The following is a 52,882-nucleotide window of genomic DNA, read 5'->3' as shown; positions in this document are numbered from 1 at the left end:
CCATCGACGTTGCATCGATCCGGATCTGGCTACGCGACCCTGTTCCATGATCCACGGGACAGGCTCTAGTCGAAACAGACGACGAACTCGTCACCCGCGCGGTAGGCGTCCATCGCCATCGCCGTCGGGCGCGACCTGGTACCAGCGCCGTTGCCGAACACCTGCGCGGTGAGACGGTCCAGGTCTCGGAACGGGTCGGTGCACATCAGCGTCGCAGGGCACTCCTTTCATGATCGATGACAAGGGCGATGCGGCCGGAGCGGGTGCGGGACCAGGGAGGGCTCCGATGGAGTCGAGCAACCGCGGGTCCGCGATCCCCGGCACGGGTCTGCGCGGCGATCCGCCGGGTCGCGGCCAGTAGATCGGTGAGATCGTTCACCGCCCGGCGCAACCGGCCCCGCCGACGCCCAGCGGCAGGATCTTGCGCACCGGCCTCGGCCAGCTGTGCTGCCTTGACCTGCGCGGCGCAGCGCCCGGCGGGCGTTGACCAGCAACGCTTCGGCGTCGGTCGCGGCCCGCTCGGCCAACCCGGCCAGCTCGCCGGTGATCCGCCGGACCACGGCCTGGGCCTCATCACGGGTTTGCGCTGCACGCAGCCGCAGCTTCGCGCAGATCTCGCGAGCCCGCGCCCAGCCGAGCGGCTACGGTCGCGCACCCGTCGATCGCGGCGGTGCCGCAGCGGGTGGTGAGTGTCATCAGCGTGGTCGGCTGCGGCACTCGCCCGTCGATCGGGATCCGGCAGAACCGCCGCCAGGTGATCGAATCGGTGACCTCGCGACGGAGGGTTTCGTAGCCCAGGCGGTAGCGGAACTTGCGAAACATCAGCCGCAGGTAGACCTCCATCGGCGTGGACGGCCGGCCCAACCGTGGGTCGAAGAACGGCGTGAACGGGGTGAAGAACACCGGATCATCAAGCAGCGCATCGACCCGGGCCAGCTCCTCGGGCAGGCGCAGCACCTCATCGGGAAGCACGGCCTCCCACAAACTCACCTCGGGTGCCCGAGTCCGCAGCATCTGACCTCGTTTCCCCAGCTCGCCGCCCTACGAGGCGATTCTCCCGTTCAGTCCGCCATGATCAGGGGAGGCGCGTCGAGACATCCGCGCAGGTCGACGGCATGACAGGCACCTACTTCTTCAGGTCGAACTAGCTAATGGTGATGGCGCCCTGGGTCAGGACTCCGGCGACGGTCTTCGTGCCAAGGACCACGGTCACCTGGTCCTGACCGCCCGGTTTGTCAACAACGGTCAGCGTGAACGGCACTGTCTTCCCCGACCCCGTGACCGCAGTCCCCGTGACGATGGCACCGGTCGAGGTCTTCGTGACCTTCGTGATCGTGCGAGACCCTGCCGTGGTGTCTGCTCCCCCACCGGCCACGCCGAACGAGCCGGACACCTTCCCGGTGGCCGTGACCGTCGCCGTGACGGCCACGGTGTACCGCTGGGCACCCGCCGTCAGCGTCCCGCCACCACGAACCGCCGTCGCCGCCGCCGGCGGCTCGCTCAGACCCGTGGTGTAGGAGATCGTCACCGCGGCCGGGCTGTCGGTCAGGGCAACCGTGCCCCCCGCGGGCACCAGCGACGACCCGCCCCCGCCACCACCCGCCGCCACCTCGTCCTCGTTGTTGACGTTCTGGACGCTGTCGGCCCCGGAACCGCCTCCCCACAGGCCTCCGCCTCCGGCACCGCCGCCGACGTTGCCCGTGTCGGCCCCGGCGCCCCGGCCCCCGACGTGGCCAACGGACCGGTAGGCGGGCTCGTCGCCGGCCACCCCGGCCGTGCCACCCCCGGACTGCGTACCGGCGCCGCCCCCTCTATTCGTACTCGGGCCGGTCACGGGGCAGGGCTGACCCCCCGCGCCCGACTCGCCCGCGTTGCCACCATTACCGCCGGCGACGCCGGGGCCTTCAGGGCAGTTGACGGCGTCGGCGCCGCCCCCGCCACCACCACCCGCGACGATCACCCTCGAGAACAACGAATCTGCCGCCGCCGAAGGACTGGTCCGGACGTCGGACGCGCCGCCCCCGCCGCCCCCGAACGAGCCGCTGCCGCCGCCGTTGAACCCGCCCTCACACTGATCTGTCGGATAGCAGTCCTTACCGGTGGGATCTCCATGTGCGACACCACCGACCTCGACGTACAGCACCGTGCCCGCCGTCAACCCGGTCAGCGTCCCCACGACGCGCGCACCGCGCGAGGGCGTGTTGCCGTTGATGCCCTGCCCGCCTCCGGCGCCGATCGCGGTCACCTGCACCGAGGCCACCCCGGCCGGAACCGTGAAGGTCTGCTCACGCCCGGTGGAGCCGAACGCACAGGTCGTCGTCGTGCCCGCCGCGGTACACGTTCCGTCCGCCGCGGCAGCAACCCCCGCACCCGGCAGGAGAAGTCCCGCAGCGACCACCGCGCCGCCGGCCACAGCACCAAACCGCTGCCACACCTTGTCCATGAGCAGCGTTCCCCTCAGCTGACGACGGCGCAGCCCGGGCCCGGGACCGCGCCACCGCCGCTAAGTCGCCGCACCCGGTTGCGTCGTTAACAATCACAACCACCGGCGACAGATCGCCAGCGACGGACACCCACATGCAGCAATGGGCTCGGCTGCAGCGCCGGTGCCTGACCCGTGACCAGTTCGAACAAGGCCTCGCCGACGGCGGCCTGACCAACATCGAGATCACCGAAACCCACCGTGCCCACGTCCACGGGGTGGGGTGCGACATCTCTGATGCCTCAGCAACAGGAGCGAACTGTCGAGGCGGCACGCTTGGCCACCTGATTCCATAGTCAACAAGTTGACGACCACACGGCAGGGTTGCTGGGCAGCAGTGCTCAGCAGATCTCCGTGCTGCGCTCCGACCACGTGGGTGGCACGACCGTGACAGAGCGCGTCTGCCGCCACCAGCTCCGCGGACACCACACGGAGCGCGAAGGGGCCGGTGATCGACCCACCGACAACGGCATCACCTCAGCTCGCCGATCACCCCTCCGACACCGTCACACCGACGGTGAAGATGACCGACGCTGCCCAGTTCAGCGAGGTTGTTGGATGCGGATCAGGTTCCCGACAAGATCGCGGAAGGCGCTGTCCCGGACGCCCTCGGCGAAGAAGGCGAGCACGGGAGTCGACGAGCTGCAGGCCTGCGTTGCTGCCGGTGCGGGCGATGGATCCGGCGTAGTACACCTCGTCCCCGGGCGCGAATGCCGCGACGTCGGAGCCGGTCGCGCGCACGACCCCGGCTGCGTCGAATCCGAGGATCTTCGGTTGGTCGGACGCGCCGAAACCGGCGCGGACCTTCACGTCGACCGGATTCACCGAGACCGCACGCACCTCCACGAGCAGATCGTGGGGCCGGGGTCATCGATCTCGACCCCGCCCTGCAGATCCCGCTCGCCGCCGCGAGAGAGGCATCCGTCATTCCGGACTCCAAATACCGAGAAGGCCCTGTACCCGCTGGCCAGGAGCCTTCTGACAGGGTGGGCGTTACTGACAGCGTGCGGTCGATCCGCCGTGACAACGGCTTCCCCCGACGAGCTGCATCACCGGAAACGGGCGTCCCCCCGTCCCGCCCTCGTAGGGCAACACCGGACCTGGATACCGAAGCCCGGCGACAATGCGCCCTCGGCGCGGGCCGCGCAGCGAGGTCATGTGTAGTCCGATCAGACCACCCCGGGCGTCCGTTTGCGCGGTCCTTGATAACGAATTGGCCAACAGCGGCCGAATTCGGCTAAAAACGTTCGAGGCGGGTATCCAGCGTGCGCAACGGGTCGAAAGGTTCGGCCCACGAACGTTGGAGGAACCGTGACCGTCACTGGCATCATCACCGCGATTGTCGTGGGGGCGATCATCGGAGCTCTCGGCCGGCTGGTCGTTCCCGGCAGGCAGCCCATCCCCATCTGGTTGACCATCCTGATCGGCATCGTCGCCGCATTCATCGGCACTTTCCTCGCCCGCGCGCTCGGCATCCCGACGCAGACCAGCGGCATCGATTGGCTCGAGTTGCTCGTCCAGGTCATCGTCGCCGCGATCGGCGTCATCGCTGTGGCAGGTCTCTACGGCCGCCGATCGATTCGCCACTGATCGTCCCACTCCTCCGGCCGGCTTCGCGGGTATCGCCCGCGGAGGCGGCCGGAGCCGCGCTTACGGGGCCGATTCGGCTCATCTCGACTGTCGAGGTCGCTCCGGTCGCACCATTGTCAGATGAGGCAGGTCTCCATTGCAGCCGGGGATGATCTGGGCACGAAGGGTGTGACCCGGAGTTGTCAACGCGGCCTTTTGGACCGAGGCCCGCGAACGGACGTCCAGTACCTGTCGAGCAGATACCCGACAGGTGTTGACGACTGATCAGGGACCCTCGGCGTCGACGATGAACACCGCCCAGTGACCCCGTCCGGCGAGCCAGCGCCCACCGTCGACACCGAGGGCGAATGCAGCAGTCGCGTCGATGTCGACGGAAGTGAGCGCGGCGCCGACGACGGTCACCGACGCTGCAGGAGCTGTCGGAGGCCGTCCGGTGCGCGCGTCGACGATGTGGGCGCCGCGGCGGGCCGTGCCGGAGGTGGCGACGGCGCCGGTGTGCACGGGGACGACGGCCGCGAGCCGGCTCGGGTCGTGGGGGTCCTCGATGCCGATGCGCCACGGCGCTGCGGTGGGGTCGAGGGTGCGGCAGGTGATGTCGCCACCCGCGGACAGGCAGAAGTCGGTGTCGGGAAGGTCGGCCAGGTGGGCCGCGGCGCGCTGTGCCGCCCAGCCCTTGACCACCCCGGACGGGTCGAGCAGACCACCGCGTCGGACGTCGAACGCGCCGCCGGAGTCACGCCGGGCGGCTTCGCCGAGCGCGAGGACCTCGAAGAACTCGGGCGGGCACTGGTCGAGGTCGAGCTCGCCGCGGCCCAGCCGGGACAGGACCGAGTCGGCACGATAGGTGCTGAAAACGCGGTCGGCATCACGGAGCACGGCCAGCGTCGCAGCCCAGGCCGCCCGCCCGCGACCGTCGCCGGCGTGCCGCCCGCGCAGCGCGACGCTGATCGGCAGCCCCATCACGTGCTCGACGTGGCGGACCAGCGGGGGTGCGGTCACGGCGGCCGTCACAGGTGTGCCTGGTCGAGCGCGCTCTGCAGCGACTGGACGTAGCCGTCCGAGGTCACGGTGGCGCCGCTGACCATGTCGATGTTCGCGCTCTGCGCTGTGAGCGTGGACCCTGTGAGGATCGGGAGCGCGTAGGCGTTGATCTGCGCGTCCCGGCCGTTGCCGTTCGGGTACACCGGCACGTCGACGGCGGTGATCTTCCCGGCGGTCACGGTGATCGCCACCTGGACCGGGCCCCAACGAGTCTGCGCGACCGCGCCGGTGACGGTCGTCGTGGTGCCGGACGTGTTCGTCACGATCGACGACTTCGCCGGGGCCGCCGCAGCGGAAACGGCCACGGTCGGCGTCGCGGGACCCGAGAGCGAGGTCTTGTAGCCGAACAGCAGCGTAACGACGGCCGCGGTGCTGAGGATCCACAAGGCAATGCGACGCATGCCGGTCACCATCCGAAGGTCTCGACGTGGAGCTGGGAGTCGGGCAGACCAGCGGCGGTGAGCGTGCGGCGCACGGCTGCGGTCCAGGCCGCGGGGCCGCACACGTAGACGTCGCGGTCCGGGATGTCCGGCACCCAGCCGGTGAGCAGGGTCAGATCGTCGCTGCACCCGGCTTCGCCGCGCCCGGAGTCGCCGATCCACGAGTCCGGGGCCCGGCGCGGTCCGGGCAGCCAGATCGTCTCCAGTCCCCGCTCGCGGGTGAGCACGTCGAACTCGCGCAGGAACAGCGGCCTGCTGGTGCCGCGCTGCAGCAGCACCGCGTCGCCCGGCACGTACGGGAGGTCCTCGGCGAGGGCCCGCAGCGGGGTGATGCCCACGCCGGCCCCGATGAACGCGAGCTTGCTGCGGGTCCGGGGCCGTTCGGTGAGCCGGCCGTAGGGTCCCTCGACGACCACACGCGTGCCCGGACGCAGGCTGCGGACCAGCGCGCTGCCGTCACCGAGGGACTTGACGCTGATGCGCAGGCTGTGGCCGTCCGGTGCAGCGGAGAGCGAGTAGGGGTGAGCCCGGCTCCATCCGGGTCCGGTCAGGAAGCGCCAGGTGAGGAACTGACCCGCCGTCGCGGGGAGCCGGTCGAGCCGGCGGCCGGAGATGTAGACGGACACGACGTCGTCGTCCTCGGGCACCACCGAGGTGACCCGCAGGTTGTGGCGCACGGTCCGCAGCACCGGCAGCCCCACCCGGAACGCGAGCACCGCCACGACAGCCGCGGCCCACAGGGTCCACCAATAGATGGTGGCGGCGGTGGAGTCGAGGAACTCCTTGCCGGTCCACAACTGGTGCGGGAGCGCGAGCCCGACGCCGAGGTAGGCGTAGAGGTGCAGCAGGTGCCAGGACTCGTAGCGCAGCCGGCGCCGCGCCGCCCGCACGCTGGTGATGACCACCATGGCCAGGCAGAGCGTGCCGGCCAGCGCCAGCAGCATCGCCGGGTAGGACACCGTCAGGTCCCAGAACGTGGCTGGGATGGATACCAGGCTGCCCGCCGCGTAGCCCCAGGTGATGAGGCCGATGTGGGCGACCATCATGGTGAACGAGGTGAAGCCCACCAGCCGGTGCATCCGGACCAGCTCGTCCTGCCCGACCGCGCGTTCCACCACGGGAATCCGCGCCATCAGCAGCACCTGCACGAGCAGCAGGTCGGAGCTCACCAGCCCGGTCAGCCTGCCGAGCGAGGTCAGCCCGTCGACCCAACCGGAGAGCTCCCCGATGCCGCCGCCCATCACCCACAGCCAGGTGACGACCAGCAGGCTCGCGATCATCACGATCCCGGCGATGCGCCGGGCGGCGGCATCGGCGCCCGCCGGGCGGGTCGAGGCGCGGTGCCGAGGAGCGTCGAGGGCCACGGTCACGTCGACGGCCCGGTAGCCGTCCCGGACGTGGCAGTACCGGGTGCGCCCGGCGTGGCGGCGCCGGGTCCCGCGCCGTCGCCGTCGCCGTCGCCGTGGCCACGGAAGCCGCCCGGATCGCCATCGCCGCGCTGGTGCGCGGGAGCCCCGGCAGCACCAGCGGTGGCATGGCCGATGGCGTAGCCGCCGGCACCGCCGCCGAGCAGCAGGGCCGCACCGATCACCGCGGCGACGAGACCGCTGCGACGGCGCAGGCGCGGTTGCGAAGCGGCCGCCACGGTCGTCGGACTCCCCGCAGGCAGTTCGGTGTGCATGGTGGGTTCGTCGTCGGGCCGATCCGGCGACGAGGTGCCGTCAGCCGGCGTGGGCTCCCAGCGGGATCCGCTGTGCGACTGCTCGTCGCTCACGATGCTCCTTCGGTCGGTGGTGCTCGGACGACTCGAGCATCACGAGTCAGCACCGGAACGGGGTGTGGCTCGGGTAAGAGCACGGTGGGAAACGCGCGGCGGTGGCGCGGATCATGGGTCGGTGTGGGCCACGATGTCCGGGTGCCGCAACGGATACTGCTCGCCGACGACGACCGCGCGATCCGCGAGTCGCTGCACCGCGCGCTCGAACTCGAGGGTTACGCCGTCAACGTGGTCGTCGACGGCGTCGAGGCGCTCTCGACGCTGCGCCATGGCGACTACGACCTCGCCGTCCTCGACGTGATGATGCCCGGCGTCGACGGGATCGGGGTGTGCCGCGTGCTGCGCGCCGACGGCAACCGGATCCCGGTGCTGATGCTCACCGCGCGGGTCGAGACCTCCGATCGGGTCGCCGGCCTCGACGCCGGTGCCGACGACTACCTGCCCAAGCCCTTCGAGCTCGACGAGTTGCTGGCCCGGCTGCGGGCGCTGCTGCGGCGCGCCCAGCCCGAACCCGACGGCGCCCCGGATCCGGTGGTGCAGGTCGGCGGGCTGCGCATCGATCCCGCCGCGCGCCGGGCCTGGTGGCGAACCGCCCCGCTGACGCTGTCGAAGACCGAGTTCGACCTGCTGGAACTGCTGGCCCGCAACTACGGCATCGTGCTGGGCCACGGCCCGATCTACGACCGCATCTGGGGCTACGACTTCGGCCCCGACTCCAAGAACCTCGCCGTCTACATCGGTTACCTGCGGCGCAAGCTCGACGCGGCCGGGGCACCGCCGCTGATCCGCACCGTCCGCGGCGTCGGCTACAGCCTCTCGGAAGAGGCCGGGCCGTGAGCCTGCGCCGCACGTTCATCGTCGCGTTCGCCGCCGTCGCCGTCGTGGTCGCCGCACTCGTCGGAGCCGCCAGCTTCGCGGCCACCGCGCACAACCTGACGAGCGAGGTGGACGACTCGCTCACCCAGGCCGCCGCCACCCTCGCCGCAGGCGGCACGCTGGAACAGGGCCTGCCCGACCTCGGTGACCAGCACGATCGAGGAGGCCGCGGCGGCTTCCACCCGCCCGTGCAGAGCGTCCAGCTTCTGACCCCCGCCGGGGCGGCGACCGTGGTCACCGGCACCGCGCTGCCGGTGACGGCCGATGACCTCACGATGGCGACCGCCGGCACCCCCGGGGTGCGCATCCTGCAGGACCGGACGATCGGCCCCGACGACTACCGGGTACTCACCCTGTCGACCGGGACGGGCGCGATCATGGTCTGCCGCGACATCGACGTGCTCAACCAGATCCTCGCCGACCTCGCGATGCAGATCGGCGGCATCGGCCTGGGCGTGGTCGTCGCCGCCGCGCTCGCGGGATGGTGGCTGGCCCGCCGGCTCACCCACAGGCTGCTGCGGCTCACCGACGCAGCCGAGCAGGTCAGCGCCACCGGACGGCTCGACGTGGCCATGCCCGTGCACGGCAGTGACGAGGTCGGACGGCTCTCGGCGACCCTCGACGGCATGCTCGGCGAGCTCGCCCGTTCCCGCGACGACCAGCAACGGCTCGTCCAGGACGCCGGACACGAGCTGCGGACCCCGCTGACCAGCCTGCGCACCAACATCAGCGTCATGCGCCGCTACGCCGAGCTCACCCCCGAGGCCCGACGCGGGCTGCTCGACGACCTCGACGGCGAGACCCGGGAGCTGACCAGCATGGTCAACGAGCTCGTCGAGCTCGCCACCGACCGCCGCACCGACGAGGAACCCCAACCGGTCGACCTGGCCGAACTCGCCGAACACTCCGCGGCACGCGCCCGCCGCCGCAGCAGTCGCACCATCACCGTGCACGCCGAGCCCGCCGTCGTCATCGGCCGTCGGGCCGCGCTGGACCGCGCCATCACCAACCTGCTCGAGAACGCGATCAAGTTCGATGCGGTCGCCGACCATCCCGTCGAGGTGCACGTCGACGGCGCGCGGATCGAGGTCCGCGACCGCGGCCCCGGCATCGCCCCCGACGACGCCCCCCACGTCTTCGACCGCTTCTACCGCGCCACCACCGCCCGCAGCTCCCCCGGCTCCGGCCTGGGGCTGGCCATCGTCCGCGACATCGCGCGGCTCCACGGCGGCCGCCCCTACCTCGCCGACCGGCTCGGCGGCGGGGCCGTCATCGGCTTCACGCTCTACTCCGAGCCGGCCGGGGAGCTCGCCCCGTCCCGACGTCCGGCAGGCGGAGCCGGGACCCACCCTGGATGATGCCCGCACACCGTTGACCTCGAGGACGCCGCGAATGGTTGACCTGTTCGTCGCTGCGTTCGCCGTAGTCGGCGCCGCAGTCCTGATCGGCCTGAACGACATCATCGCGTCCGTCGAGGCACCATGTCCGGGCGACGCGCGCTGCAGATGCCGTTCGAGCAACCGCATGGCCGTCAGAGTGTCATGCGGCCATCGCGGTTGATCCCTTCTGAGTTCGAGGCTCGCGCGTGACGGCCGGATCGCTCGACCTGCTCGTCCGCGAGCACTCGACGGATGGTCCCTACGCCGGCGGCGGTACGACGAGTACCGGCCGGTGCTGTGGATGCGCCGACCCGCACCTGGATCGCCCGCCGAGTACCCGATCGATCGTCTTGTCGGCACCCACACCACGACCCGCCACGATGATCATGGCTGCGTCGACCTCGTCGGCGACGGTGCGCGCGAGATCGGCGGGATGACCCGTACCCGCGTGGTAGCTCCACCCCGTCGCCCCGTCGGCGAGCGCAGAAGCGACTCGGGCACGCTGGTCCTCGACGGCACCACGTGCCTGCTCCGCCCAGTCGGCTGCTGCCAGATCGATCGGATAGATCGAGAGGTCGATCCCGTGCACGACGTGCAGGTGCGCGTGCAGCCGTCGGGCAAGGTCCAGCGCGACGTCCAGCGCGGCGTCGCCGGGTCGGTAGCGGTTGTGGCTGAGGACCAGCGCGGTGGTGGACCGTGGGGCCTCGGGGCCATCGATCCGGATCCGTCGCGCGGGTGTCTCCTCGAGCTCCGGCACGGGCTCGCGGAGCTGGACGGCGGTTGTCATGACGGCCTCCGATGTTGGTGAGCGACGTGGCGGGTCAGAGGGCCCAGCGGTGCTCGCGGACGAAGGGCAGGCGCGCCCAGGTCCGGCCGAAGCCCCAGGTGTTGCCCGCGTAGGTCGCCGCAAGGACGACGAGGACGACCGCGTAGATGAAGTGGTAGTCCGTCAGCGGGTTGGTCGACCCGCTCGCCGAGCCGTCGGCGGCCTGCTGGGCGAGCGGGAACTCGGCCAGCCACATCATCGCCATGGTGAGCACACCCGCGACGGCGCCGGCCCACAGGGCCACACCGGCGATCAGGGCGACGCCAACGCCGAGCATGGCGAGCATGAACAGAGCGTCGGCCCACCACGTGCCGGCCATCGCGTGGAACATCGACTGGAACGGGCCGACGTCCACCGAGCTCAGGAAGCCCTTCGTCGGCGAGCCGCCGTGGATCCAGGCCTTGGCGGCCGGCGTCGCGTAGCCGAGACCGAAGGTCTTGTCGAGGAAGGCCCACAGGAACACGAATCCGGTGGCGATGCGCAGGATCGCGAGAGCCTTGGCTCCCGGCGCAGCGGGTGCCGCAGCCGGCACCTGGGGGCGCGCAACGGTGGTGGTGCGGGGAGCGGTGATCGGAGAGGTCGACATGATCGGGTCCTTTCAGGATGGTTTCCGCTGACGGCCTGACTCTGGCCCCTCGGCGGGGTCCGACGCTGCGGCCGAGCGCCTCCCGGCGTAGGGACGAAGGTCATGACCGGTCGGTGACCATCGCCGGCTCGGCCACCATGGTCTCCGCGACCGGGGTGCCCCGAACGATCGTCACCGGGCAGCAGGCGTGCAGGACGCAGTGCAGACCCACGGACCCCAGCAGGGTGCTGGCGAGCCCGCCGCGCCCGCGGTGCCCGACCACCAGGACGTCGGCCTCCCGGGAGGCCTCGACCAGCACCTCGGCCGGGATCCCGGCATGCGCCTCGACGGTCGTATGCAGGACGTGCGCGTCCGCAGGGCGGGACGCGAGCACCTCGTCCAGCATCGCGTGCGCCTCCGCGCGTGCCTGGTCGAGCAGATCGGGGGTCGAGGCCGGTGCGGCCAGGCCGTAGGCCATCGCCCAGTACTCGGGCGGGCGGACCCCGACGATCACCCGCAGGCGGCCCCGGCGGCGGGCGGCTTCGGCCACCGCGTACTCCAACGCCGTTCGCGATGCCGGCGATCCGTCCACACCCACTGCCACGATGTCGTTCACGTCGTCCTCCCGCTTCGGGGCGTCGTAGGGTCAGGATCGGTCGGCCCGGCGACCGAGCACCTGGTCCGAGTTCAGCTCGCGCCGCGCCACGCAGCGCAGGACGTCCCGCCTGCTGACGATGCCGACCAGGCGGTCGCCGTCGACGATCGGTACCGAGCGGATGTGGTGGTCGAGGAGGTCCGCGACGACGTCGGCGAGATCGTCGTCGGGCCGCCTGCTGATCGGTGACTCCGTCATCACCTCGCGCACGGTCGGCTCGGACTCCGGCTCGACCGTCCACCCTTCCGGCACGATCCGGCCCCGGATCAGGTCGGCCTCGGTCGCCATCCCGATGATCCGTCCCGTGGCGTCGACCACCGGGACCGCGGTGAACCCGTGCGCGGCCAGCAGCGCCGCGGCGGCGAACCCGGGGGTGTCGGGCCGAACGGTGATCACCGGACTGCTCATGACATCGCGTGCCTTCATCTTCTGCCTCCTCCGTGGGTCACAGCTGCTTCGTCCACACCGGGCCCACCTGAGCCCATTCGCGCTCCCAGCGGGTGAGGTTGCGGGCTGCGGTCATGCGACGGACCGCCGTCCAGGCGCCCGCCATCACCGATCCGCCGGCAGCCAGGACTCCGGTGGCGCTCAGCACGCCGACCAGGATCGCCTCGGACTCGCCCAGTGGAGCCCGGACCGGGTCGCCGTTGCGGTCGATCCAGATCTGGACACGGCTCCCCGCGGGGGTGGCCGTCGGCACCTGCACCGAGCCCGTCCGTGTCCCGTCATGGGGAAGCGGCCACCGGGCCCGTGCGAGCACCGGTACCCCGGACCCGCTGTAGGCGCCCGTGAGCATCGGGGAGTCCTCGAGGGTGACGGCGTCGACCGGGGTCCGGGTCAGGCTCTCCAGCCGCGACCGTTCCGCGGACTGCGCATGTGCGGCGCTCGCGGCGAACACGGCGACGAGGGCGACCACGATCCCCACCGCTGCCAGCACCCAGGCGACGAGGTCCTCGACCAGATCGGTGCCGCGATGGGGAATCCGGCCCGTGCGGAGCTGTTCACCACCTCCGGGGCGCACCGGACCCACCTTCCCGTGCGGGCTCGGCGCGACCCCTGGCCGCATCGAGCAGCAGCCGCTGCTCGGCGGCCGCGATCGAGGAGCGGGCCGTACCGACGGCGTCCGGGTTGACCGACACCGAGGTGATGCCGGCGTGGACGAGGTGGTCGACGAAGCCCGGGTGCACCGAGGGCGCCTGCCCGCACAGCGAGGAGGTGATGCCCAGGCGGCGGGCGGCGCCGATGATGTCGGCGATGGCGGCCAGCACGGCGGGATCGGTCTCGTCGTAGAGCTCGGCACAGACCTCGGAGTCGCGGTCGACCCCGAGCACGAGCTGGGTGAGGTCGTTGCTGCCGATGGAGACGCCGTCGATGCCCAGCCCGACGTAGGCCGGGAGCCAGTGCAGCACGGACGGGACCTCGGCCATGACCCACCGGTGCATCCCGCGATGGCTCCCCAACGGGCTCGCGTCCACCAGCTCGAGGCAGGCCTCGAGCTCCCAGCGGGTCCGCACGAACGGGATCATCAGGTGCAGGTTGGGCGTGCGATCGCGCACCTGGGCGAGCATGCGCAGCTCGAGCGCGAACAGGTCGGGCTCGCGCAGGTATCGGTAGGCGCCGCGGTAGCCGATCATCGGGTTGTGCTCGTCCGGCTCGTGTGCGGCCCCGCCCTCGAGCCCGCGGAACTCGTTGCTGCGCAGGTCGGTGGCCCGGTAGATCACCGGGCGGGGCGCGAAGGCCTCCGTGATCTGCAGCAGCGACGCTGCCATCGCGGTGACGAACCGCTCCTGCTCACCGCGGGCGATCACCTCGCGCGGGTGGCGGCCACCGAGCGCCTCGGTGAGCATGAACTCCGCGCGCACCAGGCCGACGCCGTCGACCGGCCCGGCGGCCACCTGGGCGGCGTGCTCGGGCATGGCCATGTTGACGTAGAGCTTGGTGCCGATCGCGGCCGGAGCAGCCGAGGCGACCGGGGCCGGGGCGCCGACGATCGCGGGTGCGGTGCGTGCCGACGCGTCGGCGGGCAGCACCTCCCCGGTACTGCCGTCGACGGTGACGACCTGACCGTCACGCAACGTCGTGGTGGCGTCGCGGGCTCCGACGACGCAGGGCACCCCCAGCTCGCGCGCGACGATCGCGGCGTGGCACGTCGTGCCTCCGCTGTCGGTGACCAGCGCCGCAGCCCGCCGGATCGTCGGGAGCCAGTCCGGGTTGGTCATCGGTGCCACCAGCACCTCCCCCGCGCGCAGGTTCGCCCCCTGTGCAGGCGAGTCGAGCACCCGCACGACGCCGGTCGCCCGGCCGGGAGCGGCGGCGAGCCCACTGACCAGTGCGGCTCGCGACGCGCCTGCGGATCCGGTACCGAGCGTGGTGATGGGGCGGGCCTGCAACAGCCAGAGCCGTCCACCCGTGATCGCCCACTCGACGTCCTGCGGGACGCCGAAGTGGTCCTGGACCCGCACGGCCAGCCGGGCGACCTCGCTCGCCTCGTCGTCGCTGAGTACCCGCGCGGCGGCACGTTCGGGGTCGAGCTCGACGGTGAGATCGGTGCCGTCGCGGCCGCGGATGATCTCGTGGGTCTGGCGCCCGATGCGGGCGCAGACCAGGTGCTGGCCGTCGGCCGACATCTCGTAGGTGTCGGGTTGCACGGCGCCGCTGACCACGACCTCGCCCTGCCCGAACGCGGCCTCGACCACGACGACGTCCTGGCCGCGGTCGACCGGTGCTGCGGTGAACGCGACCCCGGCCCGTTGTGCCGCGATCATGACCTGGACGACGACGGCGATCGCGGGCTCGCCCGCCATGCCGCGCTCGGCGCGGTAGGCGATCACCCGCGGACCGAACGCCGAGGCCCAGCAGTCGATGATGCTGCGCAAGAGCGCGTCGGGACCCTGCACGTTGGTGAACGTGGCGTTCATGCCCGCGAAGGAGTCCTCGGCGCCGTCCTCGCCGACGGCCGAGGACCGGACGGCGACGATGGCTCCCGACTCGGTCTCGTCGGGAAGCGTGGCGTAGGCCCGACGCACGGCCTCGGCGAGCTCCGGGTCGACCCCGGCGCCGCGAACGAGGTCCTGCGCCAGCACCGAGAGGCGGTCGAGCTCGGTGGTGTCGGCGGCGACGGTCGCCACCGCACTGCGGTGCAGCTCGGCGAGCTGCTCCCGCACTCCCGCGTGCTGCATCGCGGCGAGGTAGGCCGCTGCCGGCAGCACGAATCCCGGCGGCACCGGGAAGCCGGCACCGATCAGCTCACCGAGATTCGCCGCCTTGCCACCGACCTGCGGGGAGTCGGTCGCTGCCACGGCGGTGAGCGGCCGGACGAGTTCCGCTGGAACGCGACCGACGGATGTTGCGTCGGTATCGCGGCCCGCTGTTGTGAGCGTCTCGGCGGTCATGCCGGCACCGCGGTGTCGGGTTGGACGACGGCGACGGGGCAGGCCGCCCTGTGCACCAGCGTGTTGCTGACCGACCCGAGGAACAGACCGGTGAAGTCACCGTGTCTCCGGGAGCCGACGACCAACAGCTGGGCACGGGTCGACAGGTCGAGCAGCGTGTGTGCCGGGCGGCCGTGCGCGACCACCTGCTCGACGGGGACGTCGGGGTACTTCTCCGACCAGCCGGCAAGGCTCTCGGACAGCACCCGGCGCTCGTCGTCGGCGGCGATGTCCCGGTCGATGATCGCGGCGACGTTGGGGTCGGAGATGAGGTCGATCCAGGTGTGCACGGCCACGAGAGGTGCACCGCGGGTTGCGGCAGCGTCGAACGCGAAGGCGATCGCGGCCTCGCTCAACGGCGTGCCGTCGACCCCGACGACGACCGCCGGGACGGCCGCTCCGGTGGTTTCCCGGTCACGGCCCCGGACCACGACGATCGGGCAAGCGGCGTGCACGGCCAGCGCGACCGGCACCGATCCCATGATCATTCCGTCGAACCGGCTGTGCCCGCGATCCCCGACGACGACCAGCTGGGCGTGCACCGTCTCGGCCGTCAGCACCCCGATGGCGTCGCCGACGACGAGCTGCCGCTCGACCTCGATGCCGGGCGCCTGCTCCAGCGCCTCGCGCGCTGCCGCGGCGATCAGGTGGCGGGCCCGCTCGAGAGCGATCTCCCGGTGGCCCGACCGCACGCCCGGCCCGCTCCGGCCGCGGTCCTCGATCCACTGGAAGGCATGCACGATCCGCAGCGGTACCTTGCGCCGACCTGCCTCGTCCGCTGCCCAACGCACCGCGCGCAGGGCGAACTGCGAGCCGTCGACGCCGACGACCAACGTCTGGCCCCGGTCCTGTCCGTCCATCACGTTTCCTCCTCAGGATCTCCGCAAGACGCTGCCGATTCGCGGTGCAGCCCGACACCGGCGCACGGCCCGCTTCGGAGGGCCGTTCGGCCCGGTGGCCGGTCGTCCGGAGGCGCGGCACGGCCGGCGGCGACGTACCAGGGCCGAACGGCCCTTCCGGAGTGCGCTGCTCGGCCCCACCTCGATCAGGCCGGGTCCCCGTGGTGGCGGGCCCCCCGGCCCTGCCGCAGCGCACCCGGTGAGGCCGATCCTGACGATCACGCCGGACGACCCGGCCACGACGCACGCGGAGGAGCGAATGAACCTCGATCTCGCACGGTGGCAGTTCGCGATCGTCACCGTGTACCACTTCCTGTTCGTCCCGTTGACGATCGGGCTCTCGGTCCTCGTCGCCGGGATGCAGACCGCCTGGGTCCGCACCTCCGACGAGCGCTACCTGCGGATGACGAAGTTCTGGGGCAAGCTGTTCCTGATCAACTTCGCCATGGGCGTGGTCACGGGGATCGTGCAGGAGTTCCAGTTCGGCATGAACTGGAGCGACTACAGCCGCTTCGTCGGCGACATCTTCGGCGCGCCGCTGGCCATCGAGGGCCTGCTGGCGTTCTTCCTGGAGTCCACCTTCCTCGGGCTGTGGATCTTCGGGTGGGATCGGCTGCCCAAGCGTGTTCACCTGGCGTGCATCTGGATCGCGTCGATCGGCACGATGCTCTCGGCGTACTTCATCCTCGCCGCGAACTCGTGGATGCAGCACCCCGTCGGCTCGGTCGTGAACAACGCCCGCGGCCGCGCCGAGCTCACCGACTTCGGCGCGGTGCTGACCAACTCCACCGCGATCGGCGCGTTCACCCACACCATCACCGCGTGCTTCGTCACCGCCGGCATGTTCGTGCTCGCCATCAGCGCCTACCACCTCGCCCGCAAGCAGCACACCGAGGTGTTCCGGCCGTCGCTGCGGATCGCGCTCGTCACGGTCCTGATCGGCAGCCTCGGCGTCGTCGTCACCGGCGACCTGCAGGCCAGGCTGATGACCGAGCAGCAGCCGATGAAGATGGCCGCGGCCGAGGCGCTCTACGACACCGTGGCGCCCGCCTCGTTCTCACTGTTCACCGTCGGTTCGCTCGACGGCTCGCAGGAGGTCTGGAGCATCCGCGTGCCCCGCGTGCTCTCGTTCATGGCCACCGGTTCCTTCGACGGCCAGGTCGAGGGCATCAACGACCTGCAGCAGGCGTCGGTGCAGAAGTACGGCCCCGGCGACTACTCACCGAGCATCCCGACGACGTACTGGACGTTCCGGCTGATGATCGGGTTCGGGATGCTCGCCGGGCTGCTGTCGGTGATCGGGCTGTGGCTGACGCGCCGCCGAGCCCGCAGGCCCGTCCCTCGCTGGTTCTACGTGGCCGGGCTGGCCGGGCTGGTGCTGCCGTTCGCGGCCAACAGCGTCGGCTGGATCTTCACCGAGATGGGCCGCCAGCCCTGGTCGGTGTTCGGGATCCTGCAGACGGCCGACAGCGTCTCGCCGAGTGTCGGCGCGGGGTTGGTCCTCACGTCGCTGATCGTGCTCACCGTGCTCTACGGCGCGCTGGCCGTGATCGACGGCGTGTTGATGGTGCGCTACGCCAAGGCCGGTCCGCCGCCACCCACCCCTGTCGGGACCGACGGTCCCGACGATTCCGACGCGCCGCGGCCGCTCGCCGTGGCCTACTGAGGAGCGCCGAGATGGCACTCACCGACATCTGGTTCCTGCTCATCGCCTTGCTCTGGACCGGCTACTTCGTGCTCGACGGCTTCGACTTCGGCGTCGGGATGCTGCTGCCGCTGGTCGGGCGCACCGAGACCGACCGCCGCGTCGCGATCAACACCATCGGCCCGGTCTGGGACGGCAACGAGGTCTGGCTGCTGGTCGCGGGCGGCGCGACGTTCGCCGCGTTCCCCGAGTGGTACGCCAGCCTGTTCTCCGGCTTCTACCTGGCGCTGCTGCTCATCCTCGTCGCGCTCATCGTCCGCGGGGTGGCGTTCGAGTTCCGCGGCAAGATCGACAGCGACCGGTGGCGCCGCAACTGGGACCGCGCCATCGTCGCCGGTTCCGCGGTGCCCGCCCTGCTGTGGGGCGTGGCCTTCGCCAACATCGTGGCGGGTGTCCCGCTCGATGCCCACCACGAGTTCACCGGCTCCCTGCTCACCCTGCTCAACCCCTACGCGCTGCTGGGCGGGTTGGCGACGCTGTCGCTGTTCGCGCTGCACGGCGCGGTGTTCCTGGCGCTCAAGACCAGCGGTGACGTCCGGATCCGGGCCCGGGCGCTGGCCCGCAACCTCGGGCTCGCGACGATCGTCGCCGGCGGCGGGTTCCTGGTCTGGACGTTCCTCGCCCACACGACCAGCTGGACGGCCGCGCCCGTTCTCGTCGCGGCGGCCGCCCTGATCGGCGCTGTCGCCATGAACGGGAAGGGGCGCGAGGGCTGGGCCTTCCTGCTCACCGCCGGGGCGATCCTGGCCGTGACGGTGACGCTGTTCGGCACGCTCTACCCGGACGTGCTCCCCTCCAGCACCGATCCCGCGAACAGCCTCAACACCGTCAACGCCGCCTCGACGCCCTACACGCTGACGATCATGACCTGGGTCGCCGTCGTGTTCACCCCGATCGTGCTCGCCTACCAGGCCTGGACGTTCTGGGTGTTCCGCCGCCGCATCGGCAGCGCCGACATCCCGGCACCGACCGGTCTGCCGGCACGATGAAGCCGCTGGACCCGCGGCTGTTGCGGCACGCATCGGCCGCCCGCCGGTTCGTCCTGCTGGCCGCCGCCATCGCCGTGGTGACCGCGGGTCTGGTGCTCGTGCAGGCGCAGCTGCTCGCCACGGGCATCGACGCCGCCTTCCTCGGTGGCGCCACCCTCGACGCGGTCGCGCCCGTGCTGTTCGCGCTGCTGGCAGTGGTGGCCGGCCGGGCCGGGCTCGCCTGGGCGGCCGAGGTGGCCGCTCACCGGGCCGCGGCCGACGTGATCCGGCAGCTGCGCTCGCGGCTGGTCGAACACGTGCTGCGGCTCGGGCCCCGCCACCGCGACCTGCCCCCGACCGGCGAGCTGGCCACGCTCGCCACCCGCGGCCTCGACGGGCTGGAGGGCTACTTCAGCAGGTACCTGCCGACGCTGCTGGTGGCCGCGGTCGTCCCGGCCGTCGTCGCCGGGCGGATCCTGCTCGCCGACTGGGTGTCCGGGCTCATCATCGGCGTGACCGTGCCGCTGATCCCGATCTTCATGATCCTGATCGGGCTGCACACCGAGCACTCCACCCGTCGCCAGTGGCGCACGCTCGCGGTGCTGGGGCACCACTTCCTCGACATCGTCGCCGGTCTCGACGTGCTGGTGGCGTTCGGTCGGGCTCGCACCCAGTCGGGGCGGCTGCGTGAGCTGGCCGAGTCCTACCGCAGGGCGACGATGCGCACGCTGCGCGTCGCGTTCCTCTCCGCACTGGTGCTGGAGCTGCTCGCGACGCTGTCGGTCGCGCTCGTCGCGGTCTCGGTCGGGCTGCGGCTCGTCGAGGGTCGGCTCGACCTGTTCACCGCGCTGGTGGTGCTCGTGCTGGCTCCGGAGGTCTACCTGCCGCTGCGTGCCGTGGGTGCCCGGTTCCACGACTCGGCCGAGGGGCTCGCGGCCGCGACCGACGTGTTCGCGGTGCTGGAGACCGCGGCAGCGGATCGGGACGGCCGGATCCCGGCGCCGGACCCGACGCATGTGGACCTCGCGCTGCACGGAGTCGCCGTGGACGGCCGCGCCGGTCCTGTCCTCGACGGGCTCGACCTCGTGTTCGAACCCGGCAGCCTCGTCGGGATCCGCGGGGCCAGCGGTGCCGGCAAGTCGACGCTGATCGACCTGCTGCTCGGGCTGCGCTTCCCGGACGCCGGCCGGGTCACCGTCGGCGGTGTCGATCTCGCCGACATCGACCGCGGCGCCTGGCTGCGCCGGGTGGCCTGGGTCCCGCAGCACCCCGTCCTGCTGGCTGGGACCGTCGCCGACAACATCCGCCTCGCCGACCCCGGTGCGCCCGTCGACCGGGTGCAGGCCGCCGCCCGGGCGGCGGCGCTCGACATCCCGCTGACCACCACCGTCACCGAGGGCGGCGCCGGGCTGTCCACCGGGCAGCGCAGGCGGGTCGCGCTGGCCAGGGCGATCCTGGCCGATCGCCCGCTCCTGCTGCTCGACGAGCCGACCGACGGTGTCGACGCCGAGACGGAGGAGGTGATCCTCGCGGCCCTTCCGGGCATCACCGCGGGCCGGACGACCGTGCTGGTCAGCCACCGGCCCGAGGTACTCGCCCGCTGCGACCGCGTCGTCGACCTCCCCGGCGCCACCGCCACCGCCCCCGCTCAGGGCGACAACCGGCCCGCCGGGACCCGGGTGGCGACATCCCCGCCGCCGTCCGCTGCCCAGGGCCGGGCGGACGTGCCACCGTCCGGTCCTCCTGACCGCGGCGGGCGGGGCGGGCTGTGGTGGACGCTCACGGCAGCCCGTTCCCAGCGGTGGCGCCTCGCGCTGGCGGTGCTGATCGGGACCGCTGCGCTCGGCTGCGGCGTCGCGCTGACCGCGGTCTCCGCGTGGCTGATCTCCGCCGCCGCGCTGCAACCACCGGTGCTGACCCTGATGGTCGCGATCGTCGCGGTGCGGGCGTTCGGCCTGGGCAGGGGTGCGCTGCGCTACGCGGAGCGGCTGGTGTCCCACGATGCCGCGCTGCGCGCATCGAGCGCGCTGCGGATCCGGATCTGGAACGCGCTGGTCCGGCTCGGACCGGCGACGACGGCCCGCATGCGCCGCGGCGAGCTGCTCTCCCGGCTCGTCGGTGACGTCGACGCCCAGCAGGACGTGCTGGTCCGGGTCGTGCTCCCGGCCGCATCGGCCACGCTCGTCGGGATCGGTGCGAGCGTCGGGATCGGACTGCTGCTCCCCGCCGCCGGTTGGCTGCTCGCCGCCGGGTTCCTCATCGCCGCGGTCGGCGCACCCGCACTCACGGCGTGGGCGGCCCACCGCACCGAGGCGACCGGCGCCGCGGCACGCGGTGCGGTCATCGCCGGTGCCGTCGAGGTGCTGGAGGCGGCTCCGGACCTGATCGCGTTCGGCGCGGCGGGCCGTTTCCGGGCCCGGTTGGCGGACGCCGACGACCGGCTCGGCGCGTTGCTGCGTCGGGCGGCGACGTCGCGAGGGCTCGGCAGCGGGCTCGGCGTGCTGGCCATCGGCGCGATGTCGGTGGCCGCCACGGCCGTCGGGATCGTGGCGGTGCGCGCCGGCACCCTCCCCGGACCGGCGCTCGCGGTGTTGGCCCTGACCCCGCTCGCGCTCGCCGACGTCGTCGCGGGACTGCCGGACGCCGCCGTGCGGCTGCTCGGTGCTCGGCCCGCGGCGCGCCGGCTCGCCGAGCTGGAACGCCTGCCGGCGGCCGTGCCCGATCCCACCGCACCGGCCGGGGTGGCGCCACCGTCCATGCTGGCCGCGCAGGCGCTGGCCGTGCGCTGGCCCGGCACCGAACGCGATGCCGTGGCGGGCGTCGATCTCGCCGTCGGCGGCCGGCTTCGTGTTGCGCTCACCGGACCGTCCGGGTCCGGGAAGTCGACCGTCGTGGCGGCACTGCTGCGCACGCTGGAACCCACCGGTGGGCGGCTGCTCGCCGACGGGCGCGACGTCCACACGCTGACCGCCGACGAGCTGCGCCGCGGTATCGCCTGGTGCGGACCGCACGCGCACCTGTTCGACAGCACGTTGGGGGCCAACCTGCGGCTCGCCGCCCCGGACGCGAGCGACGCCGACCTCGTCGACTGCCTGCACCGGGCCCGGCTCGGTGGCTGGTTCGACGGTCTGCCCGACGGGCTGGACACCCCGATCGGGGAGCACGGCGGCGCCGTCTCCGGTGGCGAGCGGCAGCGCATCGGGGTGGCCAGGGCCCTGCTGGCCGATCGCCCGATCCTGGTGTTCGACGAGCCGACGGCCCACCTCGACGACGCCACCGCCGCAGCGCTGGCCACCGAGATCCTCGATGCCAGCGCCGATCGTTCGGCGCTCATCGTGACCCACCGCCCCGAGCAGACCCCCGGCCTGCCCCAGGTCCGGATCACTGCGCCGGGCCGGATCTGCGGCGGGGGACACAGCGTGTCCGCAGGTTCCACGGGTGCGACAGCACCGTCACGTGCGACAGCACCGTCAGCCGTACCAGCGCGACGTGGATGACCAGGAGCCGAGGAGCGAACCAGACGGGCCGGTGGATGCCTCGATCGACAACCGGACCCGGGTGGGGACCGTCCTGATGCCAGCGCGACCGGACGGAATGCAGGGCCCCTGGACCGGCGAAGCGACGGACAGGGGTGGGCCCTCCGGTGATGCGTCCGCACCGCCGGAGGGCCCACCCGTTCGCGCCACCGACTCAGTCCGCGTCGGCCTGCCCGCGGATCGAACGGATCTCCACCCGCGCCGGCCACCCCGCCGGCGTCGCGGCGTCAGTGACCACCTGGTCATCCACCCGCACCCACCCGTTGCGGAGATGGCCCAGCGCCCGCTGCTCGGTGATGCCCGACTCGATCAACCGGTCCATGACCGTCTTCTCCACGACCGCGCTTCCCGTAGCCATGATGGGCTCCCTATCCTCGTCCTTCGAATTCGAGAGACATTCCCTCACCCCGGACACTACGCGCGGAAGAACAACCGAGGAGCAATTCAAAGAATTCCGTGAATTGTCAGGCCGAGGGTCCCGGAAATCGCGGGACCTTCGTTCCCCCTATGGACTGGAACGCCGATAGGTCCGCCTTGGGGGTGGCCGCACTGTGACAAGGTGCTCTACCATGCCGTCGACCACAGCCCGTCGTACCTGTGGAACTCCGCGACCTGGGAGATCAGCGAGACACTGCTGCCGTTCCTGCCCCGTCGTCATGGTGGTGTCAGGATCCGTGAGGTGCGGAGCAGGGCTCTCGGCCTGCGGCGGGGAACCGAACGGCTCTACGAGCGCGGGAGTGCCTGCGGAAGGGTCGACCGGGTGGCGGAGGGTCTGGGACGAGGAGGAGTCGTTCACACCGAGGCGGGCGCGCCGGGGCCGACACGTCGCCGCGACCGGTCCACTCCGCAGGCGACACCGATCGGCAGGCACCCCCGTGACCTCGTTGAACTGGTGCTCGTCTGTGGTCTGCTCGCGGGGGCCGCCATCGCGTCGGTCATGCTCGCTCCGGGACCGGTGGAGTTGGGGCTTCTCGAGCAGATCCAGCAGCTACCGGGCGGTGTCGGGGTCTCGTGGCAGGCACTGGCCCTGGTCGGCGGGTGGGGCGGCCCGGCGGCCGTACTGGCGGTCACCCTCTACCTCAAGAGGATCAGGCTGGCTGTGGAGCTGGGGGCCGCGGCGGCGGTGAGCTGGATTCTCGCGCTCGGCATCGCAGGGATCGTCGGGGCCCGGCCCGCGCCCTCAGAGCTCGACGCGACCGGGCTGAGCCTTCCGGGCGTCGACGGGCTTCCGTTCCCGGCCCTGCACGTTGCCGTCGCGTCGGCGCTGGTGGCGGTGCTGGCGCCGTACCTCGCCACGCGGTGGCGGGCTGCGCTGTGGGCGGTCCCGCTGCTCGTCGCTGTTGCGGACCTCCACCTCGGGGCCGCCCTACCGCTCGGTGCGCTGGCCGGGGGGCTCCTCGGCCGGGGTGTCGGCGCAGCTTCCCACCTCGTGTGGGGTGCACCGGGACGGCGCACGACCGGACCAGCGGTGCGGCGGGCCCTGGAACAGGCCGGGATCGCGGTCGTCGAGCTCGTCTCGCTCCGTACCCGGATGTGGGGGCCGCTGGAGTTCGCGGTGACCACCGGTACGGGGGAAGTCCTGCGGGTCGAGATCGTGCAACGGCTGCATCGAAGGGCCACCATCTGGTACCGGTTGCGCCGCCTGCTCGCCTCGGTCGAGGTCGAGGACGAACCCCCGCTGGCGAGCACCCGGCACGAGACCGAGCACGAGGCCCTCGTCACGGTGGTCGCGGAACGGGCGGGCCTGCGCACGCCGCCACTGGTGACGATCTGCGAGGCCGGGCACGGGGCCCCGCTGCTCGTGCGCAGGGAGATCGCCGGGACTCGGCTCACCGAGCTGCCCGCGGAGCAGGTCGACGACGGCCTGCTCGACGCGGTCTGGGCACAGGTGGCGGTGCTGCAGCAGGCCCGGATCGCCCACCACGACCTGCGTGCGGCGAACGTCCTGGTCGACTCCGACGGCCGACCCTGGATCCTCGGACTGACCTTCGGCAAGATCGGCGCCTCCCCGCTGCGCTGCGCCCAGGACCTCGCCGAGGTACTCGTGTCCGTCACGTCGGTCGTCGGCGTCGAGCGGGCCGTCCGCAGCGCGTGCCGGTCGGTCCCCGCGGCCCGACTCGAACCGGCCATGGCCCATCTCCAGCCCCTCGCCCTGCCGCGGCGCATCCGCACCCAGCTCGCTCGGGAGCGCTACGAGCTCACCGAGTTGCGGGGCCGCCTCGCCGAGGAGATCGACCGGCCCGTCCCGACCCTGCGGTCCCCGGTCCGTCCCGCCACGGTGGTCGGGTTGCTCCTGCTCGGGGCCGCGGTCTACGCGGTGCTGCCGTTGGTCTCGAGCGTCGGCGAGGTCGCCGCCGCGCTCCGCGAGGCGGACCGGGCCTGGCTCGCGGTGGCCACCGGCACCGGCTTGGTGGCGATCCTGCTGTCGGCGGTGTCGATACTCGGCTCGAGCCCGATCACGCTGCCGTTCTGGCGTACGACCGGTGTGCAGCTCGCCGCCGCGTTCACCGGCCGGACGACCCCGGGCGGGATCGGATTCTTCGGGATCAACGTCGCGTTCCTGGAACGGCTCGGGGTCCGGCGCGCTTCGGCGGTGGGCGCGACCGTGCTCAACGTCGCCGCCGGGAGCGTCGTCGGCGCGCTGTGCTGCGTGGCCGGCCTGCTCGCACTGGGCGCGTCGACCGTCGTGCGGGATCTCCGGATCCCGCTGGGGTGGCCGCTCGCGGCCGGCGCTGTCGGGGTGGCCGTCGCCGTCGCCGCGGTGCTCGCGTCCCCGTTCGGCAGGCGCACGATCCTGCGACCCGGCCGGGTGATCGCCCGCGAGCTCGGCGCCACCCTGCGACGGCCCGTCCGGGCGACCCAGCTGTTCGGTGGGGCGCTCGGGCACGTGCTGGCGTCCGGGGCAGGGCTGGTGGCGAGCCTCGCCGCGTTCGGGGAGACCCTCCCCGTGGTGGGGGTTCTGGCTGTCTTCATGGTCGCTCAGACGCTCGGCCACCTGCTGCCGATCCCGGGCGGCATCGGGCCGGTGGAGGCGATGATGATCGGTGGTCTGGTCACGCTGGGGGCCGGCCCGAGCGTCGCGGTCGCCGCGGTACTGGTGTGCCGGCTGCTGACGTACTGGCTACCCGTCCTCCCGGGCATCGCCCTTTTCCGGTATCTCCAGCACCGCAGCGTGATCTGACCCTTGTGCCCGTCCCGGGCGCTCGCAACGAACGGCCCATTCGTCAGATCAATTCACCGTTGTTCCGGAAAACGCAAGAGCCCGGCTCCCGGATGGGAGACGGGCTCGACCCGTTGCAGAGCTGCGCATCAGGATGATCGGCACGGATCACCGCCGACGTTGTTCCCGCGGCGTGGGTACATTTGCACCGAACTGGGAATGACCTGTCCGGTGCAGCGACGATGGCAGCCGTTCTGTTCCCGCCGTCGCCGACCGGGCGCTAACGAACTTTCTCGGGGATGCGCTCGATGGCCTCCAGGATGTGCGCAGCGAGGTTCACCGCGGTTTTGTCGTCGAGGTCGGAATGGTCGGTGATCGCCTTCGCGACCAGGTTCACGCGCTGCTGGTAGATGGAGATGTAGGGGGTTGTGGTGCTGGTCATCAGGACTCCCGGTCAGGTGGTCGGAGGCGGAGTTCGGGCAGTGGGATCTCCTCGGCTGAGGGACCCATCGACTCAGGATGGGTCTCCGTCGCCGGCAGCGTCAGGGTCGGGAGACCTCAACGCTCAGGTCGGAACGACCCGGTGCAGTCGGGTAGGCATTGCTCGACGGGCCGATGACGACGCGGGCGATCGTGTTGTCGGAGCAGCAAGCCACGTTCGGACGGTCTGCGTCTCGGCACGCGCTCTGGTGGGCCGCGGTGTTCAGGGAATCGCAGTTCGGCCTCATCGAGGACCGACCATTGCTGGTGCGTCTGCAGGACTTCCGGCCCTGCTGCCGACATCGCCGATGCTCGAGTATGGATGCATCGGGTGCTGCTGACGCGAACCCCGGACCTCGGTCGGGCCCGGCTCACCCACTCCACGACCGACACATCGGGATGACGTGATGACTCTGACACCTGCCGCGCCAACCTCTGGACCGGTTCCGCCGGCAGCCACCGATCGGTCGGTGATCCGGTTGCGCGTCAAGCCCGACACGACGACTACCGGCAGCGTCGACGGGGCCTGGTGGCCACGCTCTCGTGACCTCGCCACCGAGGTCCCCGTGTTGGCCGGCGCGCTCGCCGGATCGTGGGACCCCGTCGAGAGCGTGAGCTATCACCTCGCCGACTGGAACACCGGCCCACGAAAGATCGACTCGGCTGCGTGGCCGATCCGCCTGGACGGTTTCCGGATGCAGCACCCCGGCACCATCGATGTGATAAGTCGCCTCCGACGGCTGACGTTGGTGGTGATCTCGCCCGAGACGGCCGCCGACGCAGCCGAGCGCACTCTTGCCAGAGCCGCGCAGCCCGGCAACATCGACGGTGTCGACGAGTTGCTCGACCCCCATCCGCACCGGGTGCCGGCACCGGAACCCGAGTCGACGGCGAACGGCGAACCCACCGTGCAACACCGGCGGAACGGGACCTGAAGACGACTCACGTGGACGCTCACGGTGTCCATGAGTCCGAACCCACCGGTTGCGGAGATGGCTGGAACGCCGACAAGAGCAGTGCGGCCCCTCGGCACCGGGCCGGGAGACCCACGTGAGACGGCTCGCGGGCGGGAAGCATGAAACCAGGCGAACTCGGACGGACCACAGGTGCAGGATGATCCGCACAGCGAAGGACCTGACCGTCGCGGTGACCGGCCCGACCGGCACGTTCGGGTCCGGGTTGATCCCGCTCCTGCAGGCCGACGACCGCGTCGCCCGGATCATCGGGATCGCCAGGCGCCCGTTCGATCCGGCAGCGCACGGCTGGACCAAGATGGAGTACCGGCGCGGTGACGTGCGCGACCCGGCCGCCCTGCGGGACGCGTTCGGCGATGCCGACGTCGTCGTTCACCTCGCCTTCCTGATCACCGGCACCGCGTCGCGTGGGACGACGAAGGCGATCAACGTCGACGGCACCCTCAACGTGTTCCGGGCGGCGGCCGCCGCCGGTGCGCACCGCTTCGTCCACGCCTCCTCGGTCGCCGCCTACGGCTTCCATCCGGACAACCCTGCCGAGCTGACCGAGGACTGGCCGGTGCGACCGGCCGCCCGGCTGTTCTACGCGCAGGAGAAGGCCCAGCTCGAACACCTGCTGGAGCACGAGGCCGCGGAGCACCCCGGGGTGGCGCTCTACATGCTCCGGCCGCCGATCGTGCTCGGCCCACACTTCCTGGGCGCCAAGGAGTTGCTGCCCGGACCGCTCGCACCGCTCGGCCGCTGGCTCGCGCGACAGGTGGGCACGCTGCCCGTACCGCTTCCGATGCTGGTGCCGGAGTTGACGATGCAGCTCATCCACGAGGAGGACGTCGGGCAGGCGCTGCTGCTGTGCGTCGTCGGTGCCGGGCCACCCGGCGCCTACAACATCGCCGGGGACGGCACGGTGACAGCGGTCGACATCGCCCGCGAGCTCGGAGCCGTCGCGATCCCACTTCCGGCCGGACCCGTGCAGGCCGCTGCCCGTGCCGTCGCCGCACTCCCGTTCCTGCCGGCAGCGGCGGAGTGGGTCGAGGCGGCGAGCCGTCCGACGATCATGGACACCACGAAGGCGCGGACGGAGCTGGGCTGGAAGCCCGTCTACACGGGCCTGGAGGCGCTGCGCGACACCCTCCGCCGCCATCGTGCACGCCGATCTGCAGGCGCGCGGCGACTATCACTCGATCACCGTCTCGGCCCCTGATCGTCGGGACCGACGGCGGCGGCACCGGGCCGGCCACCCAGCGCGGGTGCCTCGAGCTGATGGGCTGCTGCGGCGCCGGCAAGGTCGGGAGGCGACCTACCCCTCCAGGAGCCGCGCCCGCCGGGTCAACGGCCAACCCACCTCCAGGATCGCCTGGGGGCACAGGCCGGGCCCTCCGACAGACCCCGGAAGCCCGAGAGCGGCCCGGAGGTCCGGTGGCCACGCCACCACGCGCGCCGCGAAGCCGAGCGCGACGGCCGTGAGCACCACCCGCTGCACGCCCTGGCCCACCCGCAACTGCATGGCCGGGACGTCGTAGTTGCTCCCGATCACCGCGACCAGGCCGCTGCACCGGCGACCGCCGACCGACGGTACGGCGCCGATGAGCTGCTCCCGGTCACCGGCATCCACGACGCTGCGCAACCAGACCCCCTCCGCCTCGGCAGCGCGCCGCACCAGGTTGCGGATCCCGTCCGGGACCGGCCGCAGGCCGATCTCGGGGCAGCGCCGCGCTGCGCGCCCGATCGTGTCGGCGAGCTCGCGCTCAGCGGGGGTGGGATCGGACCGCTTCCCGCGCCGCACGACGGCGAGCACCCGGGGCCGGGCCGGATCGGGGAGCAACGTCGTCACCGGGCGGTCGCCCATCGCCGCAACGGTGAGCCGCATGTTCAGCAGCGCCGCGCCCGCAGCCACCCGGACCGCGGCGGCACCCGCGGGCGAGCTCGGCAGGCTGCGAACGGATTCGGCCCGCAGCTCGACACCACGATCCACGGGCCACAGCCGCCACGGCCGGTCCCCCGGCTGCGCCACAGCGGCGTTCGCGGCCCGGCGCAGGTGCTCCACCTCGATCCAGGGCGTGGTCGGGACCTGCAGACCCAACAACTCAGCCGTCATGGTTCGAGTCTGCTGATGCGGCCGCACAGCGGGGAGGGCCGGAGGACCCGAGCTGCCCCTCCGATGGTCCGCAGGTGGGTGGGCCGCGCCGGCTCCGGCCGGGCCCAACGACCCCGGCGGGCGGGGCCGCTCGCCGCTGCCGTGCTCGTGGGCGGGCGCCCACGATCGGGGTGGAACCGCCTCCCAGCGCACCGATGAGGAGCCCACCATGCCGACGCCGGAGCAACGCCTCGCCGCCCCGCCCGAGTGCCTCGACGCGGACCCGTTCGCCGGGCGGCTGATGACGCGCCGGCTCGTCGCCGTCGTCCCGGAGGCCACCGTGCTGGTCGCCCTGCGGTTGATGGCCGAGCACGACGTCCGCCACGTCCCCGTCATCGAGGGCGGCCGGTGCCTCGGGCTGGTGTTCGAGTCCGATGTCCTGCGCGGCGTCGGCATCGGCCTGATCCCCAGCACGCACCCGCCGTTGCTGGTGGCTGCGCTGTGCCGGCCGGTGCCGATACTCGGCGTGCACGAGCGGCGTTCGGCGGCAGCGCGTCACATGGAGGACGCCGGCACCGATGCGGTGCTGGTGGTCGAGGACGGGGCCCTCCTCGGGATCATCACCGCGACGGACCTGATCCGCTCGCTCGCCCTGGACGCGCCGCCACCAGCACCGGGCGTCGCACCATGACCACAGCGGATCTCCTGCTGGGAGAACGGATACGGGCCCGGAGGCGATCGTCGCGCCGCCGGGCCCGGCCCGTCGCACCTGGCCGGCGCTAGCGCCGGCCACCCACGGCCGCGGCGCGGACCCGTCCGATCCGGACGTGGCCGTGGTCGTAGACCTCGCCTGCGGCCGTCACCGTACCGATCCGGACGTGGCCGTGGTCGAACACGTCTCCGGTGGCGGTGGCGGTGCCGATCCGCACACCGCGGTTGTCGTACACGTCCTGCGAGCCGGTCATGGCGTTCTCCTCCTGTTGGGTGTGGGTGCTGCTCGGTTGTGGGTGCTGCCGATCACGACCACCGCGACGGACCGACCGGGTCGGGCCGAACGACGGCAACCGGGCATGACGAGTGGTGCAGCAACGCATGGCTGATCGAGCCCAGGAAGATCCCGGACACGGCACCGTGCCCGCGGGTGCCGACCACCACCAGCTGCGCCTCCGTGCTCAGCTCCACCAGCTCGCGCGCGGCGATGCCCCTGCGGTGCACCCGCTGCACCGGCACCCCCGGGAACATCGCGGCGCAGCAGGCGACCGCCGCGGACAGCTCCGCCCATTCCACGGTGGCCACCGCGTCCCAGTCCACGAGCAGTGCCGCCTCGGGCCGCATCAGCGCGGGGTGGCGCCACACGTGCACGGCGACCAAGGGGGCGCCGCGCCGTGCCGCCTCCTCGAACGCGAACCGGACCACGGCAACGGAGTCGGGTGGCTCGCCCACACCGACCACGACGGGACGGCAGGCGTCCGCCGGATCGTCGTGCTCGACACCGCGCACCACCACGACGGGACACGCGGCATGCGCGGCCAGCGCGACGGCGACGGATCCCACGAGCATGCCGGTGATGCCACCCCGGCCGCGGTCGCCGACCACGAGCAGCTGCGCGTGGCGCGACTCGGTGATCAGCCGCGGGATCGGATGATCCCTGAGCACCTCACCGGTCACGCTCGAGTGCGGGGCGACAGCCCGGGCATGCGCGATCGCCGCCGACACGATCTCATGTGCGGCTTCGAGCAGCACCCCGCCGGCGTCGGCAGCCATGACGGCGCCGTACCGATCGGCCGGAAGCAGGCCGAAGGCATTGATCACGCGTAGTGGCGCGTCGAGCCGCGCCGCTTCGGCCGCGGCCCAGCGGACGGCGCGCAGCGCCGAGTCGGACCCGTCGACGCCGACCAGCACCGCAGCCACCGGCCCCGCCGGGTCACCGTGCTTGCCTGGTTCCACCATGGACGCTCCTCGTGTCGCGGTCCACGATCGTCGGTGGTGCCGCCCTGCGGGCAGCGGCGTCCGGCCTGTCCCACCGGGACCTCCGCCCTGCAGATCGGGGCGTATCCGGGCATCGCGCGCCACTGCGACAGGCCGTTCGACCGTCAACCGCCGGGCACTCCGCCGCTGCTGCGACGCGTGTCAGCGGAGCACCGTGTGCCCATCGACCGAACGAAGGGATGGGCCATGGCACAGCAGCAGCGGATCGTCGTCGGACTCGACGATTCCGAGGGTGGCCGGGCGGCGCTGGCGTTCGCACTGCACGACGCGGCCCGGCGGGATGCGACGGTGGAGGCGGTGGCCGCGTTCGAGATCCCGCAGTACTGGATGGCACTCGGTGGCACGATGCCCATCACCTCGACGGTGGACGTCCGGGAAGCGTGCCGGGCGCAGGCCGCCCGCATCGCCGACGAGGTGTGCGCCGCGATGGCCGACTCGTTCTACGAACTTCCCGAGGTCACGGTCGTCGCTGTGAGTGGCAGCCCGTCCGCCGTGCTGTTGCACGCTGCCCGCGACGCCGACCTGCTCGTCGTGGGCAGCCGCGGCCGGGGCGGGTTCACCAGCGCGATGCTGGGCTCGGTGAGCCTGCACTGCGTGCTGCACGCGCGCTGCCCGGTGACGGTCGTGCACCCCGACTCCGTGCCGGTGGCCCGGTCAGCGGCCGCATGGGCCTGATCGCGGCGATCGGCGGACGCCATCCGGCGGTCATCGACGAGGGGTGCGGTCGCCGAGCAGGCCGCGGACCTGACCGTCGATGACGAGATCCTCCCTGGCGTGCACGACCAGTGTGCGGGCCGCGGCACCGGCGATGCCGACGTCGGTGTCGGTGCCCGGCCGGGCCGCGGTGTTCGCGCCGGAGTCGAGCGCGAGCCCGAGGAACCCGAGCCCGCCGACGGCCCGCGCGCGCAGGTCGGCGGCGTGCTCCCCGACCCCGCCGCTGAACACGAGCACGTCGAGGCCCCCCAATGCCGCCGTCATGGCGGCGATCCCCGCGCGCAGCCGGTGGAGCCAGACGGCGACGGCGAGCTCGGCATCGGGCTGCCGGTCACGCTCGGCGGCGACGACCTCGCGCATGTCGGGTGTTCCGGCCAGTCCCAGCAGGCCGGACTCGTGATCGAGTGCGTCGGCCACCGCCGCCACGTCCAGCCCGCCGTGCGCGACCAGCCACAGCGGCACGGACGGGTCCAGGTCACCGCTGCGGGTGCCCATCACCAGTCCGGCGGTCGGCGTGAAACCCATGGTCGTGTCCACGGACCGCGGACGAGCGCCGTCCCAATCGACGGCGCAGAGCGAGGCCCCCGATCCCAGATGGGCCACCACCGTGCGCGGTGCCGGCCCGGCCAGCGCCGCCGCCCGCCCCGCCGCCCACTCGTGGGCCAGTCCGTGGAAGCCGTAACGCCGCACGTCCAGCTCGCGGCGCCAGCGGGCCGGGATCGCGTACGTCGATGCGGCCGCCGGCAGGTCCGCATGGAAGGCGGTGTCGAAGCAGGCCACGGCCGGCACCTGCGGCAGTGCCGCCCGGACCGACCGGATCGCGGCCAGCGCGGGCGGCTGGTGCAGCGGTGCGCGCTCCACGAGCCGGTCCAGCACGGACAGGACGCCGTCGTCGACGAGCACCGGGCCGCAGAAGGTCGATCCGCCGTGCACCACCCGGTGCCCGACGGCATCGACCCGGCCCAGCCCGGCGAGCACGTCCGCGAGCGCACCATGGTCGAAGCGCCCGCGGTCGGCCTCCAGGTCGCTGCGGTGCAGTACCTCACCCGCCGGGTCGAGCAGGCTGATCTTCACGCTGCTCGATCCCGCGTTGACCACCAGTACCTGCACGGATCAGCCCGACCAGGCCCAGCTGCGGATGTCGGGGGCGTCCTCCCCGGTGCTGCGGGTGTACGCCCGGCAGCGCAGCCGCTCGTCGAGCAGGTGCTGGCGCAGCGCGGCGTGGCGCACCGCGAGCCCCGGAACGCGGTCGATCACATCGGCGGCCAGGTGGAAGCGGTCCAGGTCGTTGAGCATCAGCATGTCGAACGGCGTGGTGGTCGTGCCCTCCTCCTTGTATCCACGCACGTGCAGCTGGTCGTGGTTGGCCCGCCGGTAGGTCAGGCGGTGGATCAGCCACGGGTAGCCGTGGAACGCGAAGATCACCGGCGTCGACGGCGGAAACAGCGCGTCGTACTCCCGCTGCGACAGCCCGTTGGGATGCTCGGCAGGATCCTGCAACCGCATGAGGTCGACCACGTTGACCACCCGCACCCGCAGGTCGGGCAGGTGCCTGCGCAGCAGCGTGACGGCGGCGAGGGTCTCGACGGTCGGCACGTCACCGCAGCAGGCGAGCACCACGTCCGGCTCGGTGCCGGCGTCGCTGGAGGCCCAGTCCCAGATCCCGATCCCCCGCTGCACGTGGGCGATCGCCGAGTCGAGGTCCAGCCACTGGTACTCGGGCTGCTTGCCGGCGACCACGACGTTGATCTGGTCGCGGCTGCGCAGGCACTCCTGCATCGTCACCAGCAGCGTGTTCGCGTCCGGCGGCAGGTAGACGCGAACGATCTCGGACTTCTTGTTCACGACGTGGTCGATGAAGCCCGGGTCCTGATGGGAGAACCCGTTGTGGTCCTGGCGCCAGACGTGCGAGGTCAGCAGGTAGTTCAGCGACGCGATCGGGCGCCGCCACGGGATCGTCCGGCTCACCTTGATCCACTTGGCGTGCTGGTTGACCATCGAGTCGACGATGTGGATGAACGCCTCGTAGCAGGTGAAGATGCCGTGCCGGCCGGTGAGCAGGTAGCCCTCCAGCCATCCCTCGCACACGTGCTCGGAGAGGATCTCCAGTACCCGGCCGTCGCGGGCCTGGTGCTCGTCGGACGCCAGCAGCTCGCCCTCGAACTGCCGGTCGGTCACGTCGAAGACGTCCTGCAGGCGGTTGGAGGCGACCTCGTCGGGGCCGACGAGGCGGAAGTTGTCCGGGTTCTTGCGGATGATCTCCCGCAGCCAACCGCCGAGCACCCGGGTGGCCTCCGCTGTCGCGTCGCCGGGTGCGGGCACGGCGACGGCCTGTTCGGCGATCGGGGGCAGCCGCAGCGGGCGCAGCAGCTCTCCCCCGTTGGCGTGCGGGGTGGCGCTCATCCGCAGCGGACCGGCCGGCACCAGTGCGTCCAGCGCGGCGACCGGCGCACCGGTCGCGTCGAACAGCTCCTGCGGCCGGTAGGACCGCATCCAGCGCTCCAGCTCCGCCAGGTGCGCGGGATCCTCGCGCACGCCGGAGAGCGGCACCTGGTGGGCGCGCCACGTGCCCTCGACCTGCACGCCGTCGACGACCGCGGGACCGGTCCAGCCCTTCGGGCTGCGCAGCACCAGCGCCGGCCAGCGCGGACGCGACGTGCTCCCGCTCGCCGCGGACTCGCGGATGGCGTCGATCGTGGCCATGACCCGATCGAGGGTCGATGCCATCCGGGCATGGGCACGCATCGGGTCCTCACCGGCGTGGACGTCGACGAAGAACGGCTCGTGTCCGTAGCCCTCCAGCAGCGACCGCAGCTCGGACTCGGGGATCCGGGCCAGCACCGTCGGGTTCGCGATCTTGTACCCGTTGAGGTGCAGGATCGGCAACACGGTGCCGTCGGTGACCGGGTCGAGGAACTTGTTCGCGTGCCACGACGCCGCGAGCGCCCCGGTCTCGGCCTCCCCGTCGCCGATGACGCACGCCACGAGCAGCCCGGGGTTGTCCAGGGCTGCACCGTAGGCATGCGCGAGCGAGTAGCCGAGCTCACCACCCTCGTGGATGGAGCCGGGCGTCTCCGGCGCGGCATGGCTCGGGATCCCACCGGGGAACGAGAACTGGCGAAACAGCGTGCGCATCCCGTCGGCATCACGGGAGACGTCGGGGAAGCGTCTGGAGTAGGTGCCCTCCAGCCACGCGGTCGCGACCACCGCCGGACCGCCGTGGCCAGGACCGGTGACGAACAACGCCTCCTGCTCGCGGGGCCGCAGGACCCGGTTGAGGTGCGCCCACAGGAACGTGAGTCCGGGCGTGGTGCCCCAGTGTCCGAGCAGGCGTGGCTTGATGTGATCCGGGCGCAGCGCCTCGGTCAGCAGCGGGTTGGCCTGCAGGTATATCTGGCCGACGGCCAGGTAGTTGGCGGCGCGCCACCACGCGTCGAGGAGCTCGAGCTCCGTGGTCGGGGCGGCGCCCGGTGCGGGCGCGCCCGCGGTGATCGTCATCGGAGCCGTCCGGTAGCGGTGCGAGCGGGACTGAGCATGATCACAACGATGCCCGCCGGAATCGGGCACCGACAGAGTCCTTCGGCCCCGGCGGGGAGCACATCCGCCCTGTCGGCCGGCACTGCCTGCTCCTCGCACTCGGTGTGACCCTGCTCAACAGCGTCGCCGGGATGCTCCAGTCCGAGGCAACGCGCCGCGTCCGCCGCCGTGCGACCACGGTGCCGGGTCAGCGGGCCGTCGCGACCCGCATCCCGGCACCCGCCGCGCACCCGCGTCCAGCATGGCTCCGAGCAGGACCGATGTGCGGTGGCTCGCGTCCCGGTCGAGCGGGCCGACGAGTTCGATCACCCCGTTGCCACTGCCCGCACAGGTGGGCGGTGATCGCGGCGGTCGGTGCGGATGCTGAACCGGCGACGAGCATGGTGGTCCTCTCGATCGAGCTGCGGCCGAGATCAGATCATTGACACTGCAATGACGATGGGGACCGAGGGCCCGAGTCGGTGAGCGGACGGACGACAGCGGGCGTCCACCTGACCCCGGGCGCGGGACCTTCGCCCGGGGTGTTCCCCGCCGGTGTGCCGGATCCTTGCCGCGGGCAGGTGCGCCGGGCGACGGAGGGACATCGCGGTGACAGCAACGTCAGGACGGAAGCGGCGAAGCGGTGTGACGCTGGCGGCCGGGCTCCGTCCCGGGCTGACGGCGCTGCGTCGCCGAGACGTCCCCCGGCTCCGGGGAGACCTGCTGGCCGGGCTGACCGTCGCCGCCTACCTGGTGCCGCAGGTGCTGGCCTACGCCGAGGTGGCGGGGGTGGCCGCGGTGGCCGGGCTGTGGGCCAGTGTCGCCGCGCTGGCCGTCTATGCCGTGCTCGGCTCGTCGCGGCAGCTGTCGATCGGGCCGGAGTCGACCACGGCGCTGATGACGGCCATCGCGGTCGCCCCGCTCGCAGCGGGCAACGCCGACCGCCACGCCGCCTTGTCGGCCGCGCTGGCGCTGCTGGTCGGGGGGATCTGCCTGCTGGGCCGGATCGCGCGGCTGGGCTTCCTCGCCGATCTGCTCTCGCGCCCGGTTCTGATCGGTTACCTCGCGGGGATCGCGTTCATCATGATCGGCGGGCAGCTCGGCAAGGTCAGCGGCGTCCGGATCGACGCGGAGACCTTCCCTGGTCAGGTGGCTGAGTTCGGCACCCGCCTCGGCAGCGCCCACGTCCCGACGCTCGTGCTCTCCGGCGGCGTGCTCGCGCTGCTGATCCTGCTCGGGGTGCTGGCCCCCCGGCTGCCGGGGCCCCTCATCGCGGTGCTCGCCGCCGCTGCGGCCACCGCAGTGCTGTCGCTCGACCGGTTGGGCGTGCACCTCGTCGGTGCCGTGCCACAGGGCATCCCCGTGCCGTCGCTGCCTGCGGTCGATGCGCCGGACCTGGCCGGGTTGCTGCTGCCGGCGATCGGGGTGGCGATCGTGGGCTATTCCGATGTCGTGCTGACCGGCCGAGCGTTCGCCGCCCGCAGCCGCGCCCCGCTCGATGCCGATCAGGAGCTGCTGGCACTGGGCGCGGTGAACCTCGCGGCGGGGCTCGTGCAGGGCTTCCCGGTCAGCAGCAGCGGCAGCCGGACCGTCATCGGTGACGCCGTCGGTAGCCGCAGCCAGCTCTCGTCGGTGGTGACGCTGCTGATCGTCGTGGTCGTGCTGGTGGTCGGCGGGCCCGTCCTCGCGGCGTTCCCCACCGCGGCGCTCGGCGCGCTCGTCATCTACGCCGCGGCACGGCTGATCGACATCGGGGAGTTCCGCCGCTTCGCGCGGTTCCGGTGGTCCGAGCTCGCCCTCGCGCTGGCCACCACGGTGGCGGTGCTGGGACTGGGTGTGCTCTACGGGGTGCTCGCCGCGATCGGGCTGTCGATACTGGACCTGCTGCGGCGGGTGTCCCGCCCGCACGACGGGGTGCTCGGCTTCGCGCCGGGGATCGCGGGCATGCACGACGTCGACGATCACCCCGATGCGGCGACGGTCCCGGGCCTCGTCGTCTACCGCTACGACGCGCCGCTGTTCTTCGCCAATGCCGACGACTTCCGCGCGCGGGCGCTCGCCGCGCTCGATGCCGCCGCCGGGCCGGTCCGGTGGCTGCTGCTCAACATGGAGGCCATCGTCGAGCTCGACATCACCGCGGCCGACACGCTCACCAGCCTGTGCGAGGAGCTCGACCGGCGCGAGGTGGTGATCGCGCTCGCCCGGGCGAAGCAGGACCTCCAGGCGGACCTGCAGCGCGGCGGCCTCATCGAGCGGATCGGCCGTGACCGCATCTACCCCACCCTGCCGACCGCGGTGGCGGCATATCGGGCGGAGCATCCTGCGGCGGACGGGTCATGACCGGGCGGCACCGGCCAGCCCCCGCGCCACGCCGTCACGCGGGTCGCCGTACCGGACGATCGTGACCGGGCAGGGGGCGTGCAGCATGCAGTACCGGCCCACCGAGCCGGGCCTGGTGCCCGCCGCCCTGCGCCGGCCCAGCACGAGCAGGTCGGCCCCGAGGGCCCGCTCGACGAGCACCTTGGCCGGGCGGCCGGGCTGCGCGACGACGTCGACCGGCACCGTTGCCAGTGCACCGCCGCCTGCCGCGGCGATGCCGTCCACCCAGCGCCGCCCGCTGCGCTCGATGCTCGCGGTCAGCTGGTCGAGCGTGGGGGCGGCGAAGGCGCAGTAGTGGACGCTGCCGGTGTGGTCCGGCGGCAGGAACGCGCGCACGACCTCCACCCGCGACCCGCGCAGAGCGGCCTCGGCCAGCGCGATGCGGACGGCCGCCAGCGCCTCGACCGACCCGTCCAGCCCCGCCACGATCCGGCCCTGTTCCTGCATGACAGCTCCCTCGACGGTCCGGCGTTCGGCCCTCACCGCCACGATGTCGAGCGCCGTCGGATCCGACGACAGGCTGACGGCCCCTCGCTGCCGGGCCGCACGTCCCACCGCCGTCCCACCTCACCGCTCGGGGGCCGTCCGGCCCTGTGCGGCACGGTCGCTCGCCCGTGTTCGGCTGCCCGGCGTCCGCCGAGCATGGCTCTACCGAGTGCACCGCAACGGATGCACGCGATGAGAGGAGCCGGCCATGCGGGTCCGCGTCGGAATCAACGGGATGGGCCGGATCGGCAGGGACGCCCTGCGCGGTGCACTCGATCGGGAGGACTCCGGGTTCGAGATCGTCGCGATCAACGACCTCGCCCCGGCGGAGACGATCGCCCATCTGCTGCGCCACGACTCGACCTACGGGCCGTGGACGCGCCGCGTCGAGCTCGCCGGGCAGTACCTGTCCGTCGACGACCACCTGATCAGGGTGATGCAGGAGGCCAACCCGGCAGATCTGGGCTGGGGCGACCTCGGGGTGGACGTGGTGATCGAGGCGACCGGGCGGTTCCGCACCCGGGAGCGCGCCGAGGGCCATCTCGCCGCGGGCGCCCGGAAGGTCGTGCTCACCGCGCCGGGCACCGACATCGACGCGACCCTCGTCATGGGGATCAACCAGGACACCTACGACGCCACGGCGCAGCACATCGTGTCCAATGCGTCCTGCACCACGAACTGCGCGGCACCGATGGCACAGGTGCTGCACCACGCCTTCGGGATCGAGGAGGGCCTGCTCACCACGATCCACAGCTACACGGCCGACCAGAACCTGCTCGACGGGCCGCACAAGGACCTGCGGCGGGCCCGCTCGGCCGCTGTCAACATCATCCCGACCAGCACCGGCGCCGCGCGGGCCATCGGGGAGGTCCTGCCCGACCTCGCCGGCAGGCTCGACGGGATCGCCGTGCGGGTGCCGGTGGTCGACGCCTCGCTCGTCGACCTGACCGTACGGCTGGCCGAGCCCGCCACGGTGGGGCAGGTCAACCGGGCCTTCGCGACGGCCGCGGACGGGCCGCTCAAGGGCTTCCTGCGCTACACGACGGACCCGGTCGTCTCCCACGACGTGATCGGCGAGGACGCATCGTGCCTGTTCGACTCGGGGCTGACCCGGGTGGTCGGGAGCACCGTCAAGGTGTTCGGCTGGTACGACAACGAGTGGGGCTACGCGCAGCGCACCCTCGACCTCGTCGAGCTGATCGCGCGAACGCTGCCCGAGCGGTAGCGTTCGGACCGGCACGCACCAGTGCCGGACGTGCTTGCGGTGGCAGGGCCGTTCGGCCCTACCCTCGGGGCCGTGCGCCGGGTTCGGCGGGCCGCTTGCCGACGTACCGTCATCGTCGACAACCAGCGACGAGAGGCCAACCTGTGACCATCTCCGTGTTCCTGCTGGACGACCACGAGATCGTCCGGCGCGGCATTGCCCAACTGCTCGAGTCCGAGGACGACATCCAGGTCATCGGGGAGGCCGGCACCGTGGCGCAGGCGCTCGCGCGCATCCCCGCGCTGCGTCCCGACGTGGCCATTCTCGACGTCCGGCTCCCCGACGGCGAGGGCATCACGGTGTGCCGTGACGTGCGCTCGGCGGTCTCGCCACCGCCTGCGTGCCTGATGCTGACCTCGTACTCCGATGACGAGGCCCTGTTCGGGGCGATCATGGCGGGTGCGTCGGGGTACCTGCTCAAGCAGGTGGCCGGTACCGATCTCGTCGGTGCGGTGCGCACGCTCGCGGCCGGCGGGTCGCTGCTCGACCCGAAGGCCACGGCCGTCGTGCTGGAGCGGCTACGCAAGGGCGACGAGCCGACCGACCCCCGGTACGAGACGCTGAGCCCGCAGGAGCGGCGCATCCTCGAGCTGATCGCCGACGGCCTGACCAACCGCCAGATCGGCACCGAGATGTACCTCGCCGAGAAGACCGTCAAGAACTACGTGTCCTCCCTGCTGCACAAGCTCGGCTTCTCCCGCCGCACCGAGGCCGCCGTCTATGCGGCGGAGCTGCGCCGCGACACCCCGCGCCCGAGCGGCCGATGACCGTGCCACCCGGGCGGCATCCGGTCGTCGCGGCGCAGTCGCGACATCGGGCCTCGCAGCTGCAGCTCCGCGATCGAGCTGCACCGCAAGGTGGATGTGGATGTGGATGCGGATGCCGGGAACGGTCGGCCTCGATCCCCTGATCGAGAGCCGCCCGGATCAGAGCGGCACGCGCCAGCTCAGCCGGGTTCCGGTCGGCGCCACCGGCTGCACCATGAGCGTGCCACCGCAGGCTGTCGCCCGCTCCTCGAGATTGCGCAGCCCGCTCCGGGCCGCGACCGGGTCGATCCCGATCCCGTCGTCGAGCACTTCGACCAGCAGCTCCGCCCCGGCGTCCACGGTCAACGTGACGTGGCTCGCCCGGCCGTGCCGCACGGCGTTGCTGATCCCCTCCCGCACCACCGCGACGGCATGAACGCCGATCTCGTCCGACACCAGGGTGTCCACGGCGCCGGAGATGCGCACCGAGGGCGACACGTCCGTTCCCAGCACGGCCTCCGCTGCGGTGTCGAGCAGCCTGCGGCGCAGGCTGGAGTCGGCGGAACCTTCCCCGGTGGTGTGCAGGTCGAAGATCGCCGTGCGGATCTCCCGGACGGTGGTGTCGAGCTCCTCCACCGACTGCTGGATGCGCTGCTGCAGGACGGGGTCGCTGCTGCGCCGCTGCAGGCTCTGCAGCTGCAACCCGGTGGCGAACAGCCGCTGGATGACGTGGTCGTGCAGGTCGCGGGCGATCCGGTCCCGGTCGGCGAACACGTCGAGCTGGCGCTGGGCACGGTTCTTCGCCTCCAGTTCCAGCGCGAGCGTGGCCTGCTCGCCGAAGGAGGTGAGCAGGGGTACCTCGACAGGCAGGAACGGGGGCCCACCGCTCAGCCGCAGCGCGACGAGCACGCCGATCCCCGCGTCCTGCGAGAGCAGCGGTACCGCCGCCGTCGGGCCGTAGGAGGTCGCGACGCCGACGGCCCCCGGCAGGTCGCCCGGCGATCCGACCAGCACGGCGGCGCGCCCCTCGACGATCTCCTCCAGCAACGGGTGGGTACCGATCCGGTGGACGCGGGTGACCTCGTCCGGGCCGCACACCGCGCCGATCCGGAACTCCGCGGTCGCCGGGTCGGGTCCCAGCAGGACGAGAATGGCGTCGGACCGGGTCAGCTCCATCGTCCGCTGCGCGATCAGGTGCAGCGCGTCCTCCTCGCTCGCTCCGGACAGGAGCTCGGCGCGGATCTCGGCGGTCGCCTCGAGCCATCGCTGACGCAGGCGGGTCTGCTCGAACAGGTCCGCGTTCTGCACCGCGATGCCGGCAGCGGCGGCGAGCGCCTCCACGACGACCTCGTCGGCTGCGGTGAACTCGCCGCCGCCCCGCTTCTCGGTGAGGTAGAGGTTGCCGAACACGGCGTCGCTCACCCGCACCGGAACGCCGAGGAAGGAGTGCATCGGCGGGTGGTTGGGTGGGAACCCGACCGACGCGTCGTGTCTGCTGAGATCCAGTAGTCGCAGCGGACGCGGGTCCAGGATGAGCTGCCCGAGCAGACCCTTTCCTTCCGGCAAGGGACCCATGTTCGCGCGGGTCTCGTCGTCGATGCCGATGTGGATGAAGCGCGACAGCCCGCCTTCCGGCGCCAGCACCCCGAGCGCACCGTACTGGGCGTCGACGAGATCGACGGCGGACTGCACGATCCGCCGCAACGTCGTGTCCAGTTCCAACCCCGCGGCGATGGCGAGCACAGCGTCGAGCAGGCCCTGCATCCGGTCGCGCGTGGCGACGATCTCGGTGAGCCGTTCCTGGACCTCGCGCAGCAGCTCGTCGAGCCGCAGGCTGGACATGACGTTGGGCATTCCCCGATGCGCGTGATCGGGACGCTCCTCGATCGACATCGCACCTCCTGGAGGGCCTCGGCACGACGGCAGAGCGGTGCTCACCGTGGCACGGCGCCGACCGGAAGGCAACCCGGCGTGATCGCGGCAAGGGGTGCCACCCGGCGGCGAGGCGCAGGGCTTTCGGCCGTGCTGGCCGGGCGGCGACCGCGGCATCGTGACGGCTCGGACCCGGAAGGGGGAGCCGTGGAACCGTCACAGGAAATCAGTCCGGCGTCCCGCGGGGGCGTCGTCGTGGGGACCGACGGGACGCCCGGCGCGACGGCGGCGATCCAGTGGGCCGCAGCGGAGGCCGCGCGCCGGGGCCACGCGCTGCGGATCCTGCACGCGGCCCCCTACGCGGTCGGGCCCACCGCCGGGCCCGGCCGGGCCCGCGCGGCGGAAGTGCTCGCCGAGGCCATCGCGGTCGCGCGCCGGGCCGTACCCGCGTGCGACGTCTCGGCCGCCTGGACGGCGAATGCCGCGATACCGGCACTGGTCGCCGCGTCCAGCCGGGCGTGCCTGGTCGTCGTCGGCATGGGCAGCCGCGAGCTGCCCCGAGACGCCGCGATCGGGTCCACGGCCGTCGACGTCGCCGGTCGCGCCTGCTGCCCGGTGGCCGTGATACGTGGGCGGCACCGCTCGCCCGGCCCGAAGCGTCCGGTTCTCGTGGGGGTGGCCGACGCCGGCGCCGACGCGCGCGTGCTGGGCGTGGCCTTCGCCGCGGCGCACCGGCACGGCTGCGGGCTGCTGGTCGTGCACGCCGAGCACGACACGACGGGGATGCTGGGACACCTCGTTCCCGGGGGGGCGGGGCGGCAGGCCGCCGCCAGCTCGCTCGCCGAGGGGTTGCGCGCCTGGTCGGAGCGCTTTCCCGGCGTCGGTGTCGAGGTGCGGACGCCGGCGGGCCAGCCGGGCACCGTGCTGCTGGGAGCAGCAGGCGCCGCGCGGCTGGTGGTGGTCGGTTGCCGTGGGCGCAGCGCGCCGGCGCGGGCCCTGTTCGGATCGACGAGCCGGGCGTTGCTGCGGCGCTGCCCGGTTCCCGTACTGGTCGTGCCGGCGGCTGTGAAGGACCTATGCCCGCTGTGCTGTGGGACGGACGACGGCAACGGGGCATGCGGCCCGGTGGATGGCCGCGTTGCTGACCGACCCGAGCACGAGGCCGGTGAACTCGCCGTGGCCACGGGTTCCGACGACGAGTAGCTGGGCGCCGGTCGACCGGGCGAGCAGCCCCGGTGCCGGGAAGTCGTGCACCAGCACCCGCTGCACGGCGACGTCCGGGTACTTCTCGCCCCAGCCGGCCAACCGCTCGGCCAGCACCTCGGCCGCCTCCTGCTCGATGAGCTCGCTGCCCACCATGGGCAGCGCCAGTACGGGGTCGCTGCCCCGGTCCCACCAGGTGTGCACGGCCACCAGCGGAACCTTCCGCTCCGCGGCGGCCTCGAACGCGAACGCGATGGCGGCCTCGCTCGTCGGGGAGCCGTCGATGCCGACCACCACCGGCAGCGTCGCGGTGCGGGTGGGTTCCCGCTCGGGGCCGCGGACGATCACCACGGGGCACGCCGCGTGCGTCGCGAGGGCGACCGCCACCGAGCCCAGCAGCAACCCCTCGAGGCGGTTGAGACCGCGGTCGCCCACGACCAGCAGCTGCGCCGTGCGCGCCGCGCCGGCCAGCACGGCGATCGGCGACCCGGCCGTGACCTCCTGCTCGATCTCGAGGGCGGGGTCCAGGCCGTGGGCCCCGGCAGCGGCGGCCGCGACCAGCTTGTGCGCGCGCTCGAGCAGCGTCGCGCGGTAGGCCGGGCTGTGTCCTGGCCGGCCGTCCGCGGCGTGCTCCTCGGTCCACCCGAAGGCATGCACCACCCGCAGCGGCAACCGGCGCCGCCCGGCCTCCTCGACCGCCCAACGCAACGCGCGCGTCGCGTTGTCGGAGCCGTCGACGCCGACGACCACTGCTCGCCTGGCCTGCTGTCCGTCCATCATGATCCTCCCGAACCCTCGTCAGCCGTTCTGCGTGTCCCTGGGGCCGAGGTTGCCCTCCGGGTGGTCCCGGGCGGAACCCGCGGACGGCCCGAGGTCGGGGGCCGATGGACCTGGGATCGGTGGCGCGAGGCCTGGTCGGCTGGGCCGTCCTGAAACAGGCTTGTCGGTCCGCTCCTCGGGTTCTCGTGCTTGCGCCGTCGACGGTCCGACCAGCCTCCCGAGCATCACGTCCACCACACCCGGTGCGCCCAGCGCGCTGCCAGCACGACGGCAAGGCCCGCCGCCGCCATCACCGGCTGCAGCACCGAGAACTGCTGCAGCACCGCGAGCTGCACCACGATCCACACCACGAGCGCCGCACCGGCTGCCACCGACACGTCGCCCGCCCGGCGCATCCCAGCGGCCTCCATCGCTGCCGCGACGAGCATCGGCGCCGCGACGCCGGCGAGCAGGAAGATCCCCGGCCACGTCCAGGTCGGGAACGGGGTGGCCGCGAGCCACGCCGCCGGCAGGCCCATCCCGTCGCGCATGAGCCCGAGCCCGCCCACCACTGCCGAGCCGCCGATGAGCAGTTCCAGCACGATCAGCACGGCGGTGGCGCCACGCTGCGGTGCCCGCACCGGCGCCGTCATCGGGAGCGCTCCGCCTGCGCGGAACCGGCGAGCTGCGTGGCGAGCCCGGAACCCCATGCCGTGGCCCGCTCCAGCTCGCCGTCGACCAGCGGACCGGGTGTCCCCGCGACGCGGAAGGTCTGCCTGCGGGCGATCATGCGGTAGCCGCGGCGGCGCAGCAGGCGGTGGGCGCGTGCCGCGGCCGACCCCGGCATCCGGGGGCGATCGATGCAGGTGTCGAAGCTGGCCGCGGGCACCGTGCCGGTGGGCAGCGCCTCGAGCCACTCCCGCAGGCCGACCTCGGCGGCCGTGGCCCCGCTCCCGACCTCCGCCGCGGCCGCGGCCCGCGTCCCCGGCCGGCTCATCCCGAAGGCGTGCGTCGGGCCGCCGACGACGAGCAGGTCGGCACCGCCGAGCGCCGAGGGCGCCGTGGCGACGTCGACGACGCGCACGGTCATCCGCTCGGCCAGCCCGTCGGCGATCGCGTCGGCGATCGCGCGGGTGTTCCCGAACACCGACTCCACTGCCACCAGTGCATCCATCACGTCCTCCAGCTGCCGCGCGCCGGACCCGGTGACCGGCGAACCCGAACATCGGCCCGATCCTCGGCACGAGCACGCCCCACCGGCAGGGCCCTTCGCACCCATGGGGCCGGGACTTAGAGCGTCCGGCAATCGAGGGTTCGCGAGGCACTCAATTGCCGGTCGCCTTCAGGCCCCGGATCCGCGCGGGTTCGGTGGCAGGACCTTCAGCGACCGGCGGGGGCCGGTCGGACCTGGGTGACCGGCCGGCACCGGCGCAGTCTCGGGCCATTGCCGCCTGCCGACCGCGCCGGTGATCGTCGAGGACCAGGAGATGCCCGTGACCCGCCGCCCGATCCCACCTCAGGACCAGCTCTGGCTCGAGCTCGACCGCCCGACGAACCTGCTCGTGATCACCTCGGTGATGTGGACGTCCGAGCCGGTCGACCCCGCAGCCCTGCGCGCTCTCGTCCAGGACCGGCTGTTGGATCGCTACCCGGTCTTCCGGCAGCGCGCCGTCGACGGCCTGCTCCCGGGCACCGCCCACTGGGAGGACGATCCGGAGTTCGATCTCGACCGCCACCTGAGGGTGGCGACCGTGCCCGCGCCCGGTGACCGGACCGCGCTCGAACGGTTCGTCGGGGAGCAGCGCAGCGTGCCACTGGATCGCAGCCGCCCGCTGTGGGCGCTGCACCTGCTGCAGGGCTACGGGACCGGGAGCGCGCTCGTGCAGCGGTTCCACCATGCGATGGCTGACGGCATCCGGCTCACGCAGGTCGCGCTCGGCATCCTCGATCCCGTCGACGGTGACGACCGGTCGCCCATCGCGCGGGTCGGCGGGGCTGCGCCGGTGCACGAGGGCGAGCACCTCTCGGCGCAGCTCGCCGACCTCGCCCGGCAGTCCGGGGGCGGTCCCGTGCTGAGAGCGGCCGGCTCGGTGGCCTCGCTGCTGCCCGCGTCCGTCCGCCCGGGCCACCTCCTCGACCTGACGGCGGAGACGGCGCTCACGGTGCTGCACACCGCCGGCAGCGTCGTGAAGATCGCGGCCTGGAACAACCCGCACACCCGGCTCGAGGGCGCCGTCGGTGTCGCCAAGACCGCAGTCTGGGGTGACCCGGTACCGCTCGAGCTGCTCACCGGGATCGCCCACGAGACCGGGACGAGCGTCGGGGACGTCTGCACGGCGCTCGTCGCCGGCGCCGTGTCGAGCTACCTCGACGAGCAGGGCGTGCTCGACGGGGAGACCGCCGACGACCTCGCCTGGATGGTGCCGGTCAACCTGGAGCCCTTCGACGCCGAGCTCCCCGCCGACCTGGGCAACCACTTCGCGCTCGTGCTCGCCGTGCTCCCGCACGCGCCCGTCCCGTTCCGGGAACGCCTCGCCGAGGTGCACACCCGGATGGCCCGGATCCGCGACTCCTACGAACCGATGATCACGTTCGGCATCTCCCGGGGCATCGCGGTCACGCCGGCCCCGCTGGGCAGCTGGATCAGCGACTCCCTCGCCGGCAAGGCCGTCGGCGTCCTCACCAACGTCCCGGGACCGCGCGTCCGGATGGCGCTCGCGGGTGCCCCCGTCACGGGCATGGTCGGGTGGGCTCCCACCAGCGCGCAGCAGGCGCTCACCGTCTGCGTCTTCAGCTACGCCGGCCAGGTCACGGTCGGGTTCGGCACCGATCGCGCCGTCATCGACGATCCCGAGCGACTCGTCGCCGCCTTCGCCGCCGAGGTCGGCGAAGCCGCCGCCCGGAACACGCCCATCCCCACCACCGCAGCAGCGACGTCGAGGAGGAGCTGACCATGTCCTTCAACCTGGCGACGATCTTGCGCGAGTCCGCCCGCAGCAACCCCGACCGGACCGTCGTGATCAGCGGCGAGCACCACATGTCGTACGCGCAGCTCGACCTGGCGTCGGACAGGTTCGCCGCGGGCCTGCGCGCGCGGGGCTTTCAGCCCGGCGACACCGTCGGGCTGCAGCTACCCAACGTGCCGCAGTTCCTCATCGCCTACTTCGGCATGCTCAAGGCCGGCTGTGTCGTGGTGCCGATGAACGTGCTCTACAAGGCGGGCGAGGTCGCGCACGTCCTGCGCGACTCCGGCGCGCGGATGCTCGTGACGTGGGCGGGATTCGCCGAGCAGGCCGCGAAGGGTGCCGCCGATGCCGGCGTCACCGAGCTCGTGGTGCTGACCACCCCCGGCATTGCCCAACCGTCGGTGGGACGCCCCTTCGAGGAACTGCTGCAGGGCAGCGGCCCGGCACCGATGTACCAGACCGACCCCGGTGATGTCGCCGTGCTCGTCTACACCGCCGGGACGACCGGCGTGCCCAAGGGTGCCGAGCTGACCCACTTCCAGCTCTACATGAACGCCGACACCCCCGGCAGGCTCTTCGGGATCCGCGACGACGACGTGGTGCTGGTGGCGCTGCCCCTGTTCCACATCTTCGCACTGTCGAGCATCATGAACCTCTGCGTCCGGTTCGGCGCCACGATGACGTTGGTGGCCCGGTTCGACCCGACCGTCGTCCTCGAGACGATGCAGCGCGACCGCGTCACCGTCTTCGAGGGCGTGCCGACGATGTACATCGCGCTGCTCAACCACCCCGACCTGGCCACCTACGACCTCTCCGCGATGCGGGTCGGGATCTCCGGCGGCGCCCCGATCCCGGCCGAGGTCATCGACGAGTTCGAGCGCACCTTCGACACCGTCATCCTCGAGGGGTACGGGCTGTCGGAGACCGCCGCCACCACCACCTTCAACTTCAGTGAGGCCGACCGGCGCGTCTACAGCATCGGCAAGCCGATCTGGGGTGTCGACGTGCAGATCTGGGACGAGCAGGGACAGCAGCTGCAGCCGGGCCGGGAGCACATCGGCGAGATCGTGGTGCGTGGCGTCAACGTGATGCGCGGCTACCACGGCAACCCGGAGGCCACCGCCGAGGCGATGACCGACGGCTGGTTCCACACCGGCGACCTGGGTTATGTCGACGAGGACGGCTACTTCTTCGTCGTCGACCGCAAGAAGGAGCTGATCATCCGCGGCGGCTACAACGTCTACCCGCGTGAGGTGGAGGACGTCCTCTACAGCCACCCCGCCATCGCGGAGGCGGCCGTCGTCGGCGTGCCCGACGCGCACTTCGGGCAGGAGGTCAAGGCCTTCGTCGCGCTGCGGCCGGGCAAGGAGGCGACCGAGGCCGAGCTCATCGCGCACGTCAAGGAGCGGATGGCCTCCTACAAGTACCCGCGATCGGTCGAGTTCCGCGACACGCTGCCCAAGAACGCCGCCAACAAGATCCTCAAGCGGGAGCTGTGACCGTCATGGACCGGATGACCCCGCTCGACGCGGCGTTCCTGCAGATCGAGGACTCCGAGCCGACCGCATCGCTGGCCATCTCCTCCGTCGCCGTGTTCGACGGCCCACCGCCCACCCCCGAGGATTTCCGGCGCCACATCGCGGGCCGCCTCCCGCTCATCCCCCGCTACCGGCAGAAGGTCCGCCAGATCCCACTCGACATCGGCCCCCCGGTGTGGATCGACGACGAGCACTTCGACATCGACTACCACCTGCGCCGCACCGCACTTCCCGACCCGGGGGGTGACGCCGAGCTGGCGGCGCTGCTGGGCCGGGTGATGTCGGCCCGCCTGGATCGGGACCACCCGCTCTGGGAGTACTGGCTCGTGGAGGGCCTCGCGGGCGGCCGGTGGGCCCTGATCTCCAAGGTCCATCACTGCATGGTCGACGGCGTCTCGGGCACCGACCTCTACCGGGTGATCCTCGATCCGACACCGACACCACCACCGGTGCTCGTCGACGAGTGGCACCCGGCTCCGGAGCCGTCCGGGTTGCGACTGACCGCGGACGCGGCGCTCGAACTCGCCCGCAACCCGATCGGGCAGGCGCGCGCGATCGCCGATGTGGTCCGGCACCCCACCACGCTGGCGGGAATGGTGCGCGACACGCTGCGCGGGGCGGCCACGCTGGCCACGGCGGCGTGGCCGGCCCCGGCGTCGTCCATCTCGGGTCCGCTGTCGGCGAACCGTCGCTTCGCCTTCGGCCGCGGCACCGTCGTCGACGTCGCGACGATCCGGAAGTCCTTCGGCGGGACGTTCAACGACGTGGTGCTCAGCGCGATCACCGGCGGCTACCGCGCGCTGCTGCTGGGCCGCCACGAGACGCCCGCTCCCGGGCTCGTGCGCACGCTGGTGCCGGTGTCCGTGCGCGCACCCGGGGAAGAGGGCACGCGGGGCAACCGGGTGTCGCTCATGCTCGCCACGCTGCCGATCGAGGTCGCCGACCCGGTCGAGCGGCTCGCCGCCGTCACGAGCAGGCTCGCCGCGCTCAAGGCCGACCACGAGGCGGAAGCGGGCGCCGCGCTGATCGGGATCGCCGGGATCGAGCCGTTCCCGCTCTCGGCCGCAACGGTCCGCACGCTCTCGCTGGTACCGCAGCGGGCGGTGGTCACCGTCACGACCAACGTGGCGGGCCCACGGGAGCCGCTCTACGCCGCCGGCAGGCAGCTGCGGGAGATCATCCCCTACGTGCCGATCGGGTCCACGATGCGGATCGGGGTCGCGATCTTCAGCTACTGCGGCGCGATCACCTTCGGCGTCACCGGCGACTACGACAGCGCCTCCGACATCGGCGTGCTGGCCCGCGGCATCGAGGGTGGGATGGCCGAGCTCGCCGCCGCCGCCAAGGCAGCTGGGCAGCCCGCATCGAACGGCACAGCGCGGAAGCACCGTGCGGGGAAAGCCTGACGCGACACTGACGGCAACGACGGCTGTCCGACGAGCCGGCACGCGTTGGCGGGACCTTCTGCCCCTGCCACACCCGTCCGCTCGGCCCTGCCGGAAGCGGTCGCACCGCGCCACCGTGGCGTCATGAGCCGCACAACAGAAGGCCCCGCACCGCAGGACATCGTGGTGGAACTGCGGGGCGGGATCGCCGACGACCTCGCCGACTACGCGCGTCCCAAGATCGCCACCGTACTCGCCCACACCGGCCGGCCGGCACTCCACACGAGGCTGCACGTCATCCGCCATCACGACCCGGCCCGCTCGCACCCGGTCACGGCCCGGGTGACCGTCGACCTCGACGGCCAGCCGATCCACGTGAGCACCGATGCGACAACGCCGCGGGAAGCCGTGGATCTTCTCGTCGACCGGCTCGGCAGGCGCCTCGAAAGGGTCGCGACGCACTGGACGGGGCGCCCGGCACGGGGCCACCACCCCCAGCCGCGGGCGACCGTCCGCCACCTCGCAGCCGACGGCACTCCGATGTCGATCGCGGACGCCGTCGCCGGCATGGACGACGCCGAGCACGACTTCCGGCTCTTCGTCGAGGCGACGCGCGGGGTCGACTCCCTCGTCCACCGCACCGACAGTGGTCTCGTCCTCGTCCAGGCCGACGGGCGGGCCGACGAGGTGGCCGACGTCGCGGACGGGGTCGTGGACGGGGTCGTGCCCAGCAACGAGATGCCACCCGTGCTCGACGCGGGGCTGGCGCAGTCCCGGCTGTTGGACGCCGGCCTGTCGTTCCTGTTCTATCGCGACGCCGGCCATGGGCGTGGCAGCGTCCTGTACGTGCGCGGGACCGTGCACCTCGGGCTGGTCGACCTGAGCGCGAGCTACCGGTGGGCGTCGTCCGGGCCGGTGCTGCAACCGTGAGCAGCGGCCCGCGCAAGGCGGTGGTGGCGGGTGTCAACGGATCCCGGTCGTCCCTGCGCGCCGTTGCTGCCGCCGCCGTCGAGGCCGAACGCCGCGGGTGGGCACTGCAGCTGATCTACGTGCCGGTGGAGCCTGCGGGCGACCTGCAGACCGCCGGCCTGCTCATCGGCGCGAGCCGGGTCGCCACCTGCAGCACCGTCGGGACGAACAACCTGGTCGTGACCGCACGCGTGCTCGAGGGACCACCGGTCCCCACGCTGCTCGACGCGGCTGCGCACGCCGAGATGCTCGTCGTCGGCACCGGTTCGACGCCGGGCACCCTCGGCCCCGTCGCGACCGCGTTGCGCCGGGCCGCGGCCGGACCGCTGCTGATCGTCCCACTCGTCGTGCCCGGGGTCGCGCCGACGACCCTGTCCACCATGCCGCGGCCACGCGGTCGGCCCGCCGTCCCCATGGCCGGACCGCGGGGGTGCTGAGGTCCGGTGCCGGGAGCCGATCGGCCCTGCCCACCGCAGTACTCGGACTCCTCCCGCGCGAGCCGCGGCCTCGCACGATGGTCGTACCGAACCGAACAATGTCGAAGGAGCGAGAGCATGAGCACATCGACCAAGTCCACAGCAGACGGGAAGGACGCCGCCAAGGAGGCGGCCTCGCAGAACAGGGCCGAGAAGGACACCGCCCGGCCGGATGCGCTGAAGCTCCGGGGCGACGCGTTCGTCGCACGGATCAAGGAGCTCATCAACGAGAGCACCGTGCAGCGCATCGTCGTGAAGAACGAGGAGGGGCAGACCGTGATGGAGATCCCGATGGCGGCCGGATTCGTCGCGGCCGTCGCCGCCCCGGTCGTGACGGCCGTGAGCGCGATCGCAGCGATGGCCAACCACTGGAAGATCGAGGTGTACCGCAAGGAGCAGTAGGAAGCACCCGGTGGCCCGACCGACCGTGCCCCGCTCGCCGACCCCTGACCGGGCTCCCCGGACAGGGGTCGGCCCGCGTCCGAGCCCGCTGGCAGGCAGCGGCGGGCCCTTCGGCCCTACGGCCGCCGCGGCAGGCCCCGGAGCCTGGTGCCATGACACAGACACATCACAAGACCGACGCCGAGCTGAAGAGCGCGGTCGTCGACGAGCTCGAATGGGTCCCCGACGTGGATGCGACGAGAATCGGCGTCTCCGTCAACGACGGTGCCGTCACCCTTGCCGGCGAGGTGAGCTCCTACCCGGAGAAGCGCAATGCCGAGCGCGCAGCGCTGCGGGTGCAGGGTGTCACGGCCGTCGCCGACGAGATCACGGTCCACAGCGCGTGGAGCGCCGTCACCGACACCGACGTCGCCCGCGAGGCGGGCGAGGCCCTCGACCGCTCCGTGGAGGTGCCGCCTGGCGCGGTGCAGGCCGTGGTTCGCGCCGGGACCGTCACCCTCTCCGGCACCGTCACCTGGCGTTTCCAGCGGGTGGCCGCCGAGCGGGCCGTGCGCGGCCTGCGCGGGGTCCTCGCCGTCCACAACGACATCGCATTGGCGGAGCGGCCGGTTGCCACCGACATCAAGAAGGCGATCAACTCGGCGCTCGTGCGCAATGCCCAGATCGACAGCAACCATGTGGACGTGACGATCTTGCCCAGCGGGGTCGTCACGCTCCGCGGAACGGTCCAGTCGGCGGCCGAGCGCCGCCAGGCCGAGCACGCCGCGTGGGCAGGCGCCGGGGTCACCACCGTTCAGAACCTGCTCCGCATCGAGAGCTGACGCCCAACCGGCGCCTGCCGCCGGTCCGGACCGCCACCCCCGCCACCACCCCCGGCCACCGGCAGCGGGGGTGGCGGGCCCGGCCCGGCCGGCGAGCAGGTCGTCGCGGCGCTCGCAGCTTGGCACGAATCCGAGCAGCGGGGTGTTGAGCAGGCTCTCCCCACCCAACAGGGCGCACGGCTCGGTCGCGGGAGCGCCTGCCGCTCGGCCGTGTCACGCTGCGGTCAACGCTCGTACGGACCGCTGCACGGCCGGGTCCTGCGAGAACCCGCGGCCGCACGCTGCCGGCCGGACGCGGCCCTCCGCGCGCGCAGGTCACGCCGCTCGGCGTCGGTGAGGCCACCCCACACCCCGCTGTCCTGCCCGCTCGCCAGCGCCCAACCCAGGCACTCGGCGGTGACCGGGCAGCGCGCGCACACCGCCTTGGCCTCGGCGATCTGCACGAGCGCCGGACCGCTGGTCCCCACCGCGAGTCGGGTAGCCGAGGGGAATCGCACCCCTCGGCTCCCACAGATCCCCGCATGAAGATCTCCCTTCAC

At 72.4% G+C, this 52,882-nt stretch carries 47 protein-coding genes and 3 pseudogenes; 22 read left to right on the top strand and 28 right to left on the bottom strand.

The window, feature by feature from the left end; all coding sequences use genetic code 11:
• Positions 1-68: 68 nt before the first annotated feature.
• From ACFPFQ_RS45735 to ACFPFQ_RS45720, 4 genes and pseudogenes are all read right to left on the bottom strand, one after another.
• Positions 69-206, bottom strand: a pseudogene (locus ACFPFQ_RS45735) (Hsp20/alpha crystallin family protein); the annotation flags it as partial.
• A 113-nt stretch (positions 207-319) separates the two neighbouring features.
• A pseudogene (locus ACFPFQ_RS45730) lies at positions 320-1,014 on the bottom strand (transposase); the annotation flags it as partial.
• A 130-nt stretch (positions 1,015-1,144) separates the two neighbouring features.
• Positions 1,145-2,251 carry a glycine-rich protein gene (locus tag ACFPFQ_RS45725; protein ID WP_379629570.1) on the bottom strand — a complete coding sequence of 369 codons (1,107 nt, stop codon included), beginning with the start codon at positions 2,249-2,251 and terminating at the stop codon, positions 1,145-1,147.
• A gap of 720 nt (positions 2,252-2,971) precedes the next feature.
• Positions 2,972-3,334, bottom strand: a complete 363-nt coding sequence (locus ACFPFQ_RS45720) for an alcohol dehydrogenase catalytic domain-containing protein (protein ID WP_379629573.1) — start codon at positions 3,332-3,334, stop codon at positions 2,972-2,974.
• 459 nt (positions 3,335-3,793) lie between these two features.
• On the opposite strand from ACFPFQ_RS45720, the gene ACFPFQ_RS45715 reads away from it, so the two are divergent.
• Entirely contained in the window at positions 3,794-4,072 is a 279-nt protein-coding gene (locus ACFPFQ_RS45715; protein WP_379629569.1) for a GlsB/YeaQ/YmgE family stress response membrane protein, read from the top strand.
• Between the two features lie 264 nt (positions 4,073-4,336).
• On the opposite strand, the gene ACFPFQ_RS45710 is transcribed toward ACFPFQ_RS45715, so the two are convergent.
• From ACFPFQ_RS45710 to ACFPFQ_RS45695, 4 genes are read right to left on the bottom strand one after another with little or no spacing between them, the layout of a single operon-like run.
• Positions 4,337-5,071: an FAD:protein FMN transferase gene (locus tag ACFPFQ_RS45710; protein ID WP_379629568.1), complete on the bottom strand. Its 735-nt coding sequence runs from the start codon at positions 5,069-5,071 to the stop codon at positions 4,337-4,339.
• An 8-nt stretch (positions 5,072-5,079) separates the two neighbouring features.
• Positions 5,080-5,514 (bottom strand): FMN-binding protein, encoded by a 435-nt coding sequence (locus ACFPFQ_RS45705; protein WP_379629567.1) that lies wholly within the window; start codon positions 5,512-5,514, stop codon positions 5,080-5,082.
• A 5-nt stretch (positions 5,515-5,519) separates the two neighbouring features.
• Positions 5,520-6,923 carry a ferric reductase-like transmembrane domain-containing protein gene (locus ACFPFQ_RS45700; protein ID WP_379629566.1) on the bottom strand — a complete coding sequence of 468 codons (1,404 nt, stop codon included), beginning with the start codon at positions 6,921-6,923 and terminating at the stop codon, positions 5,520-5,522.
• Complete coding sequence (locus tag ACFPFQ_RS45695) at positions 6,920-7,327, bottom strand: hypothetical protein (RefSeq protein WP_379629565.1); 408 nt, start codon at positions 7,325-7,327, stop codon at positions 6,920-6,922. Before ACFPFQ_RS45695 ends, ACFPFQ_RS45700 begins: the two co-directional genes overlap by 4 nt.
• 141 nt (positions 7,328-7,468) lie before the next feature.
• Here ACFPFQ_RS45695 and ACFPFQ_RS45690 point away from each other — a divergent pair, with 141 nt between their 5' ends.
• Both ACFPFQ_RS45690 and ACFPFQ_RS45685 read left to right on the top strand, forming a co-directional pair.
• Entirely contained in the window at positions 7,469-8,167 is a 699-nt protein-coding gene (locus ACFPFQ_RS45690; protein WP_379629564.1) for a response regulator transcription factor, read from the top strand.
• The gene (locus tag ACFPFQ_RS45685) at positions 8,164-9,564 is read left to right on the top strand and encodes a HAMP domain-containing sensor histidine kinase (RefSeq protein ID WP_379629563.1); all 1,401 of its coding nucleotides are present in this window, start codon (positions 8,164-8,166) and stop codon (positions 9,562-9,564) included. Before ACFPFQ_RS45690 ends, ACFPFQ_RS45685 begins: the two co-directional genes overlap by 4 nt.
• Before the next feature lie 280 nt (positions 9,565-9,844).
• Here the strand turns inward: ACFPFQ_RS45685 and ACFPFQ_RS45680 are convergent, their stop codons facing one another.
• From ACFPFQ_RS45680 to ACFPFQ_RS45650, 7 genes are all read right to left on the bottom strand, one after another.
• Positions 9,845-10,372 carry a universal stress protein gene (locus ACFPFQ_RS45680; RefSeq protein ID WP_379629562.1) on the bottom strand — a complete coding sequence of 176 codons (528 nt, stop codon included), beginning with the start codon at positions 10,370-10,372 and terminating at the stop codon, positions 9,845-9,847.
• 34 nt (positions 10,373-10,406) lie between these two features.
• Positions 10,407-10,997, bottom strand: coding sequence for a hypothetical protein (locus tag ACFPFQ_RS45675; protein WP_379629561.1), 591 nt, complete (start codon positions 10,995-10,997; stop codon positions 10,407-10,409).
• A 100-nt stretch (positions 10,998-11,097) separates the two neighbouring features.
• Positions 11,098-11,592, bottom strand: coding sequence for a universal stress protein (locus tag ACFPFQ_RS45670; protein ID WP_379629560.1), 495 nt, complete (start codon positions 11,590-11,592; stop codon positions 11,098-11,100).
• A 30-nt stretch (positions 11,593-11,622) separates the two neighbouring features.
• A complete protein-coding gene (locus tag ACFPFQ_RS45665) occupies positions 11,623-12,057 on the bottom strand; it encodes an HPP family protein (protein WP_379629559.1) in 435 nt (144 codons plus the stop codon).
• Positions 12,058-12,076: 19 nt separating this feature from the next.
• Positions 12,077-12,652 (bottom strand): hypothetical protein, encoded by a 576-nt coding sequence (locus ACFPFQ_RS45660; protein ID WP_379629558.1) that lies wholly within the window; start codon positions 12,650-12,652, stop codon positions 12,077-12,079.
• The gene (gene ppsA, locus ACFPFQ_RS45655; protein ID WP_379629557.1) at positions 12,633-15,023 is read right to left on the bottom strand and encodes a phosphoenolpyruvate synthase; all 2,391 of its coding nucleotides are present in this window, start codon (positions 15,021-15,023) and stop codon (positions 12,633-12,635) included. Before ppsA ends, ACFPFQ_RS45660 begins: the two co-directional genes overlap by 20 nt.
• The gene (locus ACFPFQ_RS45650; protein ID WP_379629572.1) at positions 15,020-15,922 is read right to left on the bottom strand and encodes a universal stress protein; all 903 of its coding nucleotides are present in this window, start codon (positions 15,920-15,922) and stop codon (positions 15,020-15,022) included. Before ACFPFQ_RS45650 ends, ppsA begins: the two co-directional genes overlap by 4 nt.
• 298 nt (positions 15,923-16,220) lie before the next feature.
• Between ACFPFQ_RS45650 and ACFPFQ_RS45645 the strand changes: the two genes are divergently transcribed.
• From ACFPFQ_RS45645 to cydD, 3 genes are read left to right on the top strand one after another with little or no spacing between them, the layout of a single operon-like run.
• Positions 16,221-17,627, top strand: a complete 1,407-nt coding sequence (locus ACFPFQ_RS45645; RefSeq protein WP_379629556.1) for a cytochrome ubiquinol oxidase subunit I — start codon at positions 16,221-16,223, stop codon at positions 17,625-17,627.
• Between the two features lie 11 nt (positions 17,628-17,638).
• On the top strand, positions 17,639-18,655 hold the full coding sequence (gene cydB / locus ACFPFQ_RS45640; RefSeq protein WP_379629555.1) for a cytochrome d ubiquinol oxidase subunit II: 1,017 nt from the start codon (positions 17,639-17,641) through the stop codon (positions 18,653-18,655).
• Entirely contained in the window at positions 18,652-22,131 is a 3,480-nt protein-coding gene (gene cydD, locus ACFPFQ_RS45635) for a thiol reductant ABC exporter subunit CydD (protein ID WP_379629554.1), read from the top strand. Before cydB ends, cydD begins: the two co-directional genes overlap by 4 nt.
• A gap of 193 nt (positions 22,132-22,324) precedes the next feature.
• Here cydD and ACFPFQ_RS45630 read toward each other — a convergent pair whose 3' ends face one another.
• A complete protein-coding gene (locus tag ACFPFQ_RS45630) occupies positions 22,325-22,528 on the bottom strand; it encodes a hypothetical protein (protein ID WP_379629553.1) in 204 nt (67 codons plus the stop codon).
• A 201-nt stretch (positions 22,529-22,729) separates the two neighbouring features.
• Here ACFPFQ_RS45630 and ACFPFQ_RS45625 point away from each other — a divergent pair, with 201 nt between their 5' ends.
• Positions 22,730-25,351: a lysylphosphatidylglycerol synthase domain-containing protein gene (locus ACFPFQ_RS45625; protein WP_379629552.1), complete on the top strand. Its 2,622-nt coding sequence runs from the start codon at positions 22,730-22,732 to the stop codon at positions 25,349-25,351.
• 259 nt (positions 25,352-25,610) lie between these two features.
• On the opposite strand, the gene ACFPFQ_RS45620 is transcribed toward ACFPFQ_RS45625, so the two are convergent.
• Positions 25,611-25,772 carry a DUF6307 family protein gene (locus ACFPFQ_RS45620; protein WP_379629551.1) on the bottom strand — a complete coding sequence of 54 codons (162 nt, stop codon included), beginning with the start codon at positions 25,770-25,772 and terminating at the stop codon, positions 25,611-25,613.
• A gap of 508 nt (positions 25,773-26,280) precedes the next feature.
• Between ACFPFQ_RS45620 and ACFPFQ_RS45615 the strand changes: the two genes are divergently transcribed.
• Together ACFPFQ_RS45615 and ACFPFQ_RS45610 are read left to right on the top strand one after the other, a co-directional pair.
• Positions 26,281-26,745: a DUF5994 family protein gene (locus tag ACFPFQ_RS45615; RefSeq protein WP_379629550.1), complete on the top strand. Its 465-nt coding sequence runs from the start codon at positions 26,281-26,283 to the stop codon at positions 26,743-26,745.
• Between the two features lie 178 nt (positions 26,746-26,923).
• A complete protein-coding gene (locus tag ACFPFQ_RS45610) occupies positions 26,924-27,985 on the top strand; it encodes an NAD-dependent epimerase/dehydratase family protein (RefSeq protein WP_379629549.1) in 1,062 nt (353 codons plus the stop codon).
• A gap of 96 nt (positions 27,986-28,081) precedes the next feature.
• On the opposite strand, the gene ACFPFQ_RS45605 is transcribed toward ACFPFQ_RS45610, so the two are convergent.
• Positions 28,082-28,879, bottom strand: coding sequence for a hypothetical protein (locus ACFPFQ_RS45605; RefSeq protein ID WP_379629548.1), 798 nt, complete (start codon positions 28,877-28,879; stop codon positions 28,082-28,084).
• 208 nt (positions 28,880-29,087) lie between these two features.
• On the opposite strand from ACFPFQ_RS45605, the gene ACFPFQ_RS45600 reads away from it, so the two are divergent.
• Positions 29,088-29,549 (top strand): CBS domain-containing protein, encoded by a 462-nt coding sequence (locus ACFPFQ_RS45600; RefSeq protein WP_379629547.1) that lies wholly within the window; start codon positions 29,088-29,090, stop codon positions 29,547-29,549.
• Positions 29,550-29,637: 88 nt separating this feature from the next.
• On the opposite strand, the gene ACFPFQ_RS45595 is transcribed toward ACFPFQ_RS45600, so the two are convergent.
• Together ACFPFQ_RS45595 and ACFPFQ_RS45590 are read right to left on the bottom strand one after the other, a co-directional pair.
• Positions 29,638-29,823 carry a hypothetical protein gene (locus ACFPFQ_RS45595; protein WP_379629546.1) on the bottom strand — a complete coding sequence of 62 codons (186 nt, stop codon included), beginning with the start codon at positions 29,821-29,823 and terminating at the stop codon, positions 29,638-29,640.
• A 52-nt stretch (positions 29,824-29,875) separates the two neighbouring features.
• On the bottom strand, positions 29,876-30,808 hold the full coding sequence (locus ACFPFQ_RS45590) for a universal stress protein (protein ID WP_379629545.1): 933 nt from the start codon (positions 30,806-30,808) through the stop codon (positions 29,876-29,878).
• 225 nt (positions 30,809-31,033) lie between these two features.
• Between ACFPFQ_RS45590 and ACFPFQ_RS45585 the strand changes: the two genes are divergently transcribed.
• A complete protein-coding gene (locus tag ACFPFQ_RS45585; protein ID WP_379629544.1) occupies positions 31,034-31,522 on the top strand; it encodes a universal stress protein in 489 nt (162 codons plus the stop codon).
• Positions 31,523-31,552: 30 nt separating this feature from the next.
• Here the strand turns inward: ACFPFQ_RS45585 and ACFPFQ_RS45580 are convergent, their stop codons facing one another.
• Together ACFPFQ_RS45580 and ACFPFQ_RS45575 are read right to left on the bottom strand one after the other, a co-directional pair.
• Positions 31,553-32,671 (bottom strand): acetate/propionate family kinase, encoded by a 1,119-nt coding sequence (locus tag ACFPFQ_RS45580; RefSeq protein WP_379629543.1) that lies wholly within the window; start codon positions 32,669-32,671, stop codon positions 31,553-31,555.
• 3 nt (positions 32,672-32,674) lie between these two features.
• Positions 32,675-35,059 carry a phosphoketolase gene (locus ACFPFQ_RS45575; protein ID WP_379629542.1) on the bottom strand — a complete coding sequence of 795 codons (2,385 nt, stop codon included), beginning with the start codon at positions 35,057-35,059 and terminating at the stop codon, positions 32,675-32,677.
• Between the two features lie 627 nt (positions 35,060-35,686).
• On the opposite strand from ACFPFQ_RS45575, the gene ACFPFQ_RS45570 reads away from it, so the two are divergent.
• Entirely contained in the window at positions 35,687-37,417 is a 1,731-nt protein-coding gene (locus ACFPFQ_RS45570) for a SulP family inorganic anion transporter (protein ID WP_379629541.1), read from the top strand.
• Here the strand turns inward: ACFPFQ_RS45570 and ACFPFQ_RS45565 are convergent.
• Positions 37,412-37,903, bottom strand: a complete 492-nt coding sequence (locus ACFPFQ_RS45565; protein ID WP_379629540.1) for a universal stress protein — start codon at positions 37,901-37,903, stop codon at positions 37,412-37,414. The genes ACFPFQ_RS45570 and ACFPFQ_RS45565 overlap by 6 nt on opposite strands.
• 247 nt (positions 37,904-38,150) lie before the next feature.
• On the opposite strand from ACFPFQ_RS45565, the gene gap reads away from it, so the two are divergent.
• Together gap and ACFPFQ_RS45555 are read left to right on the top strand one after the other, a co-directional pair.
• Entirely contained in the window at positions 38,151-39,167 is a 1,017-nt protein-coding gene (gap, locus tag ACFPFQ_RS45560) for a type I glyceraldehyde-3-phosphate dehydrogenase (RefSeq protein WP_379629539.1), read from the top strand.
• Positions 39,168-39,310: 143 nt separating this feature from the next.
• On the top strand, positions 39,311-39,973 hold the full coding sequence (locus ACFPFQ_RS45555; RefSeq protein WP_379629538.1) for a response regulator: 663 nt from the start codon (positions 39,311-39,313) through the stop codon (positions 39,971-39,973).
• A gap of 159 nt (positions 39,974-40,132) precedes the next feature.
• On the opposite strand, the gene ACFPFQ_RS45550 is transcribed toward ACFPFQ_RS45555, so the two are convergent.
• The gene (locus ACFPFQ_RS45550; RefSeq protein ID WP_379629537.1) at positions 40,133-41,845 is read right to left on the bottom strand and encodes a GAF domain-containing protein; all 1,713 of its coding nucleotides are present in this window, start codon (positions 41,843-41,845) and stop codon (positions 40,133-40,135) included.
• Between ACFPFQ_RS45550 and ACFPFQ_RS45545 the strand changes: the two are divergent.
• Positions 41,813-42,871 (top strand): annotated as a pseudogene (locus tag ACFPFQ_RS45545) (universal stress protein); the annotation flags it as partial. The gene ACFPFQ_RS45550 and the pseudogene ACFPFQ_RS45545 overlap by 33 nt on opposite strands.
• Before the next feature lie 27 nt (positions 42,872-42,898).
• On the opposite strand, the gene ACFPFQ_RS45540 reads toward ACFPFQ_RS45545, so the two are convergent.
• From ACFPFQ_RS45540 to ACFPFQ_RS45530, 3 genes are all read right to left on the bottom strand, one after another.
• Entirely contained in the window at positions 42,899-43,807 is a 909-nt protein-coding gene (locus tag ACFPFQ_RS45540) for a universal stress protein (RefSeq protein WP_379629536.1), read from the bottom strand.
• A 224-nt stretch (positions 43,808-44,031) separates the two neighbouring features.
• The gene (locus tag ACFPFQ_RS45535) at positions 44,032-44,439 is read right to left on the bottom strand and encodes a hypothetical protein (protein WP_379629535.1); all 408 of its coding nucleotides are present in this window, start codon (positions 44,437-44,439) and stop codon (positions 44,032-44,034) included.
• Positions 44,436-44,960 (bottom strand): flavodoxin family protein, encoded by a 525-nt coding sequence (locus ACFPFQ_RS45530; protein WP_379629534.1) that lies wholly within the window; start codon positions 44,958-44,960, stop codon positions 44,436-44,438. The genes ACFPFQ_RS45535 and ACFPFQ_RS45530 overlap by 4 nt, the downstream gene beginning before the upstream one ends.
• Before the next feature lie 319 nt (positions 44,961-45,279).
• Between ACFPFQ_RS45530 and ACFPFQ_RS45525 the strand changes: the two genes are divergently transcribed.
• The 7 genes from ACFPFQ_RS45525 (at position 45,280) to ACFPFQ_RS45495 (ending at position 52,343) form a co-directional block, all read left to right on the top strand.
• Positions 45,280-46,737: a wax ester/triacylglycerol synthase family O-acyltransferase gene (locus tag ACFPFQ_RS45525; RefSeq protein WP_379629533.1), complete on the top strand. Its 1,458-nt coding sequence runs from the start codon at positions 45,280-45,282 to the stop codon at positions 46,735-46,737.
• 2 nt (positions 46,738-46,739) lie between these two features.
• On the top strand, positions 46,740-48,251 hold the full coding sequence (locus ACFPFQ_RS45520) for a long-chain-fatty-acid--CoA ligase (protein WP_379629532.1): 1,512 nt from the start codon (positions 46,740-46,742) through the stop codon (positions 48,249-48,251).
• A gap of 5 nt (positions 48,252-48,256) precedes the next feature.
• Complete coding sequence (locus ACFPFQ_RS45515; protein WP_379629531.1) at positions 48,257-49,696, top strand: WS/DGAT/MGAT family O-acyltransferase; 1,440 nt, start codon at positions 48,257-48,259, stop codon at positions 49,694-49,696.
• Between the two features lie 123 nt (positions 49,697-49,819).
• Positions 49,820-50,605, top strand: coding sequence for an HPF/RaiA family ribosome-associated protein (locus ACFPFQ_RS45510; RefSeq protein ID WP_379629530.1), 786 nt, complete (start codon positions 49,820-49,822; stop codon positions 50,603-50,605).
• Positions 50,602-51,081, top strand: a complete 480-nt coding sequence (locus ACFPFQ_RS45505) for a universal stress protein (RefSeq protein WP_379629529.1) — start codon at positions 50,602-50,604, stop codon at positions 51,079-51,081. The genes ACFPFQ_RS45510 and ACFPFQ_RS45505 overlap by 4 nt, the downstream gene beginning before the upstream one ends.
• 117 nt (positions 51,082-51,198) lie before the next feature.
• Entirely contained in the window at positions 51,199-51,522 is a 324-nt protein-coding gene (locus ACFPFQ_RS45500; protein ID WP_379629528.1) for a DUF4342 domain-containing protein, read from the top strand.
• A 152-nt stretch (positions 51,523-51,674) separates the two neighbouring features.
• Positions 51,675-52,343 carry a BON domain-containing protein gene (locus ACFPFQ_RS45495; RefSeq protein WP_379629527.1) on the top strand — a complete coding sequence of 223 codons (669 nt, stop codon included), beginning with the start codon at positions 51,675-51,677 and terminating at the stop codon, positions 52,341-52,343.
• Positions 52,344-52,567: 224 nt separating this feature from the next.
• Here ACFPFQ_RS45495 and ACFPFQ_RS45490 read toward each other — a convergent pair whose 3' ends face one another.
• Positions 52,568-52,858: a WhiB family transcriptional regulator gene (locus ACFPFQ_RS45490; protein ID WP_379629571.1), complete on the bottom strand. Its 291-nt coding sequence runs from the start codon at positions 52,856-52,858 to the stop codon at positions 52,568-52,570.
• Between the last annotated feature and the right edge of the window lie 24 nt (positions 52,859-52,882).

It is taken from the genome of Pseudonocardia sp. GCM10023141 (assembly GCF_042653605.1).
Note: the sequence above shows the minus strand (reverse complement) of the source record. Positions and strands in the feature narration are given on the sequence as shown.

Excerpts from the sequence above, each read along its gene's own strand:
- ACFPFQ_RS45705 (WP_379629567.1), bottom strand. The coding sequence starts at position 5,514 with ATGCGTCGCATTGCCTTGTGGATCCTCAGCACCGCGGCCGTCGTTACG.
- ACFPFQ_RS45680 (WP_379629562.1), bottom strand. The coding sequence starts at position 10,372 with ATGACAACCGCCGTCCAGCTCCGCGAGCCCGTGCCGGAGCTCGAGGAG.
- ACFPFQ_RS45675 (WP_379629561.1), bottom strand. The coding sequence starts at position 10,997 with ATGTCGACCTCTCCGATCACCGCTCCCCGCACCACCACCGTTGCGCGC.
- ACFPFQ_RS45665 (WP_379629559.1), bottom strand. The coding sequence starts at position 12,057 with ATGAAGGCACGCGATGTCATGAGCAGTCCGGTGATCACCGTTCGGCCC.
- ppsA (WP_379629557.1), bottom strand. The coding sequence starts at position 15,023 with ATGACCGCCGAGACGCTCACAACAGCGGGCCGCGATACCGACGCAACA.
- ACFPFQ_RS45650 (WP_379629572.1), bottom strand. The coding sequence starts at position 15,922 with ATGGACGGACAGGACCGGGGCCAGACGTTGGTCGTCGGCGTCGACGGC.
- ACFPFQ_RS45645 (WP_379629556.1), top strand. The coding sequence starts at position 16,221 with ATGAACCTCGATCTCGCACGGTGGCAGTTCGCGATCGTCACCGTGTAC.
- cydB (WP_379629555.1), top strand. The coding sequence starts at position 17,639 with ATGGCACTCACCGACATCTGGTTCCTGCTCATCGCCTTGCTCTGGACC.
- cydD (WP_379629554.1), top strand. The coding sequence starts at position 18,652 with ATGAAGCCGCTGGACCCGCGGCTGTTGCGGCACGCATCGGCCGCCCGC.
- ACFPFQ_RS45630 (WP_379629553.1), bottom strand. The coding sequence starts at position 22,528 with ATGGCTACGGGAAGCGCGGTCGTGGAGAAGACGGTCATGGACCGGTTG.
- ACFPFQ_RS45620 (WP_379629551.1), bottom strand. The coding sequence starts at position 25,772 with ATGACCAGCACCACAACCCCCTACATCTCCATCTACCAGCAGCGCGTG.
- ACFPFQ_RS45610 (WP_379629549.1), top strand. The coding sequence starts at position 26,924 with ATGATCCGCACAGCGAAGGACCTGACCGTCGCGGTGACCGGCCCGACC.
- ACFPFQ_RS45605 (WP_379629548.1), bottom strand. The coding sequence starts at position 28,879 with ATGACGGCTGAGTTGTTGGGTCTGCAGGTCCCGACCACGCCCTGGATC.
- ACFPFQ_RS45600 (WP_379629547.1), top strand. The coding sequence starts at position 29,088 with ATGCCGACGCCGGAGCAACGCCTCGCCGCCCCGCCCGAGTGCCTCGAC.
- ACFPFQ_RS45595 (WP_379629546.1), bottom strand. The coding sequence starts at position 29,823 with ATGACCGGCTCGCAGGACGTGTACGACAACCGCGGTGTGCGGATCGGC.
- ACFPFQ_RS45590 (WP_379629545.1), bottom strand. The coding sequence starts at position 30,808 with ATGGTGGAACCAGGCAAGCACGGTGACCCGGCGGGGCCGGTGGCTGCG.
- ACFPFQ_RS45585 (WP_379629544.1), top strand. The coding sequence starts at position 31,034 with ATGGCACAGCAGCAGCGGATCGTCGTCGGACTCGACGATTCCGAGGGT.
- ACFPFQ_RS45575 (WP_379629542.1), bottom strand. The coding sequence starts at position 35,059 with ATGACGATCACCGCGGGCGCGCCCGCACCGGGCGCCGCCCCGACCACG.
- ACFPFQ_RS45565 (WP_379629540.1), bottom strand. The coding sequence starts at position 37,903 with ATGCAGGAACAGGGCCGGATCGTGGCGGGGCTGGACGGGTCGGTCGAG.
- gap (WP_379629539.1), top strand. The coding sequence starts at position 38,151 with ATGCGGGTCCGCGTCGGAATCAACGGGATGGGCCGGATCGGCAGGGAC.
- ACFPFQ_RS45550 (WP_379629537.1), bottom strand. The coding sequence starts at position 41,845 with ATGTCGATCGAGGAGCGTCCCGATCACGCGCATCGGGGAATGCCCAAC.
- ACFPFQ_RS45540 (WP_379629536.1), bottom strand. The coding sequence starts at position 43,807 with ATGATGGACGGACAGCAGGCCAGGCGAGCAGTGGTCGTCGGCGTCGAC.
- ACFPFQ_RS45535 (WP_379629535.1), bottom strand. The coding sequence starts at position 44,439 with ATGACGGCGCCGGTGCGGGCACCGCAGCGTGGCGCCACCGCCGTGCTG.
- ACFPFQ_RS45530 (WP_379629534.1), bottom strand. The coding sequence starts at position 44,960 with ATGGATGCACTGGTGGCAGTGGAGTCGGTGTTCGGGAACACCCGCGCG.
- ACFPFQ_RS45520 (WP_379629532.1), top strand. The coding sequence starts at position 46,740 with ATGTCCTTCAACCTGGCGACGATCTTGCGCGAGTCCGCCCGCAGCAAC.
- ACFPFQ_RS45515 (WP_379629531.1), top strand. The coding sequence starts at position 48,257 with ATGGACCGGATGACCCCGCTCGACGCGGCGTTCCTGCAGATCGAGGAC.
- ACFPFQ_RS45510 (WP_379629530.1), top strand. The coding sequence starts at position 49,820 with ATGAGCCGCACAACAGAAGGCCCCGCACCGCAGGACATCGTGGTGGAA.
- ACFPFQ_RS45500 (WP_379629528.1), top strand. The coding sequence starts at position 51,199 with ATGAGCACATCGACCAAGTCCACAGCAGACGGGAAGGACGCCGCCAAG.
- ACFPFQ_RS45495 (WP_379629527.1), top strand. The coding sequence starts at position 51,675 with ATGACACAGACACATCACAAGACCGACGCCGAGCTGAAGAGCGCGGTC.